At 59.6% G+C, this 57,671-nt stretch carries 47 protein-coding genes, 1 tRNA gene, 1 pseudogene and 2 riboswitches (2 of these 51 cut by a window edge); of the genes and pseudogenes, 29 read left to right on the top strand and 20 right to left on the bottom strand.

Features of this window, described 5'->3' with window-relative positions:
- From ACSQ8V_RS18180 to ACSQ8V_RS18110, 15 genes are all read left to right on the top strand, one after another.
- Positions 1–24 carry the 3' end of an SLC13 family permease gene (locus tag ACSQ8V_RS18180; RefSeq protein WP_436206533.1) on the top strand. It extends 1,116 nt beyond the left edge of the window, so only the last 24 of its 1,140 coding nucleotides appear in the window; its start codon lies beyond the left edge, outside the window; the stop codon is at positions 22–24.
- Between the two features lie 314 nt (positions 25–338).
- Positions 339–935 carry an ATP synthase subunit I gene (locus ACSQ8V_RS18175; protein WP_436206532.1) on the top strand — a complete coding sequence of 199 codons (597 nt, stop codon included), beginning with the start codon at positions 339–341 and terminating at the stop codon, positions 933–935.
- A 220-nt stretch (positions 936–1,155) separates the two neighbouring features.
- Positions 1,156–2,007: a F0F1 ATP synthase subunit A gene (gene atpB / locus ACSQ8V_RS18170; RefSeq protein WP_213765022.1), complete on the top strand. Its 852-nt coding sequence runs from the start codon at positions 1,156–1,158 to the stop codon at positions 2,005–2,007.
- A 157-nt stretch (positions 2,008–2,164) separates the two neighbouring features.
- Positions 2,165–2,437: a F0F1 ATP synthase subunit C gene (gene atpE / locus ACSQ8V_RS18165; RefSeq protein ID WP_047895197.1), complete on the top strand. Its 273-nt coding sequence runs from the start codon at positions 2,165–2,167 to the stop codon at positions 2,435–2,437.
- A gap of 136 nt (positions 2,438–2,573) precedes the next feature.
- Positions 2,574–3,044, top strand: a complete 471-nt coding sequence (locus ACSQ8V_RS18160) for a F0F1 ATP synthase subunit B (RefSeq protein ID WP_213765021.1) — start codon at positions 2,574–2,576, stop codon at positions 3,042–3,044.
- Positions 3,045–3,046: 2 nt separating this feature from the next.
- Positions 3,047–3,586, top strand: a complete 540-nt coding sequence (locus ACSQ8V_RS18155) for a F0F1 ATP synthase subunit delta (RefSeq protein ID WP_213765020.1) — start codon at positions 3,047–3,049, stop codon at positions 3,584–3,586.
- A 49-nt stretch (positions 3,587–3,635) separates the two neighbouring features.
- Positions 3,636–5,177 carry a F0F1 ATP synthase subunit alpha gene (gene atpA / locus ACSQ8V_RS18150; protein WP_436206531.1) on the top strand — a complete coding sequence of 514 codons (1,542 nt, stop codon included), beginning with the start codon at positions 3,636–3,638 and terminating at the stop codon, positions 5,175–5,177.
- A 133-nt stretch (positions 5,178–5,310) separates the two neighbouring features.
- Positions 5,311–6,213, top strand: coding sequence for a F0F1 ATP synthase subunit gamma (gene atpG / locus ACSQ8V_RS18145; RefSeq protein WP_436206530.1), 903 nt, complete (start codon positions 5,311–5,313; stop codon positions 6,211–6,213).
- A gap of 66 nt (positions 6,214–6,279) precedes the next feature.
- Positions 6,280–7,674, top strand: coding sequence for a F0F1 ATP synthase subunit beta (atpD, locus tag ACSQ8V_RS18140; RefSeq protein WP_213765017.1), 1,395 nt, complete (start codon positions 6,280–6,282; stop codon positions 7,672–7,674).
- A 75-nt stretch (positions 7,675–7,749) separates the two neighbouring features.
- Positions 7,750–8,175 (top strand): F0F1 ATP synthase subunit epsilon, encoded by a 426-nt coding sequence (locus tag ACSQ8V_RS18135; RefSeq protein WP_031364241.1) that lies wholly within the window; start codon positions 7,750–7,752, stop codon positions 8,173–8,175.
- A gap of 21 nt (positions 8,176–8,196) precedes the next feature.
- Positions 8,197–8,352: a hypothetical protein gene (locus tag ACSQ8V_RS18130; RefSeq protein ID WP_436206529.1), complete on the top strand. Its 156-nt coding sequence runs from the start codon at positions 8,197–8,199 to the stop codon at positions 8,350–8,352.
- A gap of 107 nt (positions 8,353–8,459) precedes the next feature.
- Positions 8,460–10,190, top strand: coding sequence for an AMP-binding protein (locus tag ACSQ8V_RS18125; RefSeq protein WP_436206528.1), 1,731 nt, complete (start codon positions 8,460–8,462; stop codon positions 10,188–10,190).
- 542 nt (positions 10,191–10,732) lie between these two features.
- Positions 10,733–11,680, top strand: a complete 948-nt coding sequence (locus ACSQ8V_RS18120; RefSeq protein ID WP_213765015.1) for an alpha/beta hydrolase — start codon at positions 10,733–10,735, stop codon at positions 11,678–11,680.
- Positions 11,681–11,951: 271 nt separating this feature from the next.
- On the top strand, positions 11,952–12,296 hold the full coding sequence (locus ACSQ8V_RS18115) for a type II toxin-antitoxin system PrlF family antitoxin (RefSeq protein WP_255631413.1): 345 nt from the start codon (positions 11,952–11,954) through the stop codon (positions 12,294–12,296).
- Entirely contained in the window at positions 12,293–12,805 is a 513-nt protein-coding gene (locus ACSQ8V_RS18110) for a type II toxin-antitoxin system YhaV family toxin (RefSeq protein WP_436206527.1), read from the top strand. The genes ACSQ8V_RS18115 and ACSQ8V_RS18110 overlap by 4 nt, the downstream gene beginning before the upstream one ends.
- 49 nt (positions 12,806–12,854) lie before the next feature.
- Here ACSQ8V_RS18110 and ACSQ8V_RS18105 read toward each other — a convergent pair whose 3' ends face one another.
- A complete protein-coding gene (locus ACSQ8V_RS18105) occupies positions 12,855–13,730 on the bottom strand; it encodes a transporter substrate-binding domain-containing protein (protein WP_436206526.1) in 876 nt (291 codons plus the stop codon).
- 1,114 nt (positions 13,731–14,844) lie between these two features.
- On the opposite strand from ACSQ8V_RS18105, the gene hemE reads away from it, so the two are divergent.
- Together hemE and ACSQ8V_RS18095 are read left to right on the top strand one after the other, a co-directional pair.
- Positions 14,845–15,933, top strand: a complete 1,089-nt coding sequence (gene hemE / locus ACSQ8V_RS18100; protein WP_031364245.1) for a uroporphyrinogen decarboxylase — start codon at positions 14,845–14,847, stop codon at positions 15,931–15,933.
- Between the two features lie 461 nt (positions 15,934–16,394).
- Positions 16,395–18,662, top strand: a complete 2,268-nt coding sequence (locus ACSQ8V_RS18095) for a primosomal protein N' (protein WP_436206525.1) — start codon at positions 16,395–16,397, stop codon at positions 18,660–18,662.
- A gap of 60 nt (positions 18,663–18,722) precedes the next feature.
- On the opposite strand, the gene ACSQ8V_RS18090 is transcribed toward ACSQ8V_RS18095, so the two are convergent.
- A complete protein-coding gene (locus ACSQ8V_RS18090; RefSeq protein ID WP_213765142.1) occupies positions 18,723–18,905 on the bottom strand; it encodes a hypothetical protein in 183 nt (60 codons plus the stop codon).
- A 329-nt stretch (positions 18,906–19,234) separates the two neighbouring features.
- Entirely contained in the window at positions 19,235–21,292 is a 2,058-nt protein-coding gene (locus ACSQ8V_RS18085; protein WP_436206524.1) for a PIG-L family deacetylase, read from the bottom strand.
- 438 nt (positions 21,293–21,730) lie between these two features.
- Between ACSQ8V_RS18085 and putA the strand changes: the two genes are divergently transcribed.
- Both putA and ACSQ8V_RS18075 read left to right on the top strand, forming a co-directional pair.
- On the top strand, positions 21,731–25,663 hold the full coding sequence (putA, locus tag ACSQ8V_RS18080) for a trifunctional transcriptional regulator/proline dehydrogenase/L-glutamate gamma-semialdehyde dehydrogenase (protein ID WP_436206523.1): 3,933 nt from the start codon (positions 21,731–21,733) through the stop codon (positions 25,661–25,663).
- A 93-nt stretch (positions 25,664–25,756) separates the two neighbouring features.
- Positions 25,757–26,905: a branched-chain amino acid ABC transporter substrate-binding protein gene (locus ACSQ8V_RS18075; RefSeq protein WP_213765008.1), complete on the top strand. Its 1,149-nt coding sequence runs from the start codon at positions 25,757–25,759 to the stop codon at positions 26,903–26,905.
- An 88-nt stretch (positions 26,906–26,993) separates the two neighbouring features.
- Here ACSQ8V_RS18075 and ACSQ8V_RS18070 read toward each other — a convergent pair whose 3' ends face one another.
- The 9 genes from ACSQ8V_RS18070 to ACSQ8V_RS18030 all read right to left on the bottom strand — a co-directional run bounded on the left by ACSQ8V_RS18070 (position 26,994) and on the right by ACSQ8V_RS18030 (position 40,449).
- A complete protein-coding gene (locus ACSQ8V_RS18070; RefSeq protein WP_436206522.1) occupies positions 26,994–28,685 on the bottom strand; it encodes an AMP-binding protein in 1,692 nt (563 codons plus the stop codon).
- 94 nt (positions 28,686–28,779) lie between these two features.
- The gene (locus ACSQ8V_RS18065; RefSeq protein ID WP_436206521.1) at positions 28,780–30,486 is read right to left on the bottom strand and encodes a thiamine pyrophosphate-binding protein; all 1,707 of its coding nucleotides are present in this window, start codon (positions 30,484–30,486) and stop codon (positions 28,780–28,782) included.
- Between the two features lie 541 nt (positions 30,487–31,027).
- Complete coding sequence (locus ACSQ8V_RS18060; RefSeq protein ID WP_436206520.1) at positions 31,028–32,416, bottom strand: L-serine ammonia-lyase; 1,389 nt, start codon at positions 32,414–32,416, stop codon at positions 31,028–31,030.
- Positions 32,417–32,446: 30 nt separating this feature from the next.
- On the bottom strand, positions 32,447–33,550 hold the full coding sequence (locus ACSQ8V_RS18055) for an alginate lyase family protein (RefSeq protein WP_436206519.1): 1,104 nt from the start codon (positions 33,548–33,550) through the stop codon (positions 32,447–32,449).
- Positions 33,551–33,671: 121 nt separating this feature from the next.
- Entirely contained in the window at positions 33,672–36,599 is a 2,928-nt protein-coding gene (gene gcvP, locus ACSQ8V_RS18050) for an aminomethyl-transferring glycine dehydrogenase (protein WP_436206518.1), read from the bottom strand.
- 62 nt (positions 36,600–36,661) lie between these two features.
- Complete coding sequence (gene gcvH / locus ACSQ8V_RS18045; RefSeq protein ID WP_436206517.1) at positions 36,662–37,042, bottom strand: glycine cleavage system protein GcvH; 381 nt, start codon at positions 37,040–37,042, stop codon at positions 36,662–36,664.
- A gap of 66 nt (positions 37,043–37,108) precedes the next feature.
- Positions 37,109–38,233, bottom strand: a complete 1,125-nt coding sequence (gcvT, locus tag ACSQ8V_RS18040; RefSeq protein WP_436206516.1) for a glycine cleavage system aminomethyltransferase GcvT — start codon at positions 38,231–38,233, stop codon at positions 37,109–37,111.
- 132 nt (positions 38,234–38,365) lie between these two features.
- Positions 38,366–38,500: riboswitch (glycine riboswitch) on the bottom strand.
- Between the two features lie 45 nt (positions 38,501–38,545).
- Positions 38,546–38,667: riboswitch (glycine riboswitch) on the bottom strand.
- Positions 38,668–38,873: 206 nt separating this feature from the next.
- Positions 38,874–39,251, bottom strand: coding sequence for a hypothetical protein (locus ACSQ8V_RS18035; RefSeq protein WP_436206515.1), 378 nt, complete (start codon positions 39,249–39,251; stop codon positions 38,874–38,876).
- A gap of 154 nt (positions 39,252–39,405) precedes the next feature.
- Positions 39,406–40,449 carry an oxidoreductase gene (locus tag ACSQ8V_RS18030; protein ID WP_436206514.1) on the bottom strand — a complete coding sequence of 348 codons (1,044 nt, stop codon included), beginning with the start codon at positions 40,447–40,449 and terminating at the stop codon, positions 39,406–39,408.
- Between the two features lie 238 nt (positions 40,450–40,687).
- Between ACSQ8V_RS18030 and ACSQ8V_RS18025 the strand changes: the two genes are divergently transcribed.
- On the top strand, positions 40,688–42,793 hold the full coding sequence (locus ACSQ8V_RS18025) for a UvrD-helicase domain-containing protein (protein WP_436206513.1): 2,106 nt from the start codon (positions 40,688–40,690) through the stop codon (positions 42,791–42,793).
- Positions 42,794–42,879: 86 nt separating this feature from the next.
- On the opposite strand, the gene ACSQ8V_RS18020 is transcribed toward ACSQ8V_RS18025, so the two are convergent.
- A complete protein-coding gene (locus ACSQ8V_RS18020; protein WP_213764995.1) occupies positions 42,880–43,785 on the bottom strand; it encodes a c-type cytochrome in 906 nt (301 codons plus the stop codon).
- A 322-nt stretch (positions 43,786–44,107) separates the two neighbouring features.
- Between ACSQ8V_RS18020 and ACSQ8V_RS18015 the strand changes: the two genes are divergently transcribed.
- Positions 44,108–44,183 (top strand) — tRNA-Arg (locus ACSQ8V_RS18015).
- Between the two features lie 129 nt (positions 44,184–44,312).
- On the opposite strand, the gene ACSQ8V_RS18010 is transcribed toward ACSQ8V_RS18015, so the two are convergent.
- Together ACSQ8V_RS18010 and ACSQ8V_RS18005 are read right to left on the bottom strand one after the other, a co-directional pair.
- Positions 44,313–44,708, bottom strand: a complete 396-nt coding sequence (locus ACSQ8V_RS18010; protein ID WP_436206512.1) for a type II toxin-antitoxin system VapC family toxin — start codon at positions 44,706–44,708, stop codon at positions 44,313–44,315.
- Entirely contained in the window at positions 44,708–44,920 is a 213-nt protein-coding gene (locus tag ACSQ8V_RS18005; RefSeq protein WP_436183004.1) for an AbrB/MazE/SpoVT family DNA-binding domain-containing protein, read from the bottom strand. The genes ACSQ8V_RS18010 and ACSQ8V_RS18005 overlap by 1 nt, the downstream gene beginning before the upstream one ends.
- Positions 44,921–45,424: 504 nt before the next feature.
- Here ACSQ8V_RS18005 and ACSQ8V_RS18000 point away from each other — a divergent pair.
- From ACSQ8V_RS18000 to ACSQ8V_RS17985, 4 genes and pseudogenes are all read left to right on the top strand, one after another.
- Complete coding sequence (locus ACSQ8V_RS18000; protein WP_213764994.1) at positions 45,425–45,769, top strand: hypothetical protein; 345 nt, start codon at positions 45,425–45,427, stop codon at positions 45,767–45,769.
- A gap of 654 nt (positions 45,770–46,423) precedes the next feature.
- Entirely contained in the window at positions 46,424–46,840 is a 417-nt protein-coding gene (locus ACSQ8V_RS17995) for a hypothetical protein (protein WP_436206511.1), read from the top strand.
- A gap of 314 nt (positions 46,841–47,154) precedes the next feature.
- Positions 47,155–47,820 carry a DUF433 domain-containing protein gene (locus ACSQ8V_RS17990; RefSeq protein ID WP_436206510.1) on the top strand — a complete coding sequence of 222 codons (666 nt, stop codon included), beginning with the start codon at positions 47,155–47,157 and terminating at the stop codon, positions 47,818–47,820.
- Positions 47,817–48,208, top strand: a pseudogene (locus ACSQ8V_RS17985) (hypothetical protein). The gene ACSQ8V_RS17990 and the pseudogene ACSQ8V_RS17985 overlap by 4 nt, the downstream one beginning before the upstream one ends.
- Before the next feature lie 25 nt (positions 48,209–48,233).
- Here ACSQ8V_RS17985 and ACSQ8V_RS17980 read toward each other — a convergent pair.
- On the bottom strand, positions 48,234–49,331 hold the full coding sequence (locus ACSQ8V_RS17980; protein ID WP_436206509.1) for a Rieske 2Fe-2S domain-containing protein: 1,098 nt from the start codon (positions 49,329–49,331) through the stop codon (positions 48,234–48,236).
- 301 nt (positions 49,332–49,632) lie between these two features.
- Between ACSQ8V_RS17980 and ACSQ8V_RS17975 the strand changes: the two genes are divergently transcribed.
- Positions 49,633–50,724, top strand: a complete 1,092-nt coding sequence (locus tag ACSQ8V_RS17975) for a diguanylate cyclase (RefSeq protein WP_436206508.1) — start codon at positions 49,633–49,635, stop codon at positions 50,722–50,724.
- Between the two features lie 31 nt (positions 50,725–50,755).
- Here the strand turns inward: ACSQ8V_RS17975 and ACSQ8V_RS17970 are convergent, their stop codons facing one another.
- The 4 genes from ACSQ8V_RS17970 to ACSQ8V_RS17955 form a co-directional block, all read right to left on the bottom strand.
- Positions 50,756–51,487 (bottom strand): RNA polymerase sigma factor FliA, encoded by a 732-nt coding sequence (locus ACSQ8V_RS17970; protein ID WP_213769208.1) that lies wholly within the window; start codon positions 51,485–51,487, stop codon positions 50,756–50,758.
- A gap of 30 nt (positions 51,488–51,517) precedes the next feature.
- Positions 51,518–52,450 carry a MinD/ParA family protein gene (locus tag ACSQ8V_RS17965; protein ID WP_436206507.1) on the bottom strand — a complete coding sequence of 311 codons (933 nt, stop codon included), beginning with the start codon at positions 52,448–52,450 and terminating at the stop codon, positions 51,518–51,520.
- The gene (flhF, locus tag ACSQ8V_RS17960; RefSeq protein ID WP_436206506.1) at positions 52,443–54,152 is read right to left on the bottom strand and encodes a flagellar biosynthesis protein FlhF; all 1,710 of its coding nucleotides are present in this window, start codon (positions 54,150–54,152) and stop codon (positions 52,443–52,445) included. Before flhF ends, ACSQ8V_RS17965 begins: the two co-directional genes overlap by 8 nt.
- Before the next feature lie 108 nt (positions 54,153–54,260).
- Positions 54,261–54,509 (bottom strand): hypothetical protein, encoded by a 249-nt coding sequence (locus ACSQ8V_RS17955; protein ID WP_436206505.1) that lies wholly within the window; start codon positions 54,507–54,509, stop codon positions 54,261–54,263.
- A gap of 210 nt (positions 54,510–54,719) precedes the next feature.
- Between ACSQ8V_RS17955 and ACSQ8V_RS17950 the strand changes: the two genes are divergently transcribed.
- The 3 genes from ACSQ8V_RS17950 to fdrA form a co-directional block, all read left to right on the top strand.
- Entirely contained in the window at positions 54,720–55,388 is a 669-nt protein-coding gene (locus tag ACSQ8V_RS17950; protein WP_213769200.1) for a cysteine hydrolase family protein, read from the top strand.
- 16 nt (positions 55,389–55,404) lie between these two features.
- Entirely contained in the window at positions 55,405–56,292 is an 888-nt protein-coding gene (locus ACSQ8V_RS17945; protein WP_436206504.1) for a DUF2877 domain-containing protein, read from the top strand.
- A 137-nt stretch (positions 56,293–56,429) separates the two neighbouring features.
- A protein-coding gene (gene fdrA, locus ACSQ8V_RS17940) for an acyl-CoA synthetase FdrA (RefSeq protein ID WP_436206503.1) crosses the window boundary here: on the top strand, positions 56,430–57,671 show its 5' portion. 315 nt of this gene lie beyond the right edge of the window; 1,242 of the gene's 1,557 nt are visible here — the first part of the coding sequence; it begins with the start codon at positions 56,430–56,432; the stop codon falls past the right edge of the window.

The raw sequence follows: 57,671 nt of genomic DNA, 5'->3' as shown, positions 1-57,671 counted from the left end.
GCCGTCGGAGCATGGCTCGTTTAATCAGATAAAAATGATGCGGCGCACGCAATGCGAATCCGTGTCCTGCTGAAAAACGACGTGAAACCGGTGCGCATCCGGCGTTAATCAAACTCTTTGTCGGTACAAGCGAAATCTCCTTTCAGAGACGTGTTTTTAAGGCTCGTCCGCTTGTTTTTTGATGGCCCTAAGCTATTGAATCTGTGACAACAATCGCTTACAATCCCCCGGATTTATCAGCTTGGCGACTCCGAAAGCGCAACGTAAGTATGTGGTTGAATCCAGCCATGAACGAGCGGTAAATGCGTAGGCTGTAACTGACTTTAGTGAGATGTGTGATGGCGGTGCGAGAGCAGGATCGAGCGCCGGAAGGCGGGCAAGATGGGCGCGATTCACGCCCTGCCGTTGATTTGACCGGACACAAGATGTCCAGTTCAACGTCCACCACCACTTCTTCTGGTCAGTCGCGCCACGCATCGGATCATCCATTCGACGATTCGTGGGACGCCGAAGCACAAGATAACAAGACTGTTCCGCTTACGCGGACAGAGGCGGAGACGCTGTTTGGTCCCGGAGTGAGTCGTCCATCGCGTGTCACGCCGTTCAAGGTCGTGGCGGCGCAAATGGTTTTGTCCCTGTGTGCGACGTTGGCATGGTGGCTGTTCTACAGTCCACCGGGTGCCGCTGCGCTGTCCGCGTTCCTCGGGGGAGCGATTTGCTGGGTGCCTAGCGGATTGTTCGCCGCGCGTCTGAAAGCGAAGAGCGGCGCTGAAACCGTCGCAAGCTGGGTGATCGGCGAAGCAATCAAGATGGGCGCGACTATCGCCATGTTCGTGGCGATCGCGTACGGTTTCAAAGGCGTGCTGTGGGTGCCGTTGCTGGTGACGTACCTCATCGCGTTGAAGACGTACTGGATCGCGATGGCCTGGAAATAAGGCGCGCGACATAGAGGGTGCGCGAAGGTGCGCGACATAACGTACCTCGCAGACTTGACGCGCCAGGTAAGTGAAGTGCCAACGGTATCAGAGCAAAATAATACGTGCGGATTTTGTGTCCTGCACGCGGGCCTGCGCCCTGCGAACCGCCAACCATGTGGCGGCTCGAGGATCACGCAGGCGGCGGAAGATTTTCGACAATTTGGGTGGCTTTAAAGTTATGGCAGCTAGCGAAGGAACGCACGCGATGGATCCGTCGGAGTACATCGCGCACCATTTGCAGAATCTTTCCACGTCGCAGCAGACGTCGATTTTCGACATCCACGTCTGGAATCTCGACACGCTTTTCTGGTCGATTCTTTGCGGCATCGTCACCATCGCGATTCTTGGTCTGGCGGCTCGCAAAGCGACGTCCGGCGTGCCGGGCCGCTTTCAGTGCGCAATCGAGATGCTGGTCGAGATGGTGGAAGACCAGTCGAAGTCGATGGTCCACGGCAGCCGCCGTTTCATCGCCCCGCTCGCCCTCACGGTGTTCGTGTGGGTCGCGCTCATGAATTCGCTCGACTTCATCCCGGTTGACCTGCCCACGCGCGTGATCGGCTGGCTGGGTCTGTCGGAGACGTTCCCGCATATGCGCATCGTCCCGACGGCTGACCTGAACGGCACGCTGGGTATTGCTATCGGCGTGTTCGTGCTGATGATTTACTACAACTTCAAGATCAAGGGCGCAGGCGGCTTCGTGCACGAACTGCTGTCCGCTCCGTTCGGCGCGCATCCGCTGCTGTGGATCCCGAACCTTGCACTCAACATCATCGAGTTCGTCGCCAAGACGGTTTCCCTCGGCATGCGGCTGTTCGGCAACATGTACGCAGGCGAACTGTTGTTCCTGCTGATCGCGCTGCTCGGCAGCATGTGGCATTTCGGCGCGGACGCCTCTGTGCTCGGCTTTTTGGGCCACGTAGTTGCAGGGACGGTTTGGGCGATCTTCCACATTCTGATCGTGCTGCTGCAGGCGTTCATTTTCATGATGCTGACGCTGGTGTATCTCGGCCAGGCGCATGACACGCACTAAGCCGCACCAAGTAGCTCAATCAGACAGCAGGGAAGGCTCACAGTAGTTCGGTAAAGCGCTGCGGAACAACGCAGCGGCGAACCAAAAATCAGCAGAATCGTATCGAGTTTCAATTTTATAAATCTAGTTCCAAAGTCTTTTTCACATAGGAGTAGTCATGAACGCTTTCATCGCCAACATCCAGGGTCTGACCGCCATCGGTATCGGCATCATCATCGGCCTGGGTGCAATCGGCGCCTGTATCGGTATCGGTTTGATGGGCGGCAAGTACATTGAAGCGTGTGCTCGCCAGCCGGAACTGATGAACCCGCTGCAAACCAAGATGTTCCTCTTGGCTGGTCTGATCGACGCGGCGTTCCTGATTGGCGTTGGTGTGGCAATGCTGTTTGCGTTCGCGAACCCGCTGCTGTCGAAGCTCGCCGCAGGCTGAGGTTCCTCGGAAGTGTGCGCTTAGGCTTTAGGCACTAAGCGCAGGACGGAACGTGCAACGGCGCTTAATCGATGCAACCCTCGATCAAGCGCCTTGCCGTTTCACTCTCCGGATTAGCAACGTTTAAGGAAACACCGTGAATCTCAACGCAACCCTGTTTGCGCAAATGGTCGTGTTTCTGATCCTCGCGTGGTTCACGATGAAGTTCGTGTGGCCACCGTTGATCAACGCCCTGGATGAGCGCTCGAAGAAGATCGCCGACGGCTTGTCAGCCGCCGAAAAGGGCAAGGCCGAACTCGAAGCCGCACATAAGCGCGTCGACCAGGAACTCGCGCAAGCCCGTACCGACGGCCAGCAGCGTATTGCGGATGCTGAAAAGCGCGCAGTCGCCGTCGCCGACGAAATCAAGGCTAACGCCCAGGCTGAAGCCGCGCGCATCATTGCGCAAGCGAAGGCCGACGCAGAACAGCAAGTCGTCAAAGCGCGCGAAGCATTGCGCGGCGAAGTCGCGGCGCTGGCCGTGAAGGGCGCCGAGCAGATCCTGAAGCGCGAAGTCGATCAATCGGTTCACGCCGATATGCTGAATCAACTCAAAACCGAGCTCTGATCATGGCCGAACTTGCAACCATCGCCCGACCGTACGCAGAAGCCATATTCCGCGTGGCCGAAGCGGGTGAGCTCGCCGCCTGGTCTGACTTCGTCGAGGAGCTGGCTCAGGTTGCGCGTCTGCCTGAAGTGCTGTCCATTGCGACGAGCCCGAAAGTGAGCCGCGATCAGGTCAGCGAGCTGTTGTTGTCGGCGGTGAAATCGCCGCTCGCGCAACAGCCGGAGGCAAAGAACTTAGTGCGGATGCTGGTGGACAACCACCGGTTGACGCTGATGCCGGAAATTGCCGTGCAGTTCGACGAGCTGAAGAATTCCCGCGAAGGTGCGGCCGATGCGCTGATTGTCAGCGCATTTCCGCTGGAAGGCGCACAGTTGACCGACCTTGTCGCGAATCTCGAACGCAAGTTCCACTGCAAGCTGAAACCTGCCGTTGAAGTCGATAAGTCGCTGATTGGCGGTGTCCGCGTGACGGTAGGCGACGAAGTACTCGATACCTCGGTCCGCGCGCGCCTCGCCAGCATGCAGACGGCTCTGTCCGCCTGACGCGCTTTTGCGCCGGCGCACGTAAAGAATTGACTATCAGGAGTGACTAATGCAACTCAATCCCTCTGAGATCAGCGAGCTGATCAAGAGCCGGATCCAGGGTCTGGAAGCGAGCGCCGATGTTCGCAACCAAGGCACTGTGATTTCCGTGACCGACGGTATCGTGCGTATTCACGGTTTGTCGGACGTGATGCAGGGCGAAATGCTCGAATTCCCGGGCAATACCTTCGGCCTCGCGCTGAACCTCGAGCGCGATTCGGTTGGCGCCGTGATTTTGGGCGAATACGAACACATTTCGGAAGGCGACATCGTCAAGACGACGGGCCGTATTCTCGAAGTGCCGGTAGGTCCGGAGCTGCTCGGCCGTGTGGTCGACGCTCTGGGCGTGCCTATCGACGGCAAGGGTCCGGTCAACGCAAAGATGACCGACGCCGTCGAAAAGATTGCGCCGGGCGTGATCTGGCGTAAGGGCGTGTCGGAGCCGGTTCAAACGGGTCTGAAGTCCATCGACGCAATGGTGCCGGTTGGCCGTGGCCAGCGCGAGCTGATCATTGGCGACCGCCAATGCGGCAAGACGGCTGTGGCCATTGACGCGATCATTAACCAGAAGGGCAAGAACCTCTTCTGTATCTACGTTGCGATCGGCCAGAAGGCTTCGTCGATCATGAACGTGGTGCGCAAGCTTGAAGAAAGCGGCGCGATGGAATACACCATCGTGGTCGCGGCTTCGGCTTCGGAATCGGCTGCGATGCAATACCTCGCACCGTACGCCGGCTGCACGATGGGCGAATACTTCCGCGATCGCGGTCAAGACGCGCTGATCGTGTATGACGATTTGACCAAGCAAGCGTGGGCGTATCGTCAGATTTCGCTGCTGTTGCGCCGTCCGCCGGGTCGTGAAGCGTATCCGGGCGACGTGTTCTATCTGCACTCGCGTCTGCTGGAGCGTGCTGCTCGCGTGTCGGAAGACTACGTTGAGAAGTTCACGAACGGCGAAGTGAAGGGCAAGAGCGGTTCGCTGACGGCGCTGCCGGTCATTGAAACGCAAGCCGGCGACGTGACCGCATTCGTTCCGACGAACGTGATCTCGATTACCGACGGCCAGATCTTCCTGGAAACCGACTTGTTCAACGCCGGTATTCGTCCTGCTATTAACGCAGGCGTGTCCGTGTCTCGAGTCGGCGGTGCAGCGCAGACCAAGGTCATCAAGAAGCTGTCCGGCGGTATTCGTACCGACTTGGCGCAGTATCGTGAGTTGGCTGCGTTCTCGCAGTTCGCATCGGACCTGGATGAAGCTACGCGTAAGCAACTGGAACGCGGCCGTCGCGTGACGGAATTGCTGAAGCAGCCGCAATATCAGCCGCTGCAAGTTTGGGAACTGGCGATCGCGCTGTTTGCCGCGAACAACGGTTACCTCGACGATCTCGAAGTTGCTCAGGTGCTGCCGTTTGAAAAGGGTCTTCGCGACTACTTGAAGACGAAGCACACGGACTTGATCAATCGCATCGAACAGAACAAAGACTTGTCGAAGGACGACGAAGGCGCATTGCATACCGCGCTGAAGGACTTCAAGAAGTCGGGCGCTTACTGATCCTCGTATTGGTCGAAATTTGAAGCGGCGCGGGCCGCTTTTAGAATCAACGAAGCATCCCGCGCCACTTCGATAGCTTTGCATGGACCCGAGTAACGCTTACGCGCTAACTCGGGCCGACAAGGAGTAAGCAATGGCTGGAATGAAGGAAATCCGCGGCAAGATCAAGAGCGTGCAAAACACGCGCAAGATCACCAAGGCGATGGAAATGGTGGCTGCGTCGAAAATGCGCCGCGCGCAGGAGCGCATGCGCGCTGCTCGCCCGTATGCCGACAAGATCCGCGACGTCGCGGCTCACATGAGCGCTGCCACGCCTGAGTATCGCCATCCGTTCATGGTTGAGAACAAGGGCGCGAAAGCGGCCGGCATGATCCTCGTCACGACCGATAAAGGTCTGTGCGGTGGCATGAACACGAACATCCTTCGCGCGGCGCTCCTGAAGTTCAAGGAGCTCGAGCAGAAAGGTCAGACGATCGAAGCATCGGCGATCGGCAGTAAGGGTCTGGGCTTCCTGAACCGGTTGAAGGCCAAGACCGTGTCGCAAGTCACGCATCTGGGCGACACGCCGCATCTGGAAAAGCTGATCGGCGCGATCAAGGTTCAGCTCGACCTGTATTCGGAAGGCAAGATCAGCGCTGTTTATCTGGCTTTTACGCGCTTCGTCAACACGATGAAGCAGGAAGCCGTGATCGAACAGTTGCTGCCGCTGTCGGCAAGCGATTTCGCGCGCAAGGACGGCCTGGATAAAGACAGCGAACTGGTCACGCCGAAGACATCGTGGGATTACATCTACGAGCCGGATGCGCAGACGGTCGTCGACGAACTGCTCGTGCGTTATGTCGAAGCGCTCGTGTATCAGGCGGTGGCGGAAAACATGGCATCGGAGCAATCGGCTCGCATGGTCGCCATGAAGGCCGCGTCCGATAACGCGAAGACCGTGATTGGTGAATTGCAGCTCGTGTACAACAAGAGCCGGCAAGCATCGATTACGAAGGAATTGTCAGAAATCGTCGGTGGCGCTGCAGCGGTCGGTTGATCGTGAGCGTCGAATCGAACTGCGCCTGTCGCGCGAGTGAAGAATCAAGTATCTAAAGGAAATGCGATGAGTACTACTGCTTTGGTAGAAGGCAAGATCGTACAGTGCATCGGCGCGGTTATCGACGTGGAATTCCCGCGTTCCGACATGCCGAGAATTTACGACGCGCTCGTTTTGGAAGGCTCGGAACTGACGCTTGAAGTCCAGCAGCAGCTGGGCGACGGCGTGGTTCGTACCATTTGCCTGGGTGCATCGGATGGATTGCGCCGCGGTACGGTCGTGAAGAACACGGGTAAGCCGATCAGCGTGCCGGTCGGCAAGCCGACGCTTGGCCGGATCATGGACGTGCTGGGTCGTCCTATCGACGAAGCTGGCCCGATCAACTCGGACGTGACGCGCGGGATTCACCAGAAGGCGCCGAAGTTCGAAGATCTGTCGCCGTCTACTGAACTGCTCGAAACCGGCATCAAGGTTATTGACTTGATCTGCCCGTTTGCGAAGGGCGGTAAGGTTGGTTTGTTCGGTGGCGCCGGTGTGGGCAAGACCGTGAACATGATGGAACTGATCAACAACATCGCTAAGGAGCACGGTGGTTATTCCGTGTTCGCCGGTGTTGGCGAGCGTACCCGCGAAGGGAACGACTTCTATCATGAAATGAAGGATTCGAACGTTCTGGACAAGGTCGCGCTGGTGTACGGCCAGATGAACGAGCCGCCGGGCAACCGTCTGCGCGTGGCGCTGACCGGCCTGACAATGGCCGAGCATTTCCGCGACGAAGGTCTGGACGTGCTGTTCTTCGTGGACAACATCTACCGTTTCACGCTGGCTGGTACGGAAGTGTCGGCTTTGCTGGGACGTATGCCGTCGGCAGTGGGTTATCAGCCTACGCTGGCTGAAGAAATGGGCCGTCTGCAAGAACGGATCACGTCGACGAAAACCGGCTCGATCACCTCGGTGCAAGCCGTGTACGTTCCCGCCGATGACTTGACCGACCCGTCGCCGGCGACCACGTTTGGTCACTTGGATGCAACCGTCGTGTTGTCGCGTGATATTGCTTCGCTGGGTATTTATCCGGCTGTGGATCCGCTCGATTCGACCTCGCGTCAGATCGACCCGAACGTGATTGGCGAAGAGCACTACAACATCACGCGTGGCGTGCAGCAAACGCTGCAGCGCTACAAGGAATTGCGCGACATTATCGCGATTCTGGGCATGGACGAACTCGCGCCGGAAGACAAGCTCGCGGTTGCGCGCGCTCGTAAGATCCAGCGTTTCCTGTCGCAGCCGTTCCACGTCGCGGAAGTCTTCACGGGCTCGCCGGGCAAGTACGTGCCGCTGAAGGAAACCATCCGCGGCTTCAAGATGATCGTGGAAGGTGAATGTGATCATCTGCCGGAGCAGGCGTTCTACATGGTCGGCACGATCGACGAAGCCTTCGAAAAGGCTAAGAAGATCCAGTAAGGGTCGGGTGTAACGCAACGGGCGCTGGCTTTATCCAAAGCGAGCGCCTCGTAATACACTCAACTGGGAGTCGATATGGCAACTATTCAAGTAGACGTCGTCAGCGCGGAAGAGCAGATCTTCTCGGGCCGGGCGAAGTTCGTCGCACTGCCGGGCGAAGCGGGTGAACTCGGCATTCTGCCGGGCCACACGCCGCTCATCACGCGGATTCGTCCGGGTGCGGTGCGTATCGAAGCGGAGAACGGTGACGAAGAGTTCGTGTTTGTCGCTGGCGGGATTCTCGAGATTCAGCCGGGCGTGGTGACGGTTCTGGCCGATACCGCGATCCGTGGCCAGGATCTCGATGAAGCGAAGGCGCTGGAAGCGAAGAAGCGCGCTGAAGAAGCGTTGCAGAACACGGGTTCGAACCTCGAGTACGCAACCGCGCAAGCGGAGTTGGCGTACGCGACGGCTCAGATCGCGGCGATTCAGCGGCTGCGGAAATTGCGCGGTAATCACTGAGTTTTTCGCGAGTTTGTCGAGATGAAAAAAGCAGCCTTCGGGCTGCTTTTTTTATTGGCCTTCGAAGAAACGGCGATGCACGCGCTAACACATACGCTCAAGACCGCGCGCTTCCGCGCAAATCCGCACAACCAACATGCGTTGATCCGGACGTTTTTGCGGGTAACTTGCGGGTAACACTCAATGCCCTGGCTTTCCCTCGCGATGCACAATTAGCCTTCCGAATCGCTTTCATGGCGCATCCTCTTCGCCTTTAGCGCCATCCCACGGAGGAGACCTTCGATATGCCTATCCAACCGACGAACGCCGGGCCGCAGATCGAACCACGCGACGGCCTGTCGTACGTTCGCGGCTCGACGGATATTCCACTGAGCGACGCCACCGTTTCCCGCTTCCTGCGCGGTACGGCCGAGAAATACCCCGACCGTCCTGCGGTGATTTTCCGCGAGCAGAACATTCATTGGACCTGGCGTGAATTCGCCGATGAAGTCGATGTCCTCGCGTCGGGTTTGCTCAAGCTCGGCGTGGGAACGGGAGATCGTGTAGGCATCTGGTCGCCGAACCGCTCTGAATGGTTGCTCACGCAATTCGCGACGGCGCGGATCGGCGCGATCCTGGTGAACATCAACCCGGCGTATCGGTTGGCGGAGCTTGAGTACGCATTGAACAAGGTCGGCTGCAAGGCGTTGATCGCAGCGGAACAGTTCAAGACATCGAAGTATCTGGAGATGCTGCAAACGCTCGCGCCGGAACTCGCGACGGCAGAACCTGGTGCACTGAATGCTGCCCGTTTCCCCGATTTAAAAGCCGTGATCCGAATGGGCGAGGGCGCGACGCCCGGCATGCTGCGTTTTCCCGATGTCATGTCGCACGGCCGGGATCGGCTCAACACGGCACAGCTCGACGCGCTGGAATCGGCGCTGACGGCCCATGATCCCATCAACATCCAGTTCACGAGCGGCACCACCGGGAATCCTAAGGGCGCCACGCTTACGCATCACAACGTGGTGAACAACGGCCGTTACATCGCGCGCTCGATGTTGCTCACTGAACAGGATTCGCTGTGCATTCCCGTGCCGCTGTATCACTGCTTCGGCATGGTGTTGGCGGTGCTTGCGTGCGTATCGGTGGGTGCGGCGATGGTGTTCCCCGGCGAAGCTTTCGATCCCGCCGCCACGTTAGCCGCTGTCGATGAAGAGCGCTGCACCGCATTGCACGGCGTGCCAACGATGTTCATCGCGGAACTCGATCTTCCGAACTTCGATACGTACGACCTCAGCCGCTTGCGCACCGGGATCATGGCGGGTTCGCCCTGCCCGATCGAGACCATGAAGCGCGTGGTCGCGGAGATGAATCTGCGCGAAATCACGATCGCATACGGAATGACCGAGACGAGCCCAGTGTCGTTTCAGAGTTCGACCACCGCTCCCCTCGATAAACGCACCACGACCGTGGGTCAAATCCAGCCGCATCTGGAGGTGAAGCTGGTTGATCCGCTCGGCGAAATCGTCCTGGTTGGCGAGACCGGCGAACTCTGCACGCGCGGATATTCGGTAATGAAAGGATATTGGGGCGACGAAGAAAAAACGCGCGAAGCGATTATCGATGGCTGGATGCATACCGGCGATCTGGCGACGCTCGATGCCGAGGGATATTGCAATATCGTAGGACGTTTAAAGGACATGCTGATTCGCGGCGGCGAGAACATTTATCCGCGCGAGATCGAGGAATTCCTGTTCCGGCACCCGAAGATTCAATCGGCGCAGGTATTCGGTGTTCCCGATAGTAAATATGGCGAGGAAGTATGCGCGTGGATTGTTCTCCGCCAAGGCGAGCACGCGACGGCAGAAGATATTCGCGAGTTCTGCCAAGGGCAGATCGCGCACTACAAGATTCCGCGGCATATCCGCTTTGTCGACGAGCTGCCAATGACAGTCACCGGCAAGGTCCAGAAGTTCATCATGCGAGCGAAGATGATCGATGAACTGAAGCTATCAGAAGCTAAAACGGCGTAACTATGGACAATTACTGAGATCCACAACTGAAAATGGCCGCCGGAGTAATCACGGCGACCATTAAGTTCTTACGCAAACGTTTGTATAGACGAAAAAAAAGCGGGCCTGGAGCCCGCTAAAAACCACACGCTACGGGGTTAGCGCGAGGAGACCAAGGGTGGGACTGGCCGATAATTCATCGACCAACGACCCCAACAAACATGTCCCTGAAACTGGGATTCGGCACCAGGCCGACCGCCGAATGCAACTCAAAACGTTGTAGTTCCCCAACGCTGCACTCGGTCACATCCGTGTTGAGACCGTTGAAGTGATTGTGGGCGAATAATCCGGATATCACCGTAACAAAGTGTTTCAGGTTGTAACCCTTGACACACAGGGTTCCGCGATTATTTCGTCCATATTTTGTCGATTATTGTGATTTACGAGCCAATATTTCGGCGCCTCTTAGAAATGCTCGCGCTGCCGAGCACGATATGTAGATTTTAAGGACAATTAAAAAACGTCGACCCGACCGGGCGGCGAACTGTACTGGAGACAAGCGCATGACCATCGACGCAGACCTTCTCGCCTACTATGCCAGGGTGGCCACGGCGTTCCCCGAACTGCCGGCCGATGCCGATCCGATCGCCATACGCCGACAGTTTCAGAATGTGGCGCGCGAGTTCGCCGCGCCCCGTCCGGCGGGGTTGGACGTTGAGGATACGGTCTTGCCGCTTGACGGGCGTACGCTGCGGGCGCGGATTTATCGGCCGGCGGGGGCCAGAAGGCCATTGCCGCTGGTGGTCTATTTTCATGGCGGCGGCTGGGTGGTCGGGGATCTGGACACGCACGACCTGATGATCGCGCGATTCGCCCTGGACTCGCATTGCGCGGTCGTGAGCGTGGATTACCGGATGGCGCCGGAGCATCCGTTCCCCGCGCCCGTTGACGATGCGGTCGACTCTCTGCTGTGGCTTGCCGAGCATCGATCGCGTCTGGGCTTCGCAACCAACCGGCTGGGCGTGGCCGGCGACAGCGCGGGCGGCCATCTCGCGGCCGTCGCTGCGCGTGCCGCGAACGATCGTGTAGCCGGTCTGGTCACCGCGCAGTTGCTGATCTATCCGGTAGCGCGCTGCCGCTTCGAGGGTGGCAGCTTTACAGCCAACGCCGAAGGGCCGGGTTTGACCACGGAAGAAATGCGCTTTTACTGGGCCCAATTCCTGACGGCTGAACCGCCGGCCGATGACGACGTGCGTGCTTTCCCGCTCGCGCAATCCTACGATCGGACGCCGGCTCGGGCGTTGATCGTGGCTGCAGCCTACGATCCGCTCTACGACGACGCACACGAATTCGCGCGTTTTCTGGAGGCGAATGGCGGGCGTAGCGAGGTAATCGACGCGCACGACATGACGCATGGCTTCGGCCGGATCCAGGCGCATTCGAAAGCGGCGGCGCTCTGGATGAAAAAAACGTCGGAACGCTTCGGTGAATTGTTACATGCAGAGCGTTGACTTTTCGATGCCGAGCGACATGAACTTACGTGATGCTTACGTAGAGTTATCAACCTGCTGAAGCTGACGTGCGCGTGAGCGGTTGTGCAAAAAGGGCGGTCGCGACCGCACGGCAGCGCGCCGACTCTTTCGCCCGCGCCCACGATGGCACCATCGATTAAGCCATGACGGCTCATGATTCGGACCCTCAGGTTGAAGGTAATGCATTTGCATTGACGTGGCAATTCGTTTGCATTACCATGTGTGCCGTTGTTACGGAATGGGGTCCGACATGTCATACGCAATCGAGAACGATTTCGCGATGGAAGCTGAATCATCGCTGACCGACCGATATCAAACCACGGTGCCGGAGACGATCCGGCGTGCGCTCAAGCTCGGCAAGCGAGACAAGATTCACTATCGCGTCAAGCCGACTGGCGAGGTCACCATGACCCGGGTCGCAGCCGACGAAGAAGATCCTGCCTTTGGTCCGTTTCTGGACTTTCTGGCGCACGATATCGAACGCCATCCGGAGCGCCTGAAGTCATTCGCACCCGAGTTTGTCCAGAGCCTTCGGGCGCTGACGAAGGACGTTGTCTTCGATATTGATGCGCCGCTTTCACCGGACGATGAATGACCGCACGACCAGTTCCTCTTGTCGTCAACGGGTGGACGATTTTCGGCCACCCGCTTTTCATCGATCAGCTTGAACCGCTCTACTCGGAAGTCTTCGCGCTCAGTCAAAAGGATCCCGACAATTTCCACAAGAAGAATGCTGCCAAGCGGCTCGCCGTAATCGCGCATCTGATGCTGGACGCGATCCCACAGGATCCGGAGAAGGCTGAATATCGACAGGGCACCACGCTCGGCGATGATCGTAAGCATTGGTTTCGTGCGAAGTTTTTCCAGCAGTACCGTCTGTTCTTCCGTTACCACAAGGCTTCGAAGATCATCCTCCTCGGCTGGGTAAATGATGAGGACAGCAAGCGCGCCTACGGCTCGGGAAGCGACGCCTACAAGGTCTTCTCAAAAATGCTGGGTAAGGGTCAACCGCCTGATGACTGGGACCAACTACTCGCCGAGGCGACCGCCGCGTCGGGCCGATGGGCTGAAACGCTCCAAGCCGTCGGCAATCTGAACAAATGATGGGAAAGAGCCGCCCCCAGGCTAGGCCGCGACCGGCCGCCTGCAGTCCTCATTTCAGCCATTTATCGAGCACTGCCTGAAACTCGCCTGTCGAGCGTGACAGGTGCAGCCATTGATCGACGTACTGCTGGAACACCACATCGCCCCGTGGCAGCAGGTACGCTTTTTCTCCGAACTGGAACGGCTTGTCCGGATGGACCGAGCACAGGCCTGGATTCAGCTTTTGCTGGAGCAGGGTTTCGGAGGCGTCGGTGACCATCACGTCGGCGTGGCCATCGAGGATCTGCTTGAAGATGGTCACGTTGTCGGGGTACTCGATCAGTTGCGAATGCGTGAAGAACTGCTTCGCGAACTTCTCGTTTGTACCGCCCGGATTGACGATGGTGCGTACGCCGGGTTGATCGATTTGCGCGACGGTCTGGTATTTATCGACGTCGGCGCAGCGGACGATGGGCGTCTTGCCGTCGACCATATAGGGTTGCGTGAAGAACGCGCGTTTCTGGCGTTCGAGCGAGGTTGAAACCCCGCCGACTGCGATGTCGCACCTTGCGACGAAATCGTTCATCAAGTTCGACCATGATGTCTTGATGAACTCGGCTTTGACGTTCATCGACTGGGCGAGGTTTTGTGCGGCATCAATGTCGATGCCTTCGAACTGGCCGTCGGGCCTCAGGAACGAGTACGGCTTGTAATCGCCGGTCGTGCAGATGCGCAGTGTGCCGCGGGCGAGGATTTCGTCGAGTCTCGATGGGGTGGGCGGAGTTGCCTGGGTGCTGGCCGGTGATGTCGCACCGGGGGCGACGGTGATGCTGCCGCCTTGCACGGTTTGCGCTTGCGCGCCGATGGTGAAGCCGAGCAGCAGGGCGCAAATACCTGTGCGAAGGACACTGCGAAGTGACGCGCATCCAAGGGCAAGAACTTTCATCGACACTCCTGGAAAGATTATTTCAGTCGCCGATAGGGCGTCGTTGGCACTCGGTCCGGGGTTTGGGGCGGTTCTGGGGGTGGGGTTGGGGTCAGTGCCGGTTTGCCTGGTTCATGGGTCGGGGTCTATGCCGGGTTGGTGCTTTCGGCCGTGGTGGTCTGCTTGAGTCGGATTTTCTCTTTATCACTATTAGCCACTGTGCGTGGCGGCACGTCATTTCTTTGTCCAAAGCGACAAAGAAACGAAGCAAAGAAAGCGCTTTTAAAACACGCTACCCTAAGTGTCCACAGCGTGCAGTTTCTATTCATAGGTGCCCCAAAAGCACGGTGCTCGCCAGAACCACGGATGTGTGAACCCCTCTTTCTCCGAACACGGATACCCACACGCTTCGCCACCAGTGACTGAATCTGCCCAAGGTTCACCCCGCGCTATCCGCGGATAACCTCCCTCCAAATGTGTACACGCCTCGAACCATGTCGCCAACCCTGCTGGAAACGAGGTCGCGAAGATGCGTAAGGCCGTACCCACGCAAATAACTGTGGTGACCACGCGGGTAACTCACCAAAACTGGAGCAGCAACACGCGTGGTGCCGTGACCTACGGACATAACCGTCAGACCACGTAGCTGACACGCGAAGAGCGCGGCAGCCGGAACGCGTGAGGCCGCGCGGGTTCCTTGGCAATGGTGCTTGCCCGAGAGCGTACGGGGCGAAGCGTGTTCATGTCAGGATTCGCGAGAAGGAGGGGTTCAAACATCCTTCGCTCTGGCGAGCACCGTGCTTTTGGGGCACCTATGAATCAAAACTGCACGCTGTGGACACTTAGGGTAGCGTGGTTGAAAGCGCTTTCTTTGCTTCGTTTCTTTGTCGCTTTGGACAAAGAAATGACGTGCCGCCACGCACAGTGGCTAACAGTGATAAAGAGAAAATCCGACTCCCGCAGACCACCACGGCCGAAAGCACCAACCCGGCACTAACCCAATACTCCCCAACTCGCCGCCCCAAAACCCGCCCCCACCACCAACCCCAAATCGAGTGCGAACGACCTCCCCTTGAGTACGAACGACCCGCCCCCCGTCCGGTAGAATGTCCCTTTGCCCTACGCTCCAAGCCACGTGCCTTCCACACTCCTGAACGACACTTTCCTGCGCGCGCTGCAGCGCCAACCCACCGACTACACGCCAATCTGGCTGATGCGTCAGGCGGGTCGCTACCTGCCCGAGTACAACGCCACGCGTTCTCGCGCCGGTAGCTTCCTGGGCCTCGCAACCAATCCCGATTACGCAACGGAAGTCACGCTTCAGCCGCTGGAACGCTTCCCGCTCGACGCCGCCATCCTGTTCTCGGACATCCTGACTATCCCCGATGCAATGGGCCTCGGCCTGAATTTCGTCCAGGGCGAAGGCCCCCGATTCGAGCGCACAGTCCGCACCGAAGAGGACGTGGCCAAACTGCACGTGCCGGATATCGACGCGACGCTGCGCTACGTGACCGACGCGGTATCGCAAATCCGCCGCGCACTCACCGACGCCCAGGGCCGCCAGAAAGTGCCGCTGATCGGTTTTTCAGGCAGCCCCTGGACACTCGCCTGCTACATGGTCGAAGGCGGCGGATCGCCCGATCACCATACGGTCAAGGCCATGGCTTACACGCGGCCGGACCTGATGCATCGCATCCTCGATATCAACGCGCAAGCGGTCGTCGCTTATCTGAACGCGCAGATCGAAGCGGGCGCGCAAGCCGTGATGATCTTCGATACCTGGGGCGGTGCACTCGCCGACGGCGCGTATCAACGCTTCTCGCTCGACTACATCGCGAAAGTGGTCGCAGGATTGAAGCGCGAACACGACGGCGTCAAGGTGCCGGTTATCACGTTCACGAAGGGCGGCGGCTTGTGGCTGGAACAAATCGCCGCAATCGGCGTGGACGCGGTGGGTCTCGACTGGACCGTAAACCTGCGCCAGGCGCGCGAAAAGGTGGGCGATCGGGTCGCGCTCCAGGGCAACATCGATCCAGCGGTGCTGTTCGCATCGCCGGCCGTGATTCGCACCGAAGCGCGCGCCGTGCTCGACAGCTTCGGTAATTTCCCCGGCCATGTCTTCAATCTCGGCCACGGTATCTCGCAATTCACGCGTCCGGAGAACGTGGCGGAACTCGTTGACGAAGTACATCGCCACAGTCGCGCCATCCGGGCAAAGAACTGACGTTTGGTCAAAAAAGATTGCTGCCCTGCGTCACGAAAAGCTTACGTCAAACGTTTGGGCGGCAAGACAAAAGTGCCGCCAAATGACCGTAGATTGGCCGTTCCGCCAATGTCAAGAGTTGACTTATGCACATTTTGTACGTTGCGGCGCGCCATCTTCAATTCAGACCCGAACGCCTTCATGAGGGCATGTTTTGTGTCTTCAAATACATGATTAATAAGAGAAATTCGAGATCGACCCGGAATGTGGGCTACCGCACACAACGAGCGAGATCGCCATTTTTTGTCCCTGTCAATCAAAGTTCTCAACAAAGTTATCCACAGGCCTGTGGAAAGCTTCGAAATCTCAAAAATAATCCACAGCTTAGCGTCGATTGTGATGTTTCACTTTAACTACGCCCCGCACAGTCAAATGTTCAGGTGGAACGGTTGCTCAGGCGTGGCTTGCGGCCGGTGGGGCAATTGAGCGTCTTTGTCCGCGTCGCGCTGGACCATCCTCTACCGACGCTTTTCGACTATCGATACGATCTGGCCCCCATGCCGCTGCCCGGCATGCTGGTACGGATTCCGTTCGGACGCCGCGATGCAGTCGGCCTGATTTGCGAGGTCACGGATCACACCGACGTGCCGACGGACAAGCTGCGTGATGTGGCCGCTATTTGCAGCACGCTCGCGCCGCTTGCCGACGAATGGCGTGCGCTGACGCTGTTCGCGGCCGAGTATTACCAGCGCGGTCTGGGCGAAGTGGCGTTGCCTGCGCTGCCGCAGGTTCTGCGCGACGCCTCGCGCTGGGCGAAATTGCTGGCGCCGGAGGAGCGGTATCGGCTGATGCCGGAAGGGCGCGCGAGTTTGCCCGATGCGTTGCCGGCGCGCGCCACCGCACTGCGCCGTCTCGCCGATGCCCTCGCTGCCAATCCCACGTTACCCGCTGCCGAGGCCCGCGCGCTGCATCCGAAAGCGCGCGCCACGCTTGATGAATGGCAGATGCGCGGATGGGTATCGCTGGAAACCGGTGATGTGCCGGAGCAGGACATTGGGCTGGCGCCCGCGGTTGAAAAGGCCGCGCTGCACGCCGCCGACGCGCTTTTGCCGCAATTGACCGCAGAGCAGTCCGATGCCGTCGATGCAATAACCGGTGCGAAAGGTTTCGCCGCGTTCTTGCTCCACGGCGTAACCGGCAGCGGCAAAACCGAGGTTTATCTCCACGCACTGGCCCATTTACTCGGTTCGCGCCCTGACGCGCAAGCGCTCGTGCTCGTCCCGGAAATCAATCTCACGCCGCAATTCGAAGCCGCTTTCCGCACGCGTTTCGCTGCGCTGCCGGAGGGCGCCATCGTGACGATGCATAGCGGGCTGGCCGAAGGCGAGCGCGCGCGCAACTGGCTCGCGGCGCACACGGGCCGCGCGCGGCTCGTGCTCGGGACGCGGCTGGCGGTGCTGGCGTCGTTACCGAAGCTGGCGCTGATTGTCGTCGATGAAGAACACGATCCCGCCTACAAGCAGCAGGAAGGCTTGCGCTATTCGGCGCGGGATCTCGCGGTTTATCGGGCGAATAAGTTGGAAATTCCGGTGGTGCTGGGGTCGGCGACGCCATCGCTCGAAAGCTGGTGGCAGGCCGAGCAGGGCCGATACACCAAGCTCACGCTCACGCGCCGAGCCGTGGCGACGGCGGTCCTGCCAAGCGTCCGGCTGATTGACCTGGAAGAGGAACGGCAGCGCGGACGCGCGTCGGTGGAGGGCTTGTCGGGGCCGCTGATCGCCGCGATGAAAACGCGCCTGGAACGCGGCGAGCAAAGCCTCGTGTTCCTCAACCGGCGCGGTTACGCGCCCATCCTTTCGTGCGACGCCTGCGGCTGGGTCGCCGGCTGCCCGCGATGCAGCGCCTACGTCGTGCTTCACAAGCCCGAGCGCGCGTTGCGTTGCCACCATTGCGGCTGGGAATCGCGGATTCCCAAGTCCTGCCCGGACTGCGGCAATGTGGATATCGCGCCGATGGGCCGCGGCACGCAGCGCGTCGAAGAAACGCTCGCGACGGCTGTGCCGGGAGCGAGGGTTCTACGCATCGATGCCGACAGCACGCGGCGCAAGGGCAGCGCACAAGCCCTTTTCTCCGATGTCCACGCCGGCGAGGTCGATATTCTCGTCGGCACGCAGATGATCGCGAAGGGGCACGACTTTCAGCGCGTGACGCTGGTTGGTGTGCTCAACGCCGATACCGCGCTTTTTTCTCACGATTTCCGGGCCAGCGAGCGGCTTTTCGCCCAGTTGATGCAGGTGAGCGGCCGGGCGGGGCGCGCTGGCTTGCCGGGTGAAGTGATGATCCAGACGCGTTACGCGCGGCACGCGCTTTATCACGCGCTGGCGCGGCACGACTACGTTGGGTTTGCCAATTCCACGCTAGCCGAGCGCCGTGATGCCCATTTGCCGCCGTTCGTCTATCAGGCGATGCTTCGCGCCGAAGGACGCACGCTGGAGGCCGCGCTGGACTTTCTGGGAGCGGCGGCGGCGGAGTTCGCGGCGCTGGCCGGCGCCGAACGCGTGACCGTGTACGACGCGGTGCCGCTGACCATCGTGAAGGTGTTTAACGTGCACCGCGCGCAATTGTTGTTGGAATGCGCGTCGCGGGCCGTGTTGCAGAATGCGCTGCGGGCCTGGCAGCCGGCGTTACGCAGTCTCAAGGTAAAAGGCGTGATCCGATGGAATGTCGAGGTCGATCCACTCGATATCTAGTTTCGCTCGCGTCGGTGAGCGGGTCTTAGCCTCGCGTTGCCTGGCGCCTCTGCTCGTTCTTCAGCTATTGCCGCGGTCCGCGCCTTGCACGCGCGCAACCGTCAGGCCGCCGACCGTCATGTCATTCCCGCTGTCGCGGTCGCTCTCAGGACGCTCGACGTGCGGATGCGCGCCGCGGATGAACAACACCACGCACAGCGCGCACATCGCCCAAATGCTGAAAAAAATCGTCCAGGTGCTCATATCCTCTTCTCCCCCGAAACCGCGCGGCTGCATGTAAGACGGCCGCAAAGTTTCATCGCTGATATGGCCGTACCAGTTCTTATCGGCACCAGGCAGCGATTACTTAGGGGTGGCTCAAGAAAAATTATCAAACGCGAAATCCTAGAGCACGTCCAGCCCACACGGCCATCCTCAATTACCCGTAATCCCTTGTTCCGAAAGGAATTTCTACCGATTTGACAAAGGTGCAACCAGTCTCGAAATCTTGGTTGCACCTTTTTGGGGCAGGTCACGAGTTAGCAGCACGCGACTGAAGGAAGCCGGTCACGCCGGCGGCGAGGGAATTGCGTCTATAGCGGACTGAAAGTCGACCAACCGCCCGCTTGTCTCGTGGTCTGTAATACTGACGCGCCCCCGGCCGGTCCACGGACCATCAGCGTCGGATTTCCGTTGTTGTTTTGCAGAAACTGCGCGGAGCCATTGATCTGTCCTAGATCTTTGACGCCCGAACTACTTGGAACACACAAGTGACCGTAATTATTACCACAATTCCCTGCCACAATTAGGCCGTCGAAGGCGACTGTTGCAGTGATGTTGACCCAATCCTGATCGCTCGCAACCACCGTTCTTGACCACGTTGTATTGAGCGATAAATGTGACCCCGACAACTGCTGGTAAGCCACTATATCGCTGTCACCATGTGAATTAGCTTCCTTAGCAATGACGAGCACGCTGCCGTCGGAAGCGTTCAACAGGATCGGATCGATCGTCGACGCATTGGGGGGAAATGCGACATCTTGAAACGTAACGTAGCCGGGCTGGATCTGCGAGCGAATCTTGATCGTCCCAGTTGCCGTCCTGACGGCAATCGCTAGCGATTGAGATGAGTCTGCCGTCATCGAGGGATTTCCTACGCCGGACAATCCGGTCTCCCGCCATCCGTCCCAGCCACCACCAACGGAAGTCTCCGCCCGATATAGCACACCGCCACTGACGGCTCGAGCAACGACGGCCAGTCGCCCGTCATTGTTGACCTTGGCTTGTGGTGCGGAAACGATCACTTGTTCGTCCCAAGTTAACGGGGGCCACCACCCGCCTGCCGCCTTTGACGGCAGGTAAAGAAGATCGTTCTGGGCAGTTCGCGCAAAAACGGACAGCCTCGCGTCAGAGCCTGTGACAATCGAGGGGGCGCCCGCCAACTGTCCGTCGACTGGTAAATCGACACGTGTCGTGGCGTTCCATATATGCAGTTTGTTGTCTAAGTTTCCAACATATGCAACAACGTTGCCCCCTCTGAAATCGGCTGTCGTGTTCGAGCTAACTAAGGAGTTGACACCGTCGATCGGTTGCATGATGTGATATTGCGACTTTACCCAAACGCCTTCCGCTCCGCTGTCCCACGCGCACACCGGCTGGCCGGACGGTCCCTGTGTACAGGAATATACGTAGTCGTACTTCCCGTACCAAGCGGCGGTCTGTGATTTGGCAGTGGATTGCGTAAGACTTAGACTCAGCGGTCTGCCAGACAACGGATAATCAACATACGACTGCGCTAAAGCGTTTACGCCTGAGTTCGCCAAAGCTTCCATTGCCAGTTTGGCGCTAGCGATGTGACTGGGGTGATCGTTATTTTCTCCGCATAGCCAGCAGACATCGAGATAAGGGGTGGTTATCGAATAATCCTGCGTGTACACGATGTCGGGTTGGAATCGGGCTATAAGTTCCGAAAGTGTCTTGACAAACTCTGCGCGCACATAATGTTCCAGGTTCTGTTGCGTCGTCACAGGATCGGCCACACGATAAGGATAGGCTTCAACCCGATAGGCAGGATCAGCTTCCATATGGCTTATCGGCGTGTAGGATCCCCAGCCGTCGCCCTCCCATGGATCATCAACGCCCAGCAAAATATGAGTGAATTTGCCGTCCGGGCTGGTGTACCGGACAGGTAAATGGCCATTGACCGACGGTAGACGGTCTTCGGACCAAGTAGCTGGGTCAGGTGCGTTCACGCCTTGCATAAAAGACCACGCGGCCAATGCGCCTTGATCTCGGCGCGCAGAATAGGCCCAAGTGTCGGAGCGTGGTTTTCCATCTGTAGCATAGACCACTTGTATGCAGGCGCCGCGATCCAGATGTTTTTGCAAATCGGTTTCCATAAAGAAAAGATCATCATCCTGATGCGCAACAAACACTTGAACTTTGTACGCGCACGTCGCGTTGTCGCTTCTTGTCGACGCGATCTGGTTTCCTCCAGCGGCGGCGAGAGCGGATTGATTTTCCGCTGATTCGCAGACAGCAGATAAAAACGTCATACCAACGATTAATGTTAATAATCGCAAGTAGATCACTTGAATTGAACACCTTTTTGTCGATGAAGAAGACACTAATTCTGTTTCGTTTGGTTCCATTATTTCGCCCATATTGGAGCAATGAGGGACTGCGCTTGAATGGCGCCGCATCGTGAGAATTCGGATCAAGATCAAAAATAAACCTAGCTTTTTTACTATATATGTTCGTCGATTTCCAGTCGTTTGCCCAAAAAATTAAATGAGGAATTCAAACATACGAGCGCATTGTTTCCAATATGAAAACTATTCAATAGAGTGATCTATTTTCTTTAAAAATAAATAACATTTACAGGCGGTTTGCGTATGGAAGGGTCAATAATTTTAAACGTTTTGAATTACGAAGATGGCGATTATCGAAAAATCAGAATCTCGAATTAAACGCCACAAAATTCAAAGGTGCAACCGCCTCGAAATCCAGGTTGCACCTTTTTTTTGCACGGGTTACGATTCCGCCACTTTTCAAGCTATCGCCGGTCCGATTCCGGCAAGGAAGGATATATGGCGAGCACCACCCTGGGCGTTAAAGTCGACGATCTGCTGCGTACCCGTCTTAGAGACGCTGCCACGCGGCTCGAACGCACGCCGCACTGGCTCATCAAGCAAGCCATCTTCGCGTATCTCGAACGCATCGAACATGGACAGTTGCCACCTGAACTGTCCGGTGCAATCGGTTCGGCCGATACGCTGGAACCGTCTGCGCACGCCGACTCGGAAGAGGACGGCGCGCCGCATCCCTTTCTCGATTTCGCTCAGAACGTGCAACCGCAATCGGTGCTGCGCGCCGCGATCACGGCCGCGTACCGGCGGCCGGAACCGGAGTGCGTGCCGTTTCTGATCGGACAGGCGCGGTTGTCGGCCAACGTCGCCGCCGAAACGAATGCCATGGCGACAAAGCTTGTCGAAGCGCTGCGCAAGAAACAGACGGGCGGTGGCGTCGAAGGGCTGATCCATGAGTTTTCGCTGTCCAGCCAGGAAGGCGTCGCGCTGATGTGTCTCGCGGAAGCCTTGCTGCGCATTCCCGATCGCGCCACGCGCGACGCGCTGATCCGCGACAAGGTCAGCAAGGGCGACTGGCGCTCGCACATGGGCCAGGCGCCGTCGCTGTTCGTGAACGCGGCGACGTGGGGCCTGATGATCACCGGCAAGCTGGTGACGACGAATAGCGAAGCGGGGTTGTCGTCGGCGTTGACGCGTTTGATCGGGCGCGGCGGTGAACCGCTGATCCGCAAGGGCGTCGATATGGCCATGCGCCTGATGGGCGAGCAATTCGTCACGGGCGAGACGATTTCGGAAGCGCTGGCTAACAGCCGTAAGTTCGAGGCGCGCGGTTTCCGCTATTCCTACGACATGCTCGGCGAAGCCGCGACGACCGAAGAAGACGCGGTTCGCTATTACGCGTCGTACGAGCAGGCGATTCACGCGATCGGTAAAGCGGCTGGATCGCGGGGCATTTACGAAGGCCCGGGGATTTCCATCAAGCTGTCCGCGCTGCATCCGCGTTACTCGCGCTCGCAACAGGAACGCACGATGACCGAGTTGCTGCCGCGCGTGAAAGCGCTGGCGCTGCTCGCGCGGCGTTACGACATTGGCCTGAACATCGATGCGGAAGAAGCCGACCGGCTTGAAATTTCGCTCGATCTGCTCGAAGCGCTGTGCTTCGATCCGGAACTGGCCGGCTGGAACGGCATCGGTTTCGTGGTGCAGGCTTATCAAAAGCGCTGCCCGTTTGTTATCGATTATTTGATCGATCTGGCGCGTCGCAGCCGTCATCGGATCATGGTTCGGCTGGTCAAAGGCGCTTACTGGGATTCGGAAATCAAGCGCGCGCAAGTCGATGGCCTCGAAGGCTATCCGGTCTATACGCGCAAGATCTATACGGACATCTCGTACGTGGCCTGCGCGAAAAAACTGCTCAGCGCGCCCGATGCCGTGTATCCGCAATTCGCCACGCACAACGCGTTCACGCTGTCGGCTATTTATCACCTCGCCGGCGGGAACTATTACCCCGGTCAGTACGAGTTCCAGTGCCTGCACGGCATGGGCGAGCCGCTGTACGAAGAAGTCACCGGACGCGACAAGCTCAACCGGCCGTGTCGCGTCTATGCGCCCGTTGGGACGCACGAAACGCTGCTCGCGTATCTCGTGCGCCGGTTGCTTGAGAACGGCGCGAATACGTCGTTTGTGAACCGTATCGCTGACAAAGCGATTCCGGTCAGCGAGCTCGTGCAGGATCCTATCGATGAAGCGTCCAAGCTCACGCCGCTCGGTCTGCCGCACGCAAAAATCGCGCTGCCGCGTCAGTTGTACGGCAACGAGCGCCTCAATTCGATGGGCTTCGATTTGTCGAATGAGCATCGGCTGGCGTCGTTGTCATCGGCGTTGCTGGCAAGCGCGAATCATCCGTGGCGCGCGGCGCCGATGCTCGAAGCCGCTGACGTAGTGGAAGGCGTCGCACGGGACGTTCGTAACCCCGCCGACTTGCGCGACCTGGTTGGCACCGTAGTTGAGGCTACATCCGAGCAGGTTGCTCTCGCTCTGAGTAACGCCGTTGCCGCAGCGCCGATCTGGCAATCGACGCCTGTCGATGAGCGCGCCGATTGCCTCGCCCGCGCGGCCGATCTGCTCGAAGCGCAGATGCATACGCTGATGGGTCTCGTCGTGCGCGAAGCGGGTAAATCGCTGGCGAATGCGGTATCGGAGATTCGTGAGGCTATCGACTTCCTGCGTTATTACTCGGCGCAGATTCGCAGCGAGTTTTCCAACGATACCCACCGTCCGCTCGGCCCTGTGGTTTGCATCAGCCCGTGGAACTTCCCGCTCGCGATCTTCATGGGACAAGTGGCCGCAGCACTCGCCGCCGGTAATCCCGTGCTCGCGAAACCGGCCGAACAGACGCCGCTGATCGCAGCGCAGGCAGTGCGGATTCTGCGCGAAGCCGGCGTGCCGCCGGGCGCGGTGCAACTGCTGCCGGGCAACGGTGAAACCGTGGGTGCGGCGCTGGTCGCTGACCCGCGCACCCGCGCCGTGATGTTCACCGGTTCGACGGAAGTCGCGCGCCTGATCAACAAGACCTTGTCCGACCGGCTCGACCCGGACGGCCGGCCGATTCCGCTGATCGCGGAGACGGGCGGACAGAACCCGATGATCGTCGATTCGTCGGCGCTGGCCGAGCAAGTGGTCGCGGACGTGCTGCAATCGTCCTTCGATTCGGCCGGTCAACGCTGTTCGGCGCTACGCGTGTTGTGCCTGCAGGACGACATCGCGGATCGCACGCTCGAAATGCTCACCGGCGCCATGCGGCAACTCGCGATGGGCAATCCCGACCGCCTTTCCACCGATGTCGGCCCGGTGATCGATGCCGAAGCGAAGCAGAGCATCGACGCCCACATTGCCTCGATGCGCGAGAAAGGCCGCAACGTCGTGCAGTTGCCCATGCCCGATGGCTGCGCGCAAGGCACGTTCGTCCCGCCGACGCTGATCGAACTTGATTCCATCGACGAATTGAAGCGCGAGGTCTTCGGCCCGGTACTTCACGTAGTGCGGTATCGCCGGGCGCATCTTGATAAACTGCTCGACCAAATCAAGGCGACGGGTTACGGGCTGACGCTGGGCATCCATACGCGTATCGATGAAACCATCGCGCACGTCGTCAGCCGGGCGCACGTGGGCAACATCTACGTGAACCGGAACGTGATTGGCGCGGTTGTCGGTGTGCAGCCGTTCGGCGGCGAAGGTTTGTCGGGTACGGGACCGAAAGCGGGCGGCGCGCTTTATTTGCAGCGGCTCCTCGCCAAGCGTCCGACGGGCTTGCCGAAATCGCTGGAAAGGGCGTTGATCGTGGATCAGACGGCTGCGAACGAAACGCCGGCTGCGCTGACCGCGTTGCGCGACTGGGCGATCGCCGAGCGCGATCCGCAAACGGCGGCACGTTGCGAAGGCCATCTGCAACACGTGATGGCCGGTGCGACCGCCGTGCTGGCAGGCCCGACCGGTGAGCGCAACACGTACACGCTCGGCGCACGCGGCACGGTGTTGTGCGTGGCATCGACGGCAAGCGGCGCGCGCGCGCAACTCGCCGCCGTGCTCGCCACGGGCAACAAAGCGCTGTTTTCCGGTGCGGCGGGTGAACAACTCGTAGCGGCGTTGCCGGCGTCGATCAAGGCGTATGCATCGACGAGCAAGAGCCAGGACGCGGCCTTCGATGCGGTTTTGTTCGAAGGCGACAGCGACGAATTGATGGCCTTGGTGAAGGACGTCGCGAAACGCCCGGGACCGATCGTCTCGGTGCAGGGTGTGCCGGCGGGAGCATTCGCCGACGACGCGCACGACGGCGAGCAGGAATATGCGCTCGAACGGTTGCTGACGGAACGCTCGGTGAGCGTGAACACGGCGGCCGCGGGCGGCAATGCGAATTTGATGACGATCGGCTGAGCTGTATTCAGCACGGCGGGTTGGCTCAAACAAACGGCAGCAGGCACGGCGATCCCGGCACACGCTGCCATCTACCAGAGAATCAGGAGAGTTATGGATTACACGATGAAGAAGCTGGCAGCAGCGATGTGTGTTGCTGGACTGTCGCTCGCGGCAACGGCTCAGGCGCAAACGGCTGAGGACGTGAAGGTAGGATTCGCCGGCCCGATGACCGGCGCGCAAGCGCACTACGGCAAGGATTTCCAGAACGGCGTGGTGCTCGCGGTTGAAGATTTCAATGCGACCAAGCCTGTGATCGGCGGCAAGCCGATTCGCATCGTGCTCGATTCCGCTGATGACCAGGCTGACCCGCGCACCGGCACGACCGTGGCGCAGAAGCTCGTTGACGACAACGTCAAGGGCATGCTCGGTCACTTCAACTCGGGCACGACGATCCCCGCTTCGCGCATTTACGCGAACGCCGGCATTCCCGAAATCGCAATGGCGACCGCGCCGGAATACACGACGCAAGGTTACAAGACCGCGTTCCGCATGATGACTTCCGATACGCAGCAAGGATCGGTAGCCGGCGAGTTCGCGGTGAAGACGCTGAAGATGAAGAAGATTGCGATCGTCGATGACCGCACGGCTTATGGTCAGGGTCTCGCCGACCAGTTCGAGAAGGCTGCGAAGGCATCGGGCGCGACGATCGTGGATCGCGAATACGCGAACGACAAGGCTGTCGACTTCAAGGCCATTCTGACGAAGATCAAGTCGTTGAATCCGGACCTCGTGTACTACGGCGGCGCCGATTCTCAAGCTGGCCCGATGGTCAAGCAGATGAAGACGCTGGGCCTGCGCGCGCCGTTGATGGCGGGCGAAATGGTCAAGACCGATACGTTCCTGAAGATCGCAGGCAATGCGGCTGACGGCACGGTGGCATCGCTGGCTGGTTTGCCTCTCGATGAAATGCCGGGTGGCGCGGCTTACGTTACGAAGTACAAGGCGCGGTTTAACGAAGACGTACAAACGTACTCGCCATACGCGTATGACGGCGCAATGGCCATGTTCACGGCGATGAAGACCGCCAACTCGACGGACCCGGCAAAGTACCTGCCGGTGCTCGCTAAAACCGACATGCCGGGCGTGACGTCGAAGGCGCTCGCGTATGACTCGAAGGGCGATTTGAAGAACGGCGGGATCACGTTGTACAAGGTCGTCGACGGCAAGTGGACGACGCTGCAAAGCGTGGGTGGCAAGTAAGGTTTAGTTTGATGTTGTGAAGATGCGAAGTTATGAAAAGCCCCGTACGCGCTTCGCGCTGCGGGGCTTTTTCGTTGCTTTTTCTCGGCTACGCGCCGAAATCCTCTTCCCAGTATTCATTCTCCCGGCGTGCATCGCTGCCTCGCGCTTCTTCGGTTTTCCTTAGTTCTACGCGACGAATCTTGCCCGAGATGGTCTTCGGCAATTCATAGAACTCGATACGTCGAATGCGCTTGTACGCCGCCAGTTTCTGCGCGGCGAACTTCAGGATTTCACCGGCGGTTTCCCTCGTCGGTTCATATCCGTTGCGCAACGCGACGAACGCTTTCGGTACCGATAAACGCAGCGGATCCGGACTCGGAACCACCGCCGCTTCGCCCACCGCCGGATGTTCGATCAGCACGCTCTCCAGCTCGAACGGACTGATACGGTAATCCGATGCCTTGAATACATCGTCGGCGCGGCCTACGTAGGTGAAGTAACCGTCGTCGTCGATGGACGCGACATCGCCCGTACGATAATGACCGCCGCGCATCGCTTGCTGCGACTTCGATGGATCATCCACGTAACCGTCCATCAAACCCAGCGGCTTGGGGTCGAGGATCAACGCGAGTTCGCCTTCCTTGGCGGGGTTGTCGTCGTGATCGAGCAGCGTGATGCGATAACCGGGCAATGGCCTGCCCATCGATCCCGGCTTCATCGGTTGACTCGGCGAATTCGCTATCAGCGCCGTTGTTTCGGTCTGGCCGAAACCATCGCGTAACGTGAGGTTCCAGGCTTTTTTCACGCGCTCGATAATCTCGGGATTCAACGGCTCACCCGCGCCGACAACCTCGCGCAAGTGCACCTTATACGCCGATAAATCCTCCTGGATCATCATGCGCCAGACGGTCGGTGGCGCGCACAGCGTGGTGATCTGGTGCTTGACGAGCGCCTCCAGCGTGGCCTTCGCGCTGAAGCGCGACGTGTTGTGGATGAACGCGGTCGCGCCCGCATTCCACGGGGCGAAGACACAACTCCACGCATGTTTTGCCCAGCCGGGCGAACTGATGTTGAGATGGACATCGCCGGGTTTCAGGCCGATCCAGTACATGGTCGACAAGTGCCCAACCGGATAGCTCTGATGGCTGTGCAGTACGAGCTTCGGGCGGCTCGTGGTACCGCTCGTGAAATACAGCAGCAGCGGATCGGTCGCGAGCGTCCTGCCTTCAGGCTCGAACGAGGGGCTTTCGTTGAAGGCATCGGCGAAGTTCAGCCAGCCTTCGGGCAACGTAGCGCTCTGCGGAATGGCGACCGCTATGCGGGTTTTGGTTTTATCGATGGAATCGAACTTCGCGGTTTCACTCGATGCCACGATCACATGCTTCACTTCGCCGCGCGTCATGCGGTCGGCAATGTCCGCTGGCGTCAGCAACATGGTCGCTGGAATGGTGACGGCGCCGAGTTTCATCGCGGCGAGCATGGTTTCCCAAAGCGCCGGCTGATTTGGCAGCATCAGCAAGATCCGGTCGCCTCGCTCGACGCCTTGCTGCCTCAACCAGTTGGCCAACTGATTCGATCTCGCCGATAACTCCGCAAACGAGAGCTTCGTCTCGTCTCCGTTCTCCTCGACCACCCACAGCGCGGGATCGAGATTGCTGCGTGCGTATTCATCGAACCAGTCGAGTGCCCAGTTGAACTCCGTCAGTTCGGGCCACGCGAAGTCTTTGTACGCGGTGGCGTAGTCGTCGCGATGACGCAGCAGAAAGTCTCTTGCCTGCAGAAATGCTTGCGATGCCATGGTCTTGCGTCTCCTGGATTTTGTTCGCTTTCGCGTGAGCCTTGATCTGGCTCTTTTGTGAGTGTCCGTGGCCGTCACTGTGCGTGGTGGCCGTTCACTTCTGCCGCAATTTCTCCCCTTGTTGCCTTACCTGATCCAAGGTTGCTGCCGGGGTACTCACATCTTTCGGAATCCTTATTTCTATCACTGACGGCAAGCCTGTTTTCATCGCGCGCTCGAATGCGGGCATGAATTGCGCCGTCGATTCCACCAGTTCTCCATGCGCTCCGAATGCGCGCGCGTAGGCCACGAAGTCGGGGTTCGTGAGCGCCGTGCCATGCACGCGGTTCGGATAGTGGCGTTCCTGATGCATGCGGATCGTGCCGTATTGCTGGTTGTTGACTACCACGAATATCACCGCGAGCTTGTACTGCATGGCCGTGGCCAACTCCTGGCTCGACATCATGAAACATCCGTCGCCCGCAAATGCGACCACTACCCGGTCCGGATACAGCGACTTCGCCGCGATAGCCGCGGGCACGCCATAACCCATCGCGCCGCTTGTCGGCGCGACCTGCGAGCGGAAATGCCGATACGCATAGTGCCGATGCAGCCACGTCGCATAATTTCCGGCACCGTTCGTCACGATGGCGTCGGCGGGAAGGTGTTCGCTGAGTTGTTCCATGATCTCGCCGAGCTGGACATCGCCGAGCATGGGCCGGGGCTTGCGCCACGCGAGATACGCGTCATGCGCTGCTTCAATAGCGCCGCTCCACGGGATGACCGCGGGCGGTTTGAGTGCCACGAGCGCTGACACCATCTCCGGCATGCCTGAAACGATCGGCAGATCCGCCGAATACACGCGCCCGAGTTCTTCCGCGCCTTGGTGCACGTGGATCAGCGTTTGTTTCGTCTTGGGGATATCGAGCAGCGTGTAACCGCCGGTTGTCGACTCGCCCATTCGGGGACCGAGGACCAGGAGCAAATCGGCATCGCGGATGCGTGCGGCGAGGGCGGGATTGATCCCGAGGCCGACATCGCCGGCATAGTTCGGATGGTTATTGTTCAGCGTGTCCTGGAAGCGGAAGGCGCAGCCGACGGGCAATTGCCACGCCTCCACGAAACGCGCAAAATCCGCCGTGGCTTCGGGCGTCCAGCCGCTGCCGCCGGCAATGACAAAGGGTTTCTTCGATGCCACGAGCATCTCGTTCAAACGCGCGATCTGCGCGGGCGCCGGCGAGGCTGCCACACGTTGATAACGCGGCGCACCGGGCACGGCCTCGCACGCGTCGCTCAGCACGTCTTCCGGCAACGCCAGCACGACGGGGCCTGGCCGGCCGGAGGTTGCGATGTGGAATGCATGGCTCAGATATTCGGGGATACGGCGTGGATCGTCGATTTGGGCGACCCACTTCGCCATTTGCCCGAACATGCGGCGGTAGTCGATTTCCTGGAAGGCCTCGCGGTCCATGTGTTCGCGTGCGCATTGGCCGATCAGCAGGATCATGGGCGTGGAATCCTGGAATGCCGTGTGGACGCCGATGGAGGCATGCGTGGCGCCTGGGCCGCGGGTGACTAGTGCCACGCCGGGGCGCCCGGTCAGTTTGCCGATCGCTTCCGCCATGTTTGCCGCTGCGGCTTCGTGGCGGCAGACGATGGTCTGGATGCGGCTGGTTTCGTCGTGGAGGGAATCGAGGATGGCGAGGAAGCTTTCACCGGGAACGCAGAAGACGCGTTCAACGCCGTGGGTCAGGAGTGCATCGACGACCAGGCGCGCGCCGGTGGTCGGAAGGGTGTTGGGGGACGAGACAGCAGATGTCATGCGATGAAATCTCCCGGAAGGTTTCGCGCGGACGGCGATGGGCATTGGATTTCATAGCTTACGCTTGAGCGGGGCGCCGGCGCTAGGGAGGGGTTTTGCTGGTTATGTTCTGGCTATTGATTTTTCGAGGGGTATAGACGGAGCGCGCAGATATTGATGATCGGTTCTCCGCGGATAGCGCGGGGTGTTCCTTGGGCAGGTTCAATCACTGGTGGCGAAGCGTGTGGGTATCGGTGTTCGGAGAAGGAGGGTTTCACACATCCGTGGCTCTGGCGAGCACCGTGCTTTTGGGGCACCCATGAATGAAAACTGCACGCTGTGGACACTTAGGGTAGCGTGGTTGAAAGCGTTTTCTTTGCTTCGTTTCTTTGTCGCTTTGGACAAAGAAATGACGTGCCGCCACGCACAGTGGCTAACAGTGATAAAGAGAAAATCCGACTCTCGCAGACCGCTAAGGCCAAAAGCACCACCCCGGCATAGACCCCAACCACCGCCCCAAAACCCCGCTCGGCCCAAAACCCCGTCCACCGGTGCGAACAAACTAACACTCGACGATATTCACCGCCAGCCCACCCCGCGACGTCTCCTTATATTTCGTTTTCATATCAGCCCCGGTTTGCATCATGGTCTTGATAACGGAATCGAGCGATACATAATGACTGCCATCCCCGCGCATTGCCATGCGTGCAGCGTTCACCGCCTTCATCGACCCCATTGCATTACGTTCGATGCACGGAATTTGCACCATCCCGCCAACCGGATCGCAGGTCAACCCGAGGTTATGTTCCATCCCAATCTCGGCGGCATTCTCAACCTGCGTCGCCGTTCCGCCCATGACCGCCGCCAACCCGGCCGCCGCCATCGAACACGCAACCCCTACTTCGCCCTGACACCCAACCTCGGCGCCTGAAATGGAAGCGTTCATCTTGTACAGAATCCCGATAGCCGCCGCCGTCAGCAAGAAATCAATCACGCCCTGCGCATTCGACCCAGGCATGAACCTATCGTAGTAATGCAGCACCGCCGGAATAATCCCGGCCGCGCCATTGGTCGGCGCCGTCACCACGCGCCCGCCCACCGCGTTTTCCTCATTCACCGCAATGGCGTAAAGATTGATCCAGTCGATCATGGAAAGCGGATCGCGCAGCGCCTGCTCTGGCTTATCAACCAGCGCCCGATACAACACCGGCGCGCGCCGCTTCACCTGGAAAGGACCGGGCAGGCAACCATCGGCGTCGGGGTTATCGATTCCGCAACCGCGCTTCACGCACGATTGCATCACGTCCCAAATGCGCAGCAATCCCGAACGAATCTCGTCTTCGCTACGCCACACACGCTCGTTGTCCCACATCAATTGCGCCACGGATTTCCCCGTTTCACGGCACAACGCAAGCAATTCATCGCCGGACTGGAACGCGTACGGCAACTGTTCAATAGCGGTCAGCACCTTCACATTCGATGCCCCCGCCGTCACCACAAACCCGCCGCCCACCGAGAGATAGGTCGAGTAGCGCAATGACACGCCGTTGGCGTCGAAGGCGTGGAGTTTCATGCCGTTCGGATGCTCAGCCAGCGCCTGCCGCAGAAAAACAATGTGTTCCTTCAACACAAACGGAATCTCATGACGACCCAGCAACATGAGCTTTTTCGTCGCGCGGACGGTCTCAAGACGCGTGCTGATCGTGCCGGCATCGACCGTATCCGGCGCATCGCCCATCAAGCCGAGCATCACGCCGCGATCCGTACCGTGACCCTTGCCGGTTGCGCCGAGCGAGCCATACAACTCGCATTTCACGGTCGCCGTGGCGTCCAGCAGCCCATCGCGTTCGAGCCCTTGCACGAACATCAGGGCGGCTCGCATCGGCCCGACCGTATGCGAACTCGACGGACCGATGCCGATTTTGAAAAGATCGAAAACGCTGACTGCCATGACTGCTCCTGCAAAGGTCGTGCTAAAAAATCAGCGTGCCGGCAACGGCAAACAAACCGCAAGCCAGGCCGGCGGCGTAGGCGCCAGGCGCAGCGAAATGGGCGTGTAACGCCCGTCGAGCCGCGCCGATAGATGAAACAATTCGGCCGCGTGTTTCGGATCCCACGTACCCGAATAACCGGGCAAGCCGGCCTCGCGGCGGGTGGCATCGAAGGGCACGCTCGAACGAACAAATTCCTCGTGGGTGCGCGTGCCGAGTGCATAGGGCGTGAGCCAGTTCAGCGCGGCGGCGAGGGTCGCACCCGACTGCGCGCGCTCGCTCAGCCAGTTGCGGTTATGACGACGCGCGGCGAGCGCGGCTGTGACCAGCGGCTGCAGGTCGTAAGTGACGTAATGCAGCGCGTCGCGTTCGGCGAAATCGACGGTCGAACCGTCCGGCGCAATGTTGTCCCCAATATGCTCCACATACAGACGCTGCGCCGCGTTAATCAACTTGCGGTCATCGATAGTGAACGCGCCCATCGCGATCAACTTGATCCGGTGACTCTGCCAGTTGTTTCGATACGTGCCGGTCAATGGACGCTTTTGTTTATCGATATCCGCTACATATCCCGTCACCATCTTCGCGATGAACGCGTTCGACGCATTCCGCGTTTTTACCGGCAATGCGCTCGCGGTCAGGTCGTAGGCGAGGATCAGCGACTCGAAATTCGTTTCATCGATAGGATTAAAACTCGGCTGATACGTCGTGACCCACGCGAATAAAAACCGGTCGACAAGACGTAAATACGCTTCGTTGCCGGTCGCGCGCCACGCAAGCGCGGCATCGCGCATCAAGTCGAGATCCTTCTCCGCTTCTTCGCTTTCGTCGCGAATGCCCTGATGCGGCAACGTGCCTTCTGTATGAAGCGTCGCCCGCGCTTTTGGCTGGTCGTTCAGCCGCGACTGCACCATCTTGACCAGTGCTTTCACACCCGGATCGGCATTCGTGCGCTCACTGTTCTGCATCGCGGGCGCAGCGCAAAAATTCATTGCGGCGAAGGCGCTCTGTGTGGTCAACGCCGTTGCTGCAAGGGCCGCGATCATCGCCGGAATACGCCACGTTTTACTCACCACTCGCACCTGTCGCGCCATGCAAAACTCCCTGATTGGCTTGGTTCGGGTGAGATGGTATCTGGTGTTGCGTGACTCCGGCAAAACTGTCCGGCTATCAGGAAAGCCGGACAGTTGAAACGCGTGCCTATTTAGCGTCCATTTATTCGCCGTATTCGGACAACGGAATGCACGAACAGAACAGATTGCGGTCGCCGTAGGCGTTGTCGGCGCGGCCAACCGGCGGCCAGTACTTGCGCGCGATCAACGAAGTCAGCGGATACGCCGCGGTTTCACGCGAGTAGGTGTGGCTCCAGTTATCGGCGACAACAACCGCTGCGGTATGCGGCGCGTGCTTCAGCGGATTATCTTCGCGATCCGATTTGCCTTCCTCCACCGCGCGAATTTCATCGCGAATGGCGATCATTGCATCGATAAACCGATCCAGTTCTTCTTTTGATTCCGATTCCGTCGGCTCGACCATCAGCGTGCCCGGCACCGGGAAGCTCATGGTCGGTGCATGGAAACCGTAATCGATCAGGCGCTTTGCCACGTCATCGACCGAAATGCCGCTGGTTTCTTTCAACGGCCGCAGATCGAGAATGCATTCGTGCGCGACAAGACCGCCTGCGCCGCTGTACAGCACGGGATAATGCGGCGCGAGTCGCTTCGCCACATAGTTTGCTGCGAGGATCGCGCTTTCGGTGGCGTTCGTGAGGCCTTGCGCGCCCATCATCGCGATGTACATCCATGAGATCGGCAGGATGGCGGCTGAGCCATAAGGCGCCGACGATACCGCCCCAATCCCGGCTGCATCACGTTGGTAGCCAGTCGAATGCTGGTTCGGCAAGAACTTGGCCAAATGCGCGCCGACCGCGACCGGACCCACGCCCGGTCCGCCGCCGCCATGCGGAATGCAGAAGGTCTTGTGCAGGTTCAGGTGCGAGACATCGCCGCCGAACTGGCCCGGCGCGGTGAGGCCGACCATCGCGTTCATGTTCGCGCCATCGACGTAAACCTGACCGCCATGCGCGTGCACGATCTCGCAGATTTCGCGCACGTTCGCTTCGAACACGCCGTGTGTGGACGGATACGTAATCATGATGGCTGCCAAATTCGCAGCGTGCTTTTCGGCCTTCGCTTTCAAGTCGGCGATATCGACGTTGCCTTGTTCATCGCACGCAACGACCACGACCTGCATGCCTGCCATTTGCGCCGATGCCGGGTTCGTCCCGTGCGCCGACGACGGAATCAAACAAATGTTCCGATGCCCTTCGCCACGCGACTCGTGATACGCGTGGATGATCAGCAAGCCGGCGTATTCGCCTTGCGAGCCGGCGTTCGGTTGCAGCGAGACAGCCGCGTAACCGGTACAGGCAACCAGCATTTGCTCGAGCTGGTCGATCATCGTGCGATAACCCACCGTTTGCTCAGCCGGCGCGAACGGATGAATCTGCGCGAATTCGGGCCACGTCACGGGCAGCATTTCGGACGTTGCGTTCAGCTTCATCGTGCACGAACCGAGCGGGATCATCGTGCGGTCGAGCGCGAGATCCTTATCCGCCAGACTGCGCAGGTAGCGCAGCATTTCATGCTCGGAGTGGTGACGGTTGAACACCGGATGCGTGAGATATTCGCTCGTGCGTTCGAGTGCTTTCGGCAGCGAGACTTTCGCGTCTGCATCTAACGCGTCGATATCGAACGTTTCCGTCTTGCCCGCCACTTCGGCGAACAACGCGAAGAGCTTCAGGAGATCGTCGCGCGTGGTGGTTTCATCGACGGAAACGCCTACGTGCGTTGCATCGATATGGCGAAGGTTCACATGCACCGCCGACGCCGCCTGATGCAGCGCCGTGGTATTCGTGCCGCTGACGATGGTGACGGTATCGAAGAAGGTCTCGTTGGCGAGCGTGTAGCCGAGTTTTTGCACGCCGGCGGCGAAGATCGACGCCACGCGATTCACGCGCAACGCGATGGTTTTCAGGCCCTGCGGCCCGTGATACACGGCGTACATGCTGGCCATGATCGCGAGCAACGCCTGCGCCGTACATACATTCGATGTCGCCTTTTCACGGCGGATATGTTGCTCGCGGGTTTGCAGCGCGAGACGCAGCGCGTGCTTGCCCTGGGCATCGACAGTCACGCCGACCAGACGGCCCGGCATTTGCCGCTTGAAGTCATCGCGTACGGCCATGTACGCCGCGTGCGGACCGCCGAAACCAACCGGCACGCCAAAGCGCTGCGTATTACCGATAGCCACGTCCGCGCCCCATTCACCCGGCGGCGTAAGCAGCGTGAGCGCGAGCAAGTCGGCGGCCGCGATCACAAATCCACCGGCGGCGTGCACCGCTTCAGTCAACGCGCGATAGTCATGCACATCGCCATTCGCGCCCGGGTATTGCAACAGCACGCCGAATGCGTTGGCCGTGGCTGCGTCGGCGGCAGGACCGACTTTCACTTCAATGCCAGCCGGTTTTGCGCGCGTGCGCACGACTTCGATGGTCTGCGGCAGCACGTCGTCGGCGACATAAAACAGGTTCGATTTCGGCTTGCCCACGCGTTGCAGCAGTGTCATGGCTTCGGCGGCGGCGGTCGCTTCATCGAGCAACGACGCGTTCGAAATCGCGAGCCCCGTCAGGTCGACAATCATCTGCTGGAAATTGAGCAACGCTTCCAGGCGGCCTTGCGAAATCTCCGGCTGATACGGCGTGTAAGCCGTGTACCACGCCGGGTTTTCAAGCACGTTGCGCAGGATCACCGCCGGCGTGTGCGTGCCGTAATAACCCTGGCCAATATAGTTCCTGAACACCAGGTTCTGATCCGCGAGTTTCCTCAAGGACGCCAGCGCTTCCGCTTCGCTTTTCGGCTGCGTGAACGCGCCGAGCGGCAGCGTTTCGTGGCGTCGAATGGCCGTAGGAATCACCGCGTCGATGAACGCCGCGCGCGACGCGAAACCAAGCGCTTCGAGCATGGCGTGCTGGTCGGCCGCATCCGGGCCAATGTGCCGCTGGGCGAACGCATCGTGGCATTCGAGCGCGGCGAGGGACAAGGATGAGCGGTTCATCAGACGGTCCGGGTATTCGAGCTTCATGAGAATTCCTGCTGGTGCGGCGGCTTTTTATAAAAAGCACGCCGCACGATCGTTGAAAAGTTTTACTCGCCGATCGAGGTGCCGTATGCACCGGCATCGATCAACCGATCTGTCTTGGCGTCGGCGGCGGGCTTGATCTTGAAGAGCCAGCTTTCGTACGGCGTGCCGTTGATCTGGTCCGGCGTGCTGGTCAGCGCATCATTCGCGCCGACGATTTCGCCGGCCACGGGCGCGTAGATATCGGATGCTGCTTTCACCGATTCGATCACCGCGATGGCGTCGCCGGCGGCAACGGTTTTACCCACCGGCGGCAATTCGATGAACACGACGTCGCCCAGTGCTTCCTGTGCGTGATCCGTAATACCGATGGTCAGCGTGCCGTCGGATTCGGTGCGCACCCATTCGTGCGATTCGGTGTATTTGAGGTCGGCCGGGATGCTCATGCGGATGCTCCAGTTGTCTTGAGAGTGGGACGTGCGCCGCGTTTTCAGCAGGCGCTTGCGGGCTGTTTAAAGCGACGCCAAAACCTTGCCGTTGCGCACGAAAGGCAGTTTTACCACGCTTGCCGGCAGTTGTTTGTCGCGGATGACGACATGCACTTTGTCGCCCGGTTTCACGCTCGCCGGCACCCGGGCGAACGCGATGGATTCCTGCATCGACGGCGAGAAAGTGCCGCTCGTGATCTCGCCTTCGCCATCGGCTGTGACGACTTTTTGGTGGGCACGAAGCACGCCGCCGGCGCGGCCGTTTTCCTTCTGCAGAATCAAGCCGACAAAGCGCGCCTTCGATCCATTTTTTTCCAGCGCCGCACGGCCGACGAATGCGCGATTTGCATCGTTCAAGTCGACGGTCCAGGCGAGGCCGGCGTCGAGCGGCGAAACCGTGTCGTCCATGTCCTGGCCGTAGAGGTTCATGCCGGCTTCGAGACGCAGCGTGTCGCGTGCACCGAGGCCTGCAGGTTTAACGCCCTGCGCAATCAATGCGTTCCAGAACGCGACCACTTGCGTAGCCGGAACCACGATTTCGAAACCGTCCTCGCCGGTGTAGCCGGTGCGCGCGAGCATGATGTCGCCGAACGAGCTGACCGGGAATTGCACGGCGTTGAAGGGTTTGAGTTCTGCGGTGGCGTCGCGCGTTTCCGGCAGAACTTGCCAGACTTTTTCGCGTGCGTTCGGTCCTTGCACGGCGACGATCGCGAAATCGCGGCGCGGCGTGATGGTCAGTCCAAAACCGCCTTCGGCATTCAGATGGCCAAACCATGCGATGTCTTTCTCAGCCGTGCCGGCGTTCACGACGACGCGATAGTTGTCATCGGCGAAGTAATAGACGATCAGGTCATCGATCACGCCGCCTTCCGGGTTCAGCAGGCACGAATACAGCGCCTTGCCGGGAACGGTCAGTTTGTCGACGTTGTTGGCGATTGCGTACTTGAAGAACTCGCGGGCTTTGTCGCCGGTGAAATCGACGACGCGCATGTGCGACACGTCGAACATGCCGGCGTCGGTGCGCACCGCGTGGTGTTCGTCGATCTGCGAACCGTAATTGACGGGCATGTCCCAGCCGCCGAAATCGACCATGCGTGCGTTGAGCGCAAGGTGAGCGGCGTGCAAAGGCGTGTGTTGAAGATCAGACATGGAGCGGGCCTCGGGCGTGCGCGAAAACAAAAAAAGGCCATGCGTTGAACCCGCTCGGGATTTCGGCCTTCGCTGCTGCATTGAATAACGCCAATGCAACATGCAAAGCCCAAACCGCGTAGCGATCCGGTACATGACCCCTCTGTCCTCGGTACCTGAGAGATTGCACGCTGTTCGCCAATGATCCGACGTTCAACGCGCGCCCCTTCGGTGGGCATCTGGCTGGTACTTCTTTGTTAGCCGATGCCGCTCTCCAGAGTTCGACTTTCCGTTTTTGGCGCCCAATTCAAGGCGCAGTTCATATACGGAACTTCGACGCGGCCGGTCCTTTTGCCTGAGAGTTTGTGGGTGTGCCCCTTCGGCGGCGCTTGCTTCGTTTTAAGTCGTTCTCGATGCGAACAACCGAAGCCAGCGCGCTCTCCCGACGCGTGCGGCGAATTTACGCGACCGAATTCAGCTTGTCAAACGGGAGAGGCCGACGCAGCGGCTCTTGATCCTTTCCGAGCCCTGGATCGACGCGCTTTTCTGGATGTTGCCCGGTTTTCAACTCAACGCGGGGCATCAATGAGAATAAGAAAGCCAAGCCGAACGACGGATACCCGCACAAGGGCCTGTCGTTCGGCGCATAAAACCGCGGTGCTTACCGAATCGCGTGCTGCAAACCGTCCAGCTCCTCGTTCAGCGTGTGCTGTTCTTCACCCGACAAACCGCCGCCGTGCTGGGAAGCCATGTCACGCGCTTCCTGACGCACTGCATCCAGCCGATGATGGAACGCATCGCCTTGTGGCGGCGGATAAAAGCCCTGGCTTACGCGCTGATCGACGTGATGCCAAAGCGCGTTGATGCGACCGTTGACCTGATCCATCCGATGAACCGCTTCCATGTGCGGATCGGGGCGTACAGGCGTTTCCTGAACGACATTGACTTGCCGTGCCGGTTCGACGACACACGCCGCCAGCGATCCCGCGAGCGCCACGCCAATCAGCGCACGGGTAAAACCTGCTTTAAGCGTCAGCATTGAAGTTCTCCACTTTTGGTTTTTAAGATAAGACGATTGGAGAAGAACGGTCCGCGCACCGCACCGGCTGACGCCGGGACGGTGCGCAAATGTAACGCTGTGTGTTTGAAAGTCTTGCGTGGGCCGATTGTTATCGCTCGTTATCGCTGCGATATCACAGCGGCGTGAAATCCAGCCGGCGTCCTTCGGCATTGCTGCGAATGGCGATATCGATGATGGTCATGACATCGACGGCATCTTGCGACGTGACCGGGAACGGCTTGCCCTCGAGCACCGATGCCGCCAGCGCTCGATAAAACTCCGCATAAGCGCCATCGCGGGTCGCGAATTCCTGGCGCAAGTCGTGGTCGCCATCGACTTCGCGAAGCAGGCCGGGCTGATTGTGGCCGAAGCCGGGGTTCCCCGGGCGCAAACCGGCTTTGAGCTGGTCTTCCTGCACATCGAGACCTGTTTTCACATAACTTCCGCGCGTGCCGTGAATGGCGAAGCGCGGCGGCTCCAGCGCGGCCAGCGCGGTCGCGTGCAGCACGATCTCCTTGTCCGCATAGCCGAGCAGCAGATGAACATAATCCGGTGCGCTCGCGTGATCGCGGTGGGCTTTGACGCTGGCGAATATGGTTTGTGGCCGGCCGAAGAGCGCCAGCGCCTGATCGATGAGATGCGGCCCGAGATCGAACAACAAACCGCCGCCACGCGACGCTTCCTCGCGCCAGCGTTGCGGCACTTTCGGCCGAAACCGGTCGAAATGCGATTCGTAGTGCGTGACGCGCCCAAGCCGGCCACTTTCGATCAACGCGCGCACCGTCATGAAATCGCCATCCCAGCGACGATTATGGAACGGCGCGAACAGCAGTCCGCGCGTTTTGGCCAACTCGGTGAGCGTTTTTGCGTCAGCGCCGGACAAGGTGACGGGCTTGTCGACCACGACGTTCCTGCCCGCTTCCAGGGCTTTCCTGGCGAGATCGAAATGGGTGTCGTTGGGCGTTGCAATGACGATGCAATCGAGTTCATCGAGGGCGAGCAGTGCATCGAAATCCTCGACGATCGTCGCGTTCGGATAATCAGCCTGCGCCCGCTCGGGTTTGCCGGTGGCAATGGCGGTCACCGTCGCGCGGCCACAATGCTCGATTACCGGCGCGTGAAACGTTTCGCCGGCAAAGCCATAGCCCATCAGGCCTACTTTTAGAAGTGCTGTCATGCGGGCATCCTGTTGTCTTGGCGATGCCGGTATTGTGGCATGGGCCGCTGGCGATGTCGGGCCGGTGGTTACGTCTGCGTCGCGCCTCACAGGCGCGTGGATTGAAACAAACAAACCCGTGTTAACATCGCGCTCTCGAAATCGCTCCCGCTCGCCAGCGGCGCAATTTTGCTCACCACAGCGTATTTCCGGCAGCCGAAACGTCCGCCCGATTTACGCATCTCAAAGTGTCCGAACGATGTCCGCAGCAGGTATGAACGCCGCGCAATCCGAAGCGGTGCGCTATCTCGATGGCCCATGTCTTGTCCTTGCCGGCGCCGGCAGCGGCAAGACACGCGTGATCACCCAGAAGATTGCCCATCTGATCGAAGGCAAAGGCTTCGAACCGAAGCACATTGCCGCGCTGACCTTCACGAACAAGGCCGCGCTCGAAATGCGCGAGCGCACGGCCAAGCTGCTCGAAGGGAAGACGCTCACCACGCCCGGCAAGGAAGGCCGCCGGGTGCCGGTGAACCAGTTGACCATCTCCACGTTTCACTCGCTTGGCGTGCAGATCATGCGGCAGGAAGCCGAGCACGTCGGCCTGAAACCGCAGTTCTCGATCATGGATTCCAGCGATTGCTTCGGCCTCGTCCAGGAACAGCTCGGAACTACCGACAAGGGCCTGATCCGCAAGGTCCAGTCGATTATTTCGCTGTGGAAAAACGGCATGATGTCGCCGGATCAGGCGGCGGCAAGCGCGTCCAATGAGGACGAGATGCAGGCCGCCATTGTGTTTCGCAGCTACGTGGCAACGCTGCACGCGTACCAGGCGCTCGATTTCGATGACCTGATCCTGAAGCCCGCGCAGCTTTTCGCGGAGAACGAGCAGGTTCGCGAAAAGTGGCAGAACCGGCTGCGTTATCTGCTGATCGATGAATATCAGGACACGAATACCTGTCAGTACGAGCTGCTGAAATTGCTGGCCGGTCCGCGTGCGGCGTTTACGGCCGTGGGCGATGACGACCAGGCCATCTACGGTTGGCGCGGCGCGACGCTGGAGAACCTGGCGCAGTTGGGCAAGGACTTTCCGAAGCTGCATGTGGTGAAGCTCGAGCAGAACTACCGGTCGACCGTGCGCATCCTGACGGCCGCCAACAACGTGATTGCGAACAACCCGAAATTATTCGAGAAAAAGCTGTGGTCCGAACACGGCATGGGCGACTCCATTACCGTGACCGCTTGCAACGACGAAGAGCACGAAGCGGAATCCGTCGTGTTCCGGCTGTCGGCGCATAAGTTCGAGCGGCGCGCGGCGTTTCGCGACTACGCCATTTTGTATCGTGGGAATTTTCAGGCGCGGATCTTCGAGCAGGTTTTGCGGCGGGAGCGGATTCCGTACGTGTTGTCGGGCGGCCAGTCATTTTTCGACAAAGCCGAGATCAAGGACATCGTTTCGTATTTGCGGCTGATCGCGAATCCCGACGACGACCCCGCGTTTATCCGCGCGATCACCACGCCGCGGCGGGGCGTCGGCAATACCACGCTAGAGGCGCTGGGCTCGTTCGCCGGTCAGGCGAAGGTCTCGCTGTTCGAAGCCGTGTTCATGGGCGGTATTGAAGCGCGATTGTCGGCGCGGCAGGTCGAGCCGTTGCGCGCGTTTTGCGAATGGATGCAGCGCCTGTCCGAGCGGGCAGGGCGCGATCCGGCCACGCAGGTGCTTGACGACATGATGGAGGCGATCCATTACGAGGCGTATCTCTACGATGCCCACGACGAACGTCAGGCGCAATCGAAGTGGCAGAACGTGCTGGAATTCTGCGAGTGGCTGAAGAAAAAGGGCACGAAGCCGGAGGCTGCGCCGTCCGAAGATTCCGAGGCCACGGGTTATGACAACGCCGATGGTTTCGGCGATGAAGGCAAGAACCTGCTCGGCCTGATCCAGACCGTCGCGCTGATGTCCATGCTGGAAGGCAAGGACGAAAACCCCGATGCCGTGCGGCTGACGACGGTGCATGCGTCGAAGGGGCTGGAATATCCGCACGTGTTTCTGGTTGGCGTCGAAGAGGGGATCATGCCGCATCGAGGTAATCCCGATGCCGACGCGGACGCGCCGGTCGACACCGGCCGGATCGAGGAAGAGCGGCGGCTGATGTACGTCGCGATCACGCGGGCGCAGCGCAGCCTTCATGTGAACTGGTGCAAGAAGCGCAAGCGGGCGCGGGAGACCGTGGTGTGCGAGGCGTCGCGGTTTATCCCCGAAATGCTTCTCGACGATGCCCCGCCGCCGACGGAGGAGGAAGCGCCGATGTCGCCGAAGGACCGGATGGCGCGGCTCAAAGAGTTGCTGCAGAAGCCGGCTTGATTGTCTCGGTCGGCTTTGGCTGCATTAAAAAACCCTGCGTTTTGCGCAGGGTTTTTTGTTTGCGGTGCGTGAGGGGACGCGGTTAATTATTTGGCGGCTGCGACCATGTAATCGACGGCGGCTTTCACGTCGGCATCGGATGCATTCGATCCACCCTTGGGCGGCATCGCGCCCTTGCCATGCAGCGCGTAGTTGTAGACGGTGTCCATCGGCTCTTTCAGGCGCGGAGCCCAGGCGTCCTTATCGCCATATTTCGGTGCATTGAGCACACCGGCCGCGTGACAGGCCTGGCAGACCTGCGTGTAGAGCGTCTTGCCAGCCTGCGATGCATCCGCGCTTTGTGTGCCTGCTGCCGCACCTGAACTTGCTTGCGGCACGTTCGCTAGGGCAGCGACTGCGGCGGCGGCCTGGGCGTTGTCGGTCGATGCCGCGCCTGCTGCTGCTCCGCTCGCCGGTGCTGCCGCCGATGCGCCCGCAGCCGCGCCTGGCGCCGGTTGCGCGGGTTCGGCGAATTTTGCGCCGGCGTCGTTAGCCATATAGACGACTGCGCGGGAGATTTCGAAGTCGCTATAGTCGTCGGGGCTGGTGCCGCCGCGTGCGGGCATGCCGCCTTTGCCGTTGAGCGCGTTGTGGAGCAGGGTGTCGTAGCCTTCCGCGATGCGGGGCGCCCAGTCGCCGGCATTGCCGAACTTGGGTGCGCCGGCTACGCCGGCCGTGTGGCAGGTTGTGCAGACCGCCTTGAAGACTTCTTCGCCGGTTTTGTACACGCGTGGGGCGTTGGCGTCGCGTATGTCGACCTGCGCAACCGGGGCGATGCGCGCGGCCACTTCGGCGTCGGAGAGGGAATCGGTGCCGGCGCCGGTGCGCGTCGTGTTGTTGACGTAGACGGCCAGCAGGACGATCACGACGATCGGGACGGCGAACCCGGCGACTATTGCCGCAATGAGTTGGCCAGGCGTTTTGATCGGGACTCCGTGGGGTGATTCACTCATGCTCGTCTCGTCTCCCTTTTATTTGTGAGTCGGTTCAGCAACAGCGTGACGCCAACAACGACTTTCCGGGGTGTTCGTGATCGTTTTCACCAGCACGGTCGATTATAGACGGAACGTTTACGTGGCGGCGTGCCCGCAAAGGCCTGTCGCAGCGCGTGTTAACCCGGATTCCGGTTGTCGGGACGAGGGTGCTCGCGGGTTCGGTTATCGGTTGGCCTGGTCCTTGCGGTGGACGGATCGGCGGAAAACAGGTATTGTTTCGGACTCGCAGCGGCCCTGCCTCCATTGTTTTGTATATGGAACGCGGTGCCCTCGGTCATACGCGCCCGTAGCTCAATGGATAGAGTACTGCCCTCCGAAGGCAGGGGTTGCTGGTTCGATCCCAGCCGGGCGCACCAATCTTCGTAACAATCCAGGTTCCCAACGTTTGCTCCGCTCCTCGGATTTTCATGGAACGAGCGCCTGATGACTCCAGCTAAACACGTTGCAAAAAACGGGATCCGAGATGTCGGCGCCCGCGCAGACTCTCACGAGCGGGCCGGCTTTGGGAAAAACACGGTGTCCGGCAGACCGTTGAAATGTGCGTCACACGTAAGCAAATCCGCACCCTGCTGTCTTGCTGTCGCATAGACGATCGCATCCGCGGTCGCCAGTTTGTGTTCCCGATGCAATTCGGCCGCCAGCAACGCGATGGCCGTGTCTAACGGTACGACCGTACATTTCTGCGTGTAGGCAATGACTTGGTCGGCCTGTTCTTCACCGACCTCGCGCACCAGCCATTTCGACAATTCGAGCTGTACGATCGTCGGAACGATACAGCGCGACTTGTCCGGAAATTCCCCGCTCAGCTTCTTGCCTAGCGCACTCCCGACCAACCACTCGATCCAGGCCGACGTATCAATCACGCGCATTGAAGTCGCCATTAGTACCGGTCCTCGCGGTCACGATAGTCGTCTTTCCTGGCACCTTTCGCGATGCCGACCAGTTGCTCCAATTCGGGCACGGGCATTACTAGCACGCCTTTGCCCTTCGGAATGAACACGAACTCTTGTCCGGCCTCCCAATGCTGTTCTTCACGAACCGCTTTGGGAATGGAGATCTGAAATTTGCTGGATAGCGTAGCAGTGGCGGGCATTGTCTTACCTTCTATTAATCGATATGAGTTTGGTAAGAATACATCTGTTTTCCATGGCATGCCAGGATGGTCAGAACGGCGGGTTAGGTCGCTGCATGGTTCTCTGATTCGGATATGGGCGCCAATCTCCAGATTCGCCCTTACGCGGGAATCACGTTCAACTCTAAGCGCATGCCGAGCGCGGCCAGAGCCGATGCGATCGTGTCGATCTTTGTCACATGCCCAATGTCAACTATGCTGGTTCGAACCGCTGACGCGGCGGAAATGTAGACTTGCACATGCTATGCACCAGATTGCTGGCCGTAGACGGAGCCGGCCATGGAACAGAAGATCCGGAGGCCGCTCGTACTGCGTGCACCTTAGTAGAGGTTCAAACCAGTAATAATCAACGCGCTGGGCAACGGGGCGATAACCTGGACAGTGCGAATCCGCACCCATGTTGATTCTTGCGCCCATGCCCGCATGTGGTGAGGTTGATAGACGATCGTAGGCAGGCCAATAAGCATGAACAAAACTGAATTCACCGAGCACGACAGCACGCGTGCCGAGTTGCTATGTTTCCTCGTCGCGATTGCGGCGGCATCGTACGCGCTGAATCAAGAATGGCGTGTGGACCATGTCGTTGAATGTTGCCGTCGGTGGCTAAAGAAGAACCGGCTGACGATGCACTGGCTCGATCGGGTCCGAATGGGCCAACTTGCGCTGAAGATCGCCAGTAAAGACTTGCTGGAGGCAGGAGTCGCGGTTCGGCTGTCAAGCGTGCAGGCACTCTTCACCGATGAAATGGAACTCAACGGCTCGAGCACAATGGTGCAGAGGATGATGGCGCTTTGTCACGATGCACTCTGACTACGTCTGCCAGCAGATTGCAGAACGTAACCATGGACGTTCACCTATCAGCGACATCAGCAGGGCGACGATAAACACGCGGTCCCGCCACCCGCCATTGCATCTGAACTGCATCTAATGCGCGTGAACCAAGTGTAGTCCGCCGCGCCGTCATCTCCGAACACAGCCAAAGTCACGACCGGACGATACCCGCGCCTCGCCCGGACTTCTCCTCAAACCGCTGTATTAACGAACATCCCGTTGGCGTTCGATGCACCTTGTTGCTGAAGGTTGCTCGCAAGACTCTGCAGGAACGTCTGCAACTGAGTATTCGTGCTGCTCGTCGACGAGCCGGACGTCGAACCCAACGCTGAAAGCAGATTCTGAAAATCCGACGTCAGACCGCTGGCGCTGCTTGAATCCGACGATGAACCGGTCGAGGTGGAAGCCGAAGTAGTGCTACTTGAGTTGGAGGTCAACGAATCAGCCAGATCGGCGATTTGGGATGCAAGATCGCCGCCTCCGCCACCTCCGTGCCCATGATGCCCGTGATGAGCCGGCGCTGCGCCAGAAGGCGTCGCCGGCGCGGTTGTCGCAGCCGTGCTGGTCGCCGCGGTTGCGGCTGAACCCGCAGTGCTTGCGGCGGTTGCCGAAATCGCACTGGTGGCCGTGTCATTGTCGCTGGTGCTCGTCGATGTCGGGCTTGTGCTTCCCTGTTGCCCAGCGGCCTGGAACAGCGCGCCAAGAAATTGCTGTAGAGCTGCGGCTACCGAAGTTGCCGACGGCGCCGAAGCGCTGGACGTTGGATCAGTTGCGGCCGTCGAACTGGTTGAAGAGGTATCGCTCGATGACGTGAATCCAAGCGTGGACAACGCTGCGGAAAGAGCTTGCGCCAAGGGGTTTGTGCTATCGGAATTGCTTGTCGATGTGGCCGACGAAGAATCCGCGCTGGTTCCGGTCTGTTGGTTTGCGCGCGTGCGGTTAACCGCCCACGGCTCGGCGCTAGCAGCCGATCCGGTCAGTGCTGAAATGGACATGCATTGCTCCGAGTGGTTAGCGTCAAATCTTGCTGAGGAGGGCCAGAAAGTTTAGTAGCCGCTACCGTTGTTAACGGCCTTGGATTAGAGATCTTTCGAAATCTTTTGAGATCTTTCGAGAATTCGATCGGGCGCTTATTACGCGATATTTCTGACGCTTAGTAAGGCGCAGTCGTGTCCATCCGCAAGCATCGACCACCGATTTTCGCGTCGCCTATTTGGCAGAAAGAGCCATGCAACGTGCGGTGGGTTTGGACGAACAGACGTGCTTGCCGCCAAGCGACACGTATCGGCAACACGCGACCAATCGACAAAAAATGCCACAAAGCTTCGTCAAGTCGACGTCGCGCTTACCGGTAGAATGTCCGCATGGAACTCACTGGCATTGGCCTATACACCCTTCAGGAAGCAGAACGGCTCACCGGCGCTCAAGCGCGCGAAGTGAGCCGCTGGCTGTTCGGCTATACGTTCAAGGGTGGTGTCGGCGCGCCGCTGTGGAAATCTCAACTTGCAGATCTCGACGAAAAGGTGATCGGTTTTCGCGACCTGATGGAACTACGTATCGTCAAGGCATTCCGCAATCACGACGTTCCGCTTCAGGTAATTCGTGCTGCGATCGAAGGCGCGAAGGCAATGTTTGGGACTGGATATCCTTTCACTGCCCATCGGTTCCTGACTGATGGCAAATCGATTTTTTCCGAAGCGTTGCAAGAACACGGCGATGCTGAAATGACCGATCTTGCCAAGCGCCAATTGGTGTTTGAACACATCGTCAGGCCGGCGTTGTACACGGGGATCGAATTTTCAGGTGACGGCCAGGCAACGCGTTGGTTTCCACTCAAACGCAGCAAGGCGATCGTGCTCGATCCGGAAATCGCTTTTGGGAAGCCTGTGCTTACCGACTATGGCGTGAGAACGGAAATCATCGCTGAGGCCTTCAAGGCCGAGAAAAATAAGAAAATAGTCGCGTCCCTATTCGATGTCCCGGTCGCAGCAGTCGAAGCTGCTATCCGCTACGAGCGGATGGCAGCATGAAGTATTTCTTCGACAACAACCTTTCCCCGCATCTGGCTCATGCTATCCGGGAGCTCTGCCGAGTCGAAGAGACCGTTGCGCGGGTCATACATCTGCGTGACAGGTTTCCACCGGACGCGAAGGACCACGATTGGAAGGGCGCTGGGTTGTTCTATCGCAGGATGCCTTTCGTAAAAACGACATCGAGCGCAAGGCCCTGCGGGATTCCGGCCTGATAACGTTCGTGTTTCATCGGCAGTGGACAGAGCGCCAGCACTGGGACAAGGCACAAAATCTGGTGAAGTGGTGGCCGGCAATACTCGGTCAAAGCCGAAGAATAAAAGGTGGTGCGGCGTTTCGAGTGCCATGGAGGCACAGCGGTGGAAAATTCGAACAAATTCCGCTGTAGTCCATGAGCAAAGTGGGGACGGTGTTTAGCCTCCCCCATTCAACTCCGTCCCATACCCCCACCCCCACTCCCTCAAATACTTCCGATACCCCACCGACAACCTGTCACACACCTGATGCAACTCAGCCTGCGGATCGAGCGGCAACCGCTTTGGCCATTGCGATTCCACAATCGGCGTGTCCTGCATCAATATCTGCATATTGAAGTCATATAACGCCTGATCGGAGTGCGTGGATTCGTCCTCGAACACGGACACCAGCCACGCCCGCGTCTCCGTTTCACTCACGGGCGACGCCACCAGCAACAGATGCAACGCGCCCGCACCGTGCTGCGCCGCCTTCGACAAACTCGCCACCAGTGGCCGTTTCACGCGATACACATAGTCAATATCCACGCCCTCCTGTCCCGGCAAACCCGCAGGTTGCCAGAAGCGACACTGCCGCGCCTCAAGCCCGCCCGCCGTTTCAATCACTTCGTAATCCTGCACTTCCGCGTGCGATGCATCGCCGAGAATGCCGGTATGCACGAACGGGAAGTGCGCCATATCGAGGAAATTCTCGACCACGCGCGGCGCCGATGAACGCACCGTTTGCGCCGCGAGATTGATCCGGCGCGCACTGGGCATGTCGTACTCTGCGTACTCCGGAAAGAAATCCAGCGGACGCGAAGGCTCGCCGAGACACGTCCACACAACACCGTATTTCTCCTCCACGCGATAAGTCCGCGCGCAAGCGCGCTTCGCGGGGCGTATGGAAGGATTGGCGGGAATATGGATGCACTGGCCATCGGCGTCGTAGCGCCAGCCGTGATACGGGCATGCAAGCACCCCGCCCGTCACCGAGCCCAACGACAACTGCGCCCCGCGATGCGGACAGAGATCGCGCCAGACGTGGGCATTGGTAAACATATCGGGCTGCGCTGCCGGAACGTCAGTCTCCGACGCGTTGCGCCAGACCACCAGCCGTTCGCCCGCCACCACAAACCCTCGCGATTCCCCGGCGGGCACATCGGTGCTATTACACACAGGCAGCCATTCGCCGAGCAACGCGGCATTGGGCGCGGCGAGAGCGTCATCGGCAGCATTCATGCCGTCAGTGGAAGAAGCGGGTTCAAAGGGTTGCATCGGGCGTCAAAAAAACCTACGTAGCAGATAACGATTCAAACATCGACTCAAAATAACAATTCGAAAACAACCCAGGGGGAAACGCAAGCCGCCAAAAACGCCCTGGCGCGCCGAATGCGTACTACTTCATTCGATATCGATTACACGAACTCAGCATTAATCCGCCACGAATTTCGCCGAATCGCGCTGTTTTCAGCCACTTTTCAACGACGCAGTACGATTGCAATTCTGCACTACGCAGTCACTGCAGAAAACGCGGCATCGATCAGCACTTCGGGAATCGTCATCAGGGAGACTCAGAATGGGGCAGGTGAATGACCCCTTCCACCGGCAGCGTGGTTACGTGTGGTTGCCCTATCTCGATCCGGAAAAAGAGCAGGCGACGCTACGAGTCATACTGGGCGGCCTCGCAACGGCCGTGTACGGCGCGCTGGCGTGGTCCGTTCCAACGCCCGCCGCTATCGCCAGTTTCCATGCGCTCGCGCTCTATCTGATCTACGGCGTCGCGACCCGGCTAATCATCAGCCAAATGCAGCGGCAGTCGACTCTGCGGCTCGCATTCACGACCGTCGCTGACCAGGCATTGCTCGCCGTGGTTCTCGGCGCAGGCGGGGCGCTAACATTGCCCATGCTGTGGGCCGTCTTTCTCTTCCTGATCGGTGCGGGCGGGCGCTACGGCAAGCGCGCGCTGGCGTTGTCGTGTGGAACGGCGCTGGTGGGAATCGTCGCGTTGTCCGTCTTGCAGCCCTGGTGGATGATCAACCGGTCCGCGGCGCTGGGGATTGGCCTGAGCGCGCTCGGGGCGTCGGTCTATCTCGCGGTGCTGATCGGCCGCCTCGGCAGCGCGAACCGCGACCTCGCGCTCAAGGCCGGCACCGATCCGCTCACGGGGTTGAGCAACCGCTACATGCTGGAGCAGACTATCGGCCGGGCGGTGATGGCGATATCGACGGGACAGGAAGGCGCGACCGGGCTGCTGCTGATCGATCTCGACGGCTTCAAGGAAGTCAACGATACCTACGGCCACGAAGTCGGCGACGTCGTGCTGCAAACTTTCTCGGCGCTGCTGGCAAGAAGGGTAAGAGCCACCGACACAGTCGCGCGTCTCGGCGGCGATGAATTCGTCGTACTGGCGCGGCATGTGACCGGCAACCATGCCGTGCAAACGGTGGCAAACGGCGTACACGCGGTGCTGGCGGAAATGACGTCGGTGCAGGACCGAGTGGTGAATCTATCGGCGAGTATTGGTGCTTGCGTGATTTCGCCGGACCTGAGCACCGGCTACAGGGAGATTGCCGTGCTGATGCGCGCCGCTGATCGCGCGATGTATCGCGCCAAGGCGCTCGGCAAAGGTCAGACGGTGTTCGCCGAAAGCGCGGATTTCGAAACCTGATCTGCGTTCACCGGCCTTCAGCGGCTGGACGTCAAGCCTCCACGCCCGACCACGCCTGTTCCCGCAACTTCGCCCGCAGACGCGCGACGGCCTGACTGTGCAACTGGCACACACGCGATTCGCTGACTTCCATCACGGCGCCAATCTCGCGCAGATTCAACCCCTTCTCGTAATACAGGCTCATCAGCAGCTTTTCGCGTTCGGGCAATTTATCGATGGCCTCAACGAGCGCCGAGCGCAAGCTGCCGTCGAGCAGCGCGGAGAGCGGGTCGGCTTTATCGACGCAATAACGGTCGAGAAACGGCTCGTCATCGGAAGAACGATCGAAGTCTTCGTAATAGATCAACTGGCTGCCATGCAGATCCTGCAGCATGGACTGGTATTCGACGAGCGGCATGTTCAGGTGCTCAGCCACTTCCTGTTCGCTCGCCGACCGGCCGAGATGCTGCTCGACCTTGTGCACCGCCGATTCCACCTCGCGCGAGGTCTTGCGCATGCTGCGCGGCAGCCAGTCGTTGGCACGCAGTTCGTCGAGCATCGCGCCGCGAATGCGCTGGCTGGCGTAGGTCTCGAACTGCGCGCCCTGATCTTCTTTATAGCGGCTCGCGGCATCCAGCAAGCCGATCATGCCGGCCTGGATCAGGTCGTCCAGATCGACGCTGGCCGGCATTTTCGCCACGAGCTGCAGGCCGAGCCGGCGCACCAGCGGTGCGTAGCGGGTCAGGACCTCGGCCTGTGACAGTTTTCCCTGGGCGTTATACATCGCGTTCACCTTGTTCCTTCTCCTGCGGCATCACACGGACGCGGGGCTGCTCATCGCAAGCTGCATCAATGGCGTTTCGGTGCGGCGTGCCGCGCCGGAGTTGATCGAGTACTCCAACCCAGGCTGCGTTTCCGCAAACAAGGTCTGCACGGGCCATTCAAACTGCGACGCTTGTGGCATCGGCCAGTACTGCAATTCAGCGGCAATCTGCCGATAATCCCGGGCGGCGGCCGTCGCCGGAAAAGCTTCCACCGCGCAGCGCGACAGCTCGTGCGCTCGCGTCACGCGCGGATCTTCGGCCACGTAACCCGCCGGCATGAGTTGCACCGAGAGATAGCGGCTGGCGACGTCCGCGAGGTTATCGAAGGCGATTTGTGCGTCGGCGCCGTTCTTCACGTGATTCACGACGACCCGGAACCGTCCGATGGCATGCGCGTAGTGCAGACGCTTGATGCAGGCATACGCCTCGGTGATCGCGACCGGCGCCACGCGGGTCACGATCACGAAGTCGTGCGCTTGCACGGCCAGGCTTGATAGCGCGCCGCTGCGATCGAGCTGGGTATCGATCAGGACGATATCGGCGGGTCCGTCGAGCAACACCCGGCAATGCGCGGCGTCCTGGCTGATGCGTTCGTCGCGAGGCGCGGCGATCACCGAAAAGCCAAACGGCGTGCGCGTGACGGCGTCCTGCAAAAAACGCTTGCCGGACAAGACCGCGCCCAGTGCGCCGTTGGGCGGCACCTTCGCCAACTGGCTCACCGACAACGCGTTCTGGCGCTCATCGATCACCAGCACATCCTTGCCTTGCGCGGCGAGGGCGGAAGCCAGGTTGACGACCGTCGAGGTATTGCCGGTGCCCCCCAATCCACCTGCCGGGGCGCCGCACACCGCCACGACCCGGGAGCCGTTGCGTGTCAGCAGACGGCGCAAGCCTTCGGCCTGATCGGACGCGAACTTATCCAAAGTGAACCTCATGCAGTTCAGTGGAAGCGCGCGCGGAGAGCGCGGACAGGAGCGCCGGCACGTCGTCGTCTTGCGGCACGAACGGCGAGCCATCGCGCGGGATGCAGAAGGCGCTCTTGATCAGGAAGCGCTTGGTCGCGACGTACAGGTTTTCCGGCACCTTCTGACCCGTCGATACGTAATGCACGGGCAGCTTGTAGCGGATCACGGTGTCGAGCACGCCACCCAAATTCGTGGCTTCATCGAGCTTGGTCAGGATGCAGCCCGCGAGCGGCGGCTGGTCCGGCGTGCTCTGGTAGGCCTGCACGACTTCGTTCAAGGTATCGCCGTGGCTGGTGGCGTTCAGCAGCAGCAGGCGTTGCACCGGATGGCCGGCACCGCACAACATCGAGATGTGATCGGCGACAGTGCGGTCACGCTGGCTCATGCCGATCGTATCGATCAGTACGATGTGCTTGTTGCGCAGTTCGGAGAGCGCGAGTTGCAGGTCGCTTGCGTCTTTCACCGCATGCACCGACACCCCGAGGATCTTGCCGAAAATACGCAGTTGTTCGTGTGCGCCGATCCGGTAGCTGTCCGTGGTGAGCAGCGCGACCTTGCTGGCGCCGAAGCGCATCACGCAGCGCGCGGCGAGCTTGGCGGTGGTGGTGGTCTTGCCCACTCCCGTCGGGCCCATCAGCGCGAAGACGCCGCCGCGGTTCATCATGGATTCTTCGCTGTCCATGACGGGCAGGTTGTTTTCGAGCACTTGCTGAACCCATTGCATCGACGCTTCGGCTTGTTCAATCTCCGGCATGTTGTCGATCATCAAGCGCACCAGTTGCGCGGAGAAACCGGCGGCGAACAGGCGCTTGGTCAGCTCGGCGTGATTCGGGCTGCGGCGCTGGCGATCGCCCCACAGCAAGCCGGCGAAGTGCTCTTCCATCATGCCGCGCATTGACGAAAGTTCATGCATGACGGTGTCGTTCACGACTTGCTCCATGCGGGTGCGGATGGCTTCGGTAACAGCGGCCGCCGCCGATGCCGGCAAGCCCGCAAATGCGCCTTCCTGCATCGAACTGGCGGCCTGGGCCGAGGACGTGTGCACTTGCGGCTGGATCTGGGCGTGTATTTGCGCGGTTTTTTGTTCCGCGCGGCGAGCGGCGAGGTACGCCGCTTCGCGTGTCCATCCGGGGGCTTGCGCGGATTCCTGCGACGTGACGGAAACAGGACTGCCTAATCCCTTCGCAATTGCCGCCGATGCGCTCAGCGCGCGTTGCGGCGCACTTTCAGCGGCCGACTGCGCCACCCGGCGTGCATGCTCGATCAACCAGGGATTCGATTCGGCCATCGTGAACGACGTGTCATCTGCTTGCGCTTCAGGCTCCATGTCATCCAGCGGTTCGGGATTGGCGCCGAACACCGACGAAAAGACATCGCCGCTGGCGTACGGGTTCGAACCCCCGTTCGAATTCGAGTGGGACTGCGAATGTGACTGCGCGTGTGATTGGTTTCCGGCCAACGTCTTCAGCTTCATTTCGCGATGCTCGGCGGCAGCTTTCGGGGAGATCTGCGCGAGGTCGCCGTCCGCAACCGCAACGATCTCAACGCTGCCGTCTTCGGTCACCCGGTTCGACAACACGATCGCATCGGGGCCCAGTGCCTCACGGACGACCCGGAACGCGTCGCGACTCGTGGCACCGATGAATTTGCGGATGTTCATTTACCCCCCGATGAGCTCGCGCTCACGTTGATCTGTTGCGATTGACCGGTTGCGTCACGTTTTGAGCGCCTTACTCTGGTCCCATGCACGGTGGCTGCCATGAATGAATTATTGCAAGGGCGGCTGGCGGGCCATCGGCTGATAAGAGCCGGGAAAGCGGGGTAATTCGGGAGATCGATGACGGGGGCGGCGCACGGGCCGCATCGGGGAAATGCGTGCCGGATCAAACATCAGACAATTGCCCTGATATTTGCAAAAGCGGCGACGAAAACCTTCATTAATTGTTTTATTACCCGCCATGTTATTCCACAGCGGGGTCGAGACGATTATTTCATCTTTCGCCTTATTATTGCGCAACACCGCGCCGGGCAGTTCGTGATAATGATTTTATTAAGTTTTTGAAACGACTTTAATCAAGCCTGAAAATCGATGAACAATAGTTAAGTCGGTGAAATATCTATCGTGCGTCAGGGCGAACCTACCTATAATAAATCGAAGGACAATTCAAATAAATTGCAATAGCAGAGCAAGCATTTCACGTCCTGACATTAATCAAGGAATATCCAAATGGCTCAAAAACTATTTCACGCACAACCATTCCCGCTTCCGTTCGATCCACAAACAACGGCATTGGTCATGATCGACATGCAGCGGGATTTTGTTGAACCGGGAGGTTTTGGCGAAGCCTTGGGAAATGACGTTTCCCTGGTGCGCACCGCAATTGTCCCGTGCGGGAAAGTGTTGAAGGCCGCGCGTGATTCGAAGCTGCTGGTCATCCATACGCGCGAAGGCCACCGTGCCGATCTGGCCGATTGCCCGCCCGCGAAACTGACGCGCGGCGGCAAGACCTTCATTGGCACAGACGGCCCCATGGGCCGCATCCTGGTTCGCGGCGAGGCAGGGCACGACATCATTCCCGAGCTGTATCCAACGTTTGGCGAACCCATCATCGACAAACCCGGCAAGGGCGCGTTCTATGAAACCGACCTGCAACTGGTCCTGCAAAACCACGGAATCAAGACGCTTATCGTGTGCGGGGTGACAACTGAGGTCTGCGTGACCACGACCGTTCGCGAAGCGAATGACCGCGGCTACGAATGCATTATTCCGGCGGATTGCGTCGGATCGTATTTCCCGGCATTCCAGAAATCAGCGCTGGAGATGATCCAGGCGCAGGGCGCAATCTTCGGCTGGGTCAGCGACGCCGCGGCCGTTGTCGACGGCTTGCGCGGCTGAAGCCGGCCGGGCAGCCATGGCACTCCTGACGTTCACCGTGTGCTCGGTTGGCTATATGGCGGAGCACGGGCCGCGCGAGACGCTGCGGTTCTGGGTTCACAGCTGTTTCCAGCACGCAATGAACATGTCGTCGGCGAGCGGCGAGTTGCTGACCTTGCTGAGTCCGCGCTATCAGAACCTGCCCACGGCGATCAGGCTGTCGACGCCGCCAGGCTGGGATTGGCGCCATCAGGCGCACTCCCGGCAGCCCATCACACTCGAGAACAACGAGTTGCGCGGCACGCTCTGGCGCGCGAACCTGAGCCGGGCGCCGTGCTGGCGGCCCGAAACGGATCGGGGGGCTGGCGGCCATTCGCTGAACGCGTTGCTGGCGGCTTATCCGTTGCTGGCGAGCCAGTTGCTGGAGTACTGCCTGGAACGCGAGGTGCGCAGCAGCCTGCAATTGCTGCCGGGCTGGCCGCCAGGGGGGCGCATACCGCGCTTGAACCTCGGCGACACCAAGGCCGAGTTGGAAAGCGGCGTCTCGGAACTGATTGGGTACGGAGCGGGGTTGACGCCGGACGGCGACGACTATCTGCTGGGTTATCTGGCGTCGTTATGGCCGTGGCAACATCTGGAAGCCATATCCGCCCATTTGAAACTATTGCGTCCGGCAATAAAGAACCAGCTTCACCGGACGACCAGTATCAGCCGGCATTATCTGGCGCTTGCGTTGCAGGGGCACTATTCACAGTCGATCGACCATTTGACGACGGTCCTGATTCACGGAAGCCCGCCGGCGGATGTGAAACTTTCGGCAATCAATGTCATGAAATTTGGTTCGTCATCTGGCGCGGATTGTCTCGGAGGGTTCCTGCACGGAATAAAAGCGCTTGGAAAGGTTGAGCAGAAAGAAATGATTTGATCCTTTATACGGATTAGTTGAAAACCATTATCGAGTTAATCAGATTGATGGCATCCGGCGCGTGCAACGCCGGGTTCGCCAGGCGGACACTCGGCCGAATCTGGACCAGGCAAGTGTAACGATTACCGGAAGCTGAAATGAGCATAAGAACCAAGGTCTTCAAGAACATGTATCAGGACTCCGTCTCCCTGATGCAGATATCCGCGCACATCTCCAAACTCGCCGGCATCGAGCAGGCTTCGGTGGTGATGGGAACGAGCACGAATCTCGCGCAATTGCGGGACGCGGCTCTGGACGACGGCTGCACAGCCGGCCCGAACGATCTCGTCATCGCGGTGCGCGGGGAAATCGCGGCGTGCGACGGTGCGCTCGTTATCGCGGAAGAGCGTTTGAACAGCAAGCCGGAGGAGTCAAGCGGCGACGGCGTGCGTCCGCCACCGCTTGCCAGCCTCGAAATGGCGGTGGAACAGGAGGCGGCATCGAATCTCGCCCTGATCTCCGTTCCCGGCGATTACGCCGCCGCCGAGGCGATGAAGGCGCTGCGTCTGGGCATGTCGGTCATGCTTTTCAGCGACAACGTCAGCCTCGCTCATGAGCGCGACATCAAGACCCTCGCGGCTGAGAAAAACCTGCTGGTGATGGGGCCCGATTGCGGGACGGCCATTATCAATGGGCTGCCGTTGGGCTTCGCCAATGTGGTGAGGCGCGGGTCGATTGGCGTAGTGGCGGCGTCGGGCACGGGATTGCAGGAGGTGACGTGCCGCATCGACCAGTTGGGCGCCGGGATTTCGCAGGCGCTCGGCACGGGCGGGCATGACCTGCACGAATCGATCGGCGGGATCTCCATGTTGTACGGCCTCGATGCGCTGAGCGCAGATCCCGACACCCATGTGATCGTGCTGATCTCCAAGCCGCCCGCTCCGGCAGTCGCGGAAAAGATTCTGGCGCGGGCGCGCGCGGCGGGCAAGCCGGTCGTCGTCAACTTCCTGGGCGCGCGGCCGGAAGACATGAACGTGCCGGGAATCACCCCCGCGTACACCCTTGCCGATGCCGCCGGCTTCGCCGTCGCGTTGCTCTCGGGCGCCCAACTGCCGCCTACGGTGGCCGAGGTCAGCACGCCCGACGCCGGTCGTCTCCACGATTACAGCCGTACCTTGCGGCCCATCCGGCGCTTCATCCGCGGTGTGTTCGCGGGTGGCACCTTTTGCTATGAGAGCCAGTTGTTATGCCGGCAACGCGGCTTCGCCGCGTCGTCGAATACGCCGGTTGCGTCCAACAGCAAGCTCGAGGATATCTGGCACAGCACGGGCCACACACTCGTCGACATGGGCGATGACGATTTCACGCGCGGCCGTCCGCATCCCATGATCGATCCCACG

Origin of the sequence: Caballeronia sp. LjRoot31 (genome assembly GCF_964253885.1) — a bacterium.
In the GTDB taxonomy this organism is placed as follows: Bacteria; Pseudomonadota; Gammaproteobacteria; order Burkholderiales; family Burkholderiaceae; genus Caballeronia.
This window is presented reverse-complemented; position numbering and strand designations above follow the sequence as displayed.

Excerpts from the sequence above, each read along its gene's own strand:
- ACSQ8V_RS18175 (WP_436206532.1), top strand. The coding sequence starts at position 339 with ATGGCGGTGCGAGAGCAGGATCGAGCGCCGGAAGGCGGGCAAGATGGG.
- atpB (WP_213765022.1), top strand. The coding sequence starts at position 1,156 with ATGGCAGCTAGCGAAGGAACGCACGCGATGGATCCGTCGGAGTACATC.
- atpE (WP_047895197.1), top strand. The coding sequence starts at position 2,165 with ATGAACGCTTTCATCGCCAACATCCAGGGTCTGACCGCCATCGGTATC.
- ACSQ8V_RS18155 (WP_213765020.1), top strand. The coding sequence starts at position 3,047 with ATGGCCGAACTTGCAACCATCGCCCGACCGTACGCAGAAGCCATATTC.
- atpA (WP_436206531.1), top strand. The coding sequence starts at position 3,636 with ATGCAACTCAATCCCTCTGAGATCAGCGAGCTGATCAAGAGCCGGATC.
- atpG (WP_436206530.1), top strand. The coding sequence starts at position 5,311 with ATGGCTGGAATGAAGGAAATCCGCGGCAAGATCAAGAGCGTGCAAAAC.
- atpD (WP_213765017.1), top strand. The coding sequence starts at position 6,280 with ATGAGTACTACTGCTTTGGTAGAAGGCAAGATCGTACAGTGCATCGGC.
- ACSQ8V_RS18135 (WP_031364241.1), top strand. The coding sequence starts at position 7,750 with ATGGCAACTATTCAAGTAGACGTCGTCAGCGCGGAAGAGCAGATCTTC.
- ACSQ8V_RS18130 (WP_436206529.1), top strand. The coding sequence starts at position 8,197 with ATGAAAAAAGCAGCCTTCGGGCTGCTTTTTTTATTGGCCTTCGAAGAA.
- ACSQ8V_RS18125 (WP_436206528.1), top strand. The coding sequence starts at position 8,460 with ATGCCTATCCAACCGACGAACGCCGGGCCGCAGATCGAACCACGCGAC.
- ACSQ8V_RS18120 (WP_213765015.1), top strand. The coding sequence starts at position 10,733 with ATGACCATCGACGCAGACCTTCTCGCCTACTATGCCAGGGTGGCCACG.
- ACSQ8V_RS18115 (WP_255631413.1), top strand. The coding sequence starts at position 11,952 with ATGTCATACGCAATCGAGAACGATTTCGCGATGGAAGCTGAATCATCG.
- ACSQ8V_RS18110 (WP_436206527.1), top strand. The coding sequence starts at position 12,293 with ATGACCGCACGACCAGTTCCTCTTGTCGTCAACGGGTGGACGATTTTC.
- ACSQ8V_RS18105 (WP_436206526.1), bottom strand. The coding sequence starts at position 13,730 with ATGAAAGTTCTTGCCCTTGGATGCGCGTCACTTCGCAGTGTCCTTCGC.
- ACSQ8V_RS18090 (WP_213765142.1), bottom strand. The coding sequence starts at position 18,905 with ATGAGCACCTGGACGATTTTTTTCAGCATTTGGGCGATGTGCGCGCTG.
- ACSQ8V_RS18085 (WP_436206524.1), bottom strand. The coding sequence starts at position 21,292 with ATGGAACCAAACGAAACAGAATTAGTGTCTTCTTCATCGACAAAAAGG.
- putA (WP_436206523.1), top strand. The coding sequence starts at position 21,731 with ATGGCGAGCACCACCCTGGGCGTTAAAGTCGACGATCTGCTGCGTACC.
- ACSQ8V_RS18075 (WP_213765008.1), top strand. The coding sequence starts at position 25,757 with ATGGATTACACGATGAAGAAGCTGGCAGCAGCGATGTGTGTTGCTGGA.
- ACSQ8V_RS18070 (WP_436206522.1), bottom strand. The coding sequence starts at position 28,685 with ATGGCATCGCAAGCATTTCTGCAGGCAAGAGACTTTCTGCTGCGTCAT.
- ACSQ8V_RS18065 (WP_436206521.1), bottom strand. The coding sequence starts at position 30,486 with ATGACATCTGCTGTCTCGTCCCCCAACACCCTTCCGACCACCGGCGCG.
- ACSQ8V_RS18060 (WP_436206520.1), bottom strand. The coding sequence starts at position 32,416 with ATGGCAGTCAGCGTTTTCGATCTTTTCAAAATCGGCATCGGTCCGTCG.
- ACSQ8V_RS18055 (WP_436206519.1), bottom strand. The coding sequence starts at position 33,550 with ATGGCGCGACAGGTGCGAGTGGTGAGTAAAACGTGGCGTATTCCGGCG.
- gcvP (WP_436206518.1), bottom strand. The coding sequence starts at position 36,599 with ATGAAGCTCGAATACCCGGACCGTCTGATGAACCGCTCATCCTTGTCC.
- gcvH (WP_436206517.1), bottom strand. The coding sequence starts at position 37,042 with ATGAGCATCCCGGCCGACCTCAAATACACCGAATCGCACGAATGGGTG.
- gcvT (WP_436206516.1), bottom strand. The coding sequence starts at position 38,233 with ATGTCTGATCTTCAACACACGCCTTTGCACGCCGCTCACCTTGCGCTC.
- ACSQ8V_RS18035 (WP_436206515.1), bottom strand. The coding sequence starts at position 39,251 with ATGCTGACGCTTAAAGCAGGTTTTACCCGTGCGCTGATTGGCGTGGCG.
- ACSQ8V_RS18030 (WP_436206514.1), bottom strand. The coding sequence starts at position 40,449 with ATGACAGCACTTCTAAAAGTAGGCCTGATGGGCTATGGCTTTGCCGGC.
- ACSQ8V_RS18025 (WP_436206513.1), top strand. The coding sequence starts at position 40,688 with ATGTCCGCAGCAGGTATGAACGCCGCGCAATCCGAAGCGGTGCGCTAT.
- ACSQ8V_RS18020 (WP_213764995.1), bottom strand. The coding sequence starts at position 43,785 with ATGAGTGAATCACCCCACGGAGTCCCGATCAAAACGCCTGGCCAACTC.
- ACSQ8V_RS18010 (WP_436206512.1), bottom strand. The coding sequence starts at position 44,708 with ATGGCGACTTCAATGCGCGTGATTGATACGTCGGCCTGGATCGAGTGG.
- ACSQ8V_RS18005 (WP_436183004.1), bottom strand. The coding sequence starts at position 44,920 with ATGCCCGCCACTGCTACGCTATCCAGCAAATTTCAGATCTCCATTCCC.
- ACSQ8V_RS18000 (WP_213764994.1), top strand. The coding sequence starts at position 45,425 with ATGAACAAAACTGAATTCACCGAGCACGACAGCACGCGTGCCGAGTTG.
- ACSQ8V_RS17990 (WP_436206510.1), top strand. The coding sequence starts at position 47,155 with ATGGAACTCACTGGCATTGGCCTATACACCCTTCAGGAAGCAGAACGG.
- ACSQ8V_RS17980 (WP_436206509.1), bottom strand. The coding sequence starts at position 49,331 with ATGCAACCCTTTGAACCCGCTTCTTCCACTGACGGCATGAATGCTGCC.
- ACSQ8V_RS17975 (WP_436206508.1), top strand. The coding sequence starts at position 49,633 with ATGGGGCAGGTGAATGACCCCTTCCACCGGCAGCGTGGTTACGTGTGG.
- ACSQ8V_RS17970 (WP_213769208.1), bottom strand. The coding sequence starts at position 51,487 with ATGTATAACGCCCAGGGAAAACTGTCACAGGCCGAGGTCCTGACCCGC.
- flhF (WP_436206506.1), bottom strand. The coding sequence starts at position 54,152 with ATGAACATCCGCAAATTCATCGGTGCCACGAGTCGCGACGCGTTCCGG.
- ACSQ8V_RS17950 (WP_213769200.1), top strand. The coding sequence starts at position 54,720 with ATGGCTCAAAAACTATTTCACGCACAACCATTCCCGCTTCCGTTCGAT.
- ACSQ8V_RS17945 (WP_436206504.1), top strand. The coding sequence starts at position 55,405 with ATGGCACTCCTGACGTTCACCGTGTGCTCGGTTGGCTATATGGCGGAG.